The sequence below is a fragment of the Bradyrhizobium sp. CCBAU 21365 genome (assembly GCF_015291305.1).
In the GTDB taxonomy this organism is placed as follows: domain Bacteria; phylum Pseudomonadota; class Alphaproteobacteria; order Rhizobiales; family Xanthobacteraceae; genus Bradyrhizobium; species Bradyrhizobium elkanii.
Genome location: NZ_CP030036.1, coordinates 508,824 through 566,494, shown reverse-complemented (window position 1 = coordinate 566,494; position 57,671 = coordinate 508,824). Strand labels below are relative to the sequence as shown.

Below are 57,671 nucleotides of genomic sequence, written 5' to 3'. Positions count from 1 at the left end.
ACAGCGCCGACACCACCACCAGCGCCGCCGACGCCTCCGGTTGCGGCAGCGCCGACCGCACCGCCACCCCAGCCAAAGGCGCCCGAGATCGCCTTGCCGCCGCCCGCGGCTCCGCCGCCGGTGGTGATCCAGCCCACGCCGGCGCCGAGCAATTCGCCCGTGCTCGCCGATGATCCGACGATCAAGAGCCTGAGCGAAAAGCTGGACAAGAATCCCGACGACGCAGCGGCGCTGTATCGCCGCGGCCAAGTCTATGCCAGCAAGGGGGCCTACGACCTTGCGGTGAAGGACTTCACCAATTCGCTACGGCTGAATCCGAAGGATGTCGAGGCCTATAACAACCGCTGCTGGGTCCGCACCGTGATCGGCGACCTGCAGGCGGCGCTGAAGGACTGCAACGAGGCGCTGCGGCTGCGTCCGAACTTCGTCGATGCACTCGACAGCCGCGGGCTGATGAACCTGAAGGGCGGGCAGAACAAGAACGCGATCGCCGATTTCGACGCCGCGCTGAAGATCAACCCGCGGCTGACCTCGTCGCTGTACGGACGCGGGCTCGCCAAGCAGCGCAACGGCGCGGTCGCGGAGGGCGATCTCGACATCGCCAACGCCAAGGCGATGGACCCGAACATCGTCAAGGAATTCGCCGACTACGGCGTGCAGTGACAGATCGACGAAGACCTGCCCGCGGCTCGAACCGCGGATGGAATTGCGCGACTAATCAGAGGGTGCGTGCCGGGCAGCAACGCCGGCGATCGATGTGAATAGTTGCCTGGAACCGCGCCAGCTTGCGCAGGAGGGACCGAAATGTTCAAGCCGTCGGCAAAGGCCGCGATCGTTTCAATCATGGCCGTTGGCGTCGCGCTGTCGTTCGGCATGGCCGTCGCCTGCGCCGGCGACGTCACCGAAGATCAGATCATCAAGGCACTGACGCCCGACAAGGAGCCGCTGACCCGCGGCCTTTCGGCCGGCCCGCAGGCCACCTCGCCCGAGCTGAATGCCGACCAGGCCAAATTCGTGCAGAGCGTCCGCGGCCGCGCCACCCGCTCGCTGTCCTCGGCGGAACGCGAGGAAATCGCGACCATCGTCCAGGACAAGCCCAAGATCGATCTCGAGATCAACTTCGACTACAACTCCGCCGACATCAGCGCCAAGTCGCTGCCGTCGGTGCAGGCGCTCGGCCGCGCCTTGACCAATCAGGACCTGAAGGGCTCGACCTTCGTGGTCGCCGGCCACACCGACGCCGCCGGCGGCGAGGACTACAATCAGGGCCTCTCGGAGCGCCGCGCCGACGCCATCAAGCGCTATCTCGTCGACAAATACGGCATCAACGGCACCGATCTCGTCACCGTCGGCTATGGCAAGAGCAAGCTGAAGGACCCGAGCCACCCGATGGCGGAAGTGAACCGGCGCGTGCAGGTCGTGAACGTGGAAAACAAGGCCACCGCCGCCAAGTGATGGGCGTGGCGGACTGTGTTTTTGAGGATACAATGCGCCCCGCACCCCGGCGGGGCGCATTGCTTTTGGGCCAATGCCGTTGGGCCGAGACCCAAAGCGGCCCACAGGTGCCCCGCCTCACATGACGTCAGGGCATGATCCGGAACAATGGCACCGGCCTTCCGAATGCCCAAGCAGTACGATAGCGAGCGTGATGAGACTTCGACCAACACCCATGATGCGCCAAGCTCTGGATTGATCAGGCGATGAATTTTTCCCAATACCTCAAGCCTGCGCTCGGCACGGTGTTTTTCCTCGCCCTCGCGATCGCCTATTACGCGTTCGAGCACCGCTCCCATCCGGAGGAGAAGGAGACGCCGGGCCAGGCGCTGGTCGTGGTGACGAAGTCGACCAATGCGTGCTTCTCCGACATGGTCCGCGTCACCGGCTTCATCGTGCCGCGCCGCGAGGCGCAGGTGAATGTCGACCAGGACGGCTCCAAGGTCATCGACGTGTTGGTCCGCGAGGGTGACACGGTCACCGAGAACCAGGAACTAGCAAGGCTGACCCCGCCGCCGCAGCAGGCCGCACAGGCCAATGCCAAGCCGCTTGTGCTGCGGGCGCCGGCGGCCGGCCTCGTCACCGAAGTGCGCACCGCGCCCGGCGCGCCGGCCTCGCCGCAGGCGCCGCCGATGTTCAAGATCTCCATCAACAACGAGATCGAGCTCGACGCCGAGGTGCCGGGCTTCCAGCTCCTGAAGCTCAATCCCGGCGCCAATGTGCGGATCAGCCGCGACGATGCGCCCGACATGGTCGGCAAGGTCCGCCAGATCTCGCCGCAGATCGACCGCACCACCCAGCTCGGCCACGTCCGCATCACCATCAACAACAATCCGACGCTGAAGGTCGGCATGTTCGCGCGCGCGAATATCGACGCCAAGCGCTCCTGCGGCGTCGCGGTGCCGCGCACCGCGATCGACCGCCTGACCCTGCAGGTCGTGAAGGGCAACACCGTCGAGACCCGCAGGGTGCGCGTCGGGCTGACCTCCGACACCTCGACCGAAATCCTTGAAGGCCTCGACGTCGGCGAAATCGTCGTGGCCGACGCTGGCACCTCGCTGCATGACGGCGACCAGATCAAGACCATGTTCGCCGACGAACTCGATCGCACGCGATCACGGTAATTCGGACACGCTAATGGCTTTGAACATCTCGGCATGGTCGATCCGGAACCCGCTTCCCTCGATCGTCTTCTCGATCATCCTGCTCGTGCTGGGCTGGGTCTCCTTCACCAAGCTCGCGGTGACCCGGCTGCCGAGCGCCGACATTCCGGTGATCTCGGTCGCGGTCTCGCAATTCGGCGCCGCGCCGTCGGAACTTGAATCGCAGGTCACCAAGACCATCGAAGACGGCGTCTCCGGCGTCGAGGGCGTGCGCCACATCTCCTCCTCGATCACCGACGGCCTGTCGGTGACCACGATCCAGTTCGCGCTGGAGACCAACACCGACCGCGCACTCAACGACGTCAAGGACGCGGTGACCCGCGTGCGCGCCAACCTGCCGCAGAATGTCACCGAGCCGTTGATCCAGCGCGTCGACGTGATCGGCCTGCCGATCGTGACCTATGCCGCGATCTCGCCCGGCAAGACGCCGGAGCAGCTGTCCTATTTCGTCGACGACGTGGTCAAGCGCGCGCTGCAGGGCGTGCGCGGCGTCGCCCAGGTCGAGCGCATCGGCGGTGTCGAGCGCGAGATCCTGGTCTCGCTCGATCCCGACAAGCTGCAGGCGGTGGGGCTCACCGCGGTCAATGTCAGCCAGATCCTGCGCGGCACCAATGTCGACGTCGCCGGCGGCCGCGCCGAGATCGGCAAGAACGACCAGGCGATCCGCACGCTCGCCGGCGCCAAGACGCTGAACGAGCTCGCCGGCACCATGATCCCGCTGTTCGGCGGCGGCGAGATCCGGCTCGACGATCTCGGCACTGTCACCGACACCATCGCCGACCGGCGCACCTTCGCCCGTTTCAACGGCGAGCCGGTGGTCGCGCTCGGCATCAAGCGCTCCAAGGGCGCCAGCGACGTCGTCGTCGCGGCCGCGGTGCAGAAGCGGATCGACGCGCTGAAGGTGGCCTATCCCGACGTCGACCTGAAGCTGATCGACACCTCGGTCGAGTTCACCAAGGGCAATTACGAGGCCGCGATCTCGACCTTGTTCGAGGGCGCGATCCTCGCCGTGATCATCGTGCTGCTGTTCCTGCGCGACATGCGCGCCACGATCATCGCGGCGGTCTCGCTGCCGCTGTCGATCTTCCCGGCATTCTGGGCGATGGACCTGCTCGGCTTCTCGCTCAACCTCGTCTCCTTTCTCGCCATCACGCTGTCGACCGGCATCCTGGTCGACGATGCCATCGTCGAGATCGAGAACATCGTCCGCCACATGCGGATGGGCAAGACGCCCTATCGTGCCGCCCTCGAAGCCGCCGACGAGATCGGCCTTGCGGTGATCGCGATCTCGCTCACCATCATCGCGATCTTCGCGCCGGCGAGCTTCATGTCCGGCATTGCCGGGCAGTTCTTCAAGCAGTTCGGCATCACCGTGTCGGTGCAGGTGTTCTTCTCGCTGCTCGCCGCACGCTTCGTGACGCCGATGCTGGCCGCCTATTTCCTCAAGCATCATGACCACGACGATCCGCCGCCCGGCCCGATCCTGCGCGGCTATCACAGCCTCGTCACCTGGTCGGTGAAGCATTACTTCGTCACCGTACTGATCGGCTTTGCGATCTTCGCCGCGTCGATCTGGAGCATCACGCTGCTGCCGCAGGGCTTCCTGCCGGCGCAGGACACCGCGCGCTCGCTGCTCGCGATGGAGCTGCCGCCCGGCTCGCAGCTCGCTTACACCGAGAAGGTCACCGAGGAGATCGTGGCGCGGCTGCGCAAGCGGCCCGAGGTACGAAGCGTGTTCGTCGACGGCGGCCGGGTGCCGCCGGGCCTGCAGGAGGTGCGCCGCGCCTCGCTGATCATCAACTACACGCCGAAGGCCGACCGCAAGATCACCCAGCGCGAGCTCGAACTGTCGATCGGCAAGGAGCTCGATAACGTCCCGGATATCAGGTTCTGGTTCCTCGACGAGAACGGCTTGCGCGCGATCTCGCTGGTCGTCACCGGCACCGACAGCAACATCGTCAACAACGTCGCCAGCGAACTGGCGACGCAGATGAAGCGGATTCCGATCATCGCCAACGTGATCTCGGAGACCGCGCTCGACCGGCCCGAGCTGCGGATCCGCCCGCGCGCCGAACTCGCGGCCCGGCTCGGCGTCTCGACCGAGAGCCTGTCGCAGACCATCCGCGTCGCCACCATCGGCGACGTCGGTCCGGCGCTGGCGAAGTTCGACGCCGGCGACCGCCAGGTGCCGATCCGCGTCCAGCTCGAGGACAATGCGCGCAGCGACCTGCAGATGCTGGAGCAGCTGCGGGTGCCGCTCGGCCAGCGCGGCGAACGCGGCGGCGTGCCGCTCTCCGTCGTCGCCGACATCCAGCTCGACCAGGGCCCGACCAGCATCAACCGCTATGACCGCGAGCGGCAGGCCACCGTCGCCGCCGACCTCGTCGGCAATGCCGCGCTCGGCGACGCCACCAAGCTGATCTACGACCTGCCGGTCATGAAGAGCCTGCCGAAGGGCGTGAAGGTCAGCCCGTCCGGCGACGCCGAGAGCCTCGCCGAGCTGTCCGACGGCTTCGCCACCGCGATCACGGCCGGCCTGATGATGGTCTATGCGGTGCTGGTGCTGCTGTTCGGCACCTTCCTGCAGCCGATCACCATCCTGTTCTCGCTGCCGCTCTCGATCGGCGGCGCGATCGGCGCTCTGCTGCTGACCGGCAAGCAGCTCACCACGCCGGTGTGGATCGGCATCCTGATGCTGATGGGCATCGTCACCAAGAACGCCATCATGCTGGTGGAATTCGCGGTCGAGGCGATCCGCGACGGCAAGGCGCGCGAGGAAGCCATGATCGATGCCGGCATGAAGCGCGCCCGCCCGATCGTAATGACCACGATCGCGATGGCCGCCGGCATGACGCCGTCAGCGCTCGCGTTCGGTGCCGGCGGCGAATTCCGCTCGCCGATGGCGCTCGCGGTGATCGGCGGCCTGATCTTCTCGACCGCGCTGTCGCTGGTGTTCGTGCCGGCGATGTTCATGGTGATGGACGACATCGGCAGCCTGATCTGGCGCTTCGGCAAACGGTTCGTGGTCTCGCATGCCGACCACGAGCTGACGCCGAACGAGAAGCAGGCTGACGAGACCAAGCGGCCGCCCGGCCCGCCGAACATGATCTCGCCTGCTGCGGAATGAGCTGAGGCCGCGCCGCGCCAGCGGTGCGACCCGTACGAGATGACGTACTCCAAAATATCGAAAACAACCCCATGCAAAGGAGCCGACGGCGGCCGGCATTCGACACGGCGACTTGACACGTCGGGCAAATCAGCGATATTTTTCCATTATTCCGAAATCATGGTGTGTCCTCCAACACGTCGTCCCTGCGAAAGCAGGGACCCATACTCCGCGGCAGACCTCGTTGAAGGGACTCGTTGTTTCAGCATCGTCCAGCAATCGGCGGTCGTGGTTATGGGTCCCTGCTTTCGCACTAGAGCATGCACGTATTTGGTGCGGCGGATTGACTCGGGATGGAGACAGGGGATTCCAGAATCGGCGATCCGTGTGATTTCTATTGCGACGCTCCAGGTTGGACGGGGGTGTCGGGTGTTGTTACGAATTGACTGGACGTTAGGACGGTTCGGGGATCGTCGTCTCGATAAAGGGGGGCGGCGCTCGTCGAACGCATGGTTGCGGGCAAGACGGTCTGCCTGCGGCGGCTTTCCAGGGGTGATCGTGCGCTGGAGGTGCGGTTCAACCGCTTTCTCGGCCACGACAAGGTGACGGCGGAGCGGATCATCGAAAGCTGGGGCGACAGCACGGTTGCCGCGGTAGAGGGCCGCCATGTGCTGGCGATCCAGGACACCAGCGAGATCCACTTCAACACCACGCCGCAACGCCGGCGCGGGCTCGGCGAAATCGGCAAGGGCAATAACCACGGCGTGCTGCTGCATCCGCTGCTGGCCGTGGATGCCGACGATGGCAGCTGTCTTGGACTTTTGAGTGGGCAGGTATGGACGCGCCAGGGGCGTCGCACCACGACGCATGACGCACGTGACTTGTCTGACAAGGAATCGCAACGCTGGATATCCACCGCCATTGCGGCCAAGCCGCTGCTCACCGCTGCCGGAACGGTGACGGTCCTCGGTGATCGCGAGAGCGATATCTTTGCCCTTTATGCCAGCTCGGCCGAGCAGCACTTCCATGTCATCGCGCGCAGCATGCATGATCGCAAGCTTGCCGACCGCACCGGCCTGTATGAGGCCACCGACGCCATGCCTGTGGTGGATCGGAGGGCGATCCAACTGCCTGCGCGCGCGGCGCGACCGGCACGTCAGGCCCATCTCGAACTCCGCTTTGGCGCAATCGAGCTTGCCCGCCCGCAGAGCAAGTTCCTGCGCCATTTGCCGAAAAGCTTGCCGCTGGCGGTGGTCGACGTGTGCGAGATCAATGCCGGGCCCGGCGCAGAGCCGCTGCACTGGCGTCTGATCACCTCTCACGAGATCGCCACCGTCGACGACGCCTGGCGTATCGTCGAATGGTACAAGCAGCGCTGGATCATCGAGCAGTTCTTCCGCGTCCTGAAGACGCAAGGCCTCAAGCTCGAAGACAGCCAGATCGGAACCGCCGATCGTCTCCTCAAACTGGTCGCTATCGCCGCCAAGGCAGCCGTCATCACCATCCAGCTTCTGCAAGCGCGCGATGGCGGTCAGCAGCCCATTCGCGTTGCCTTCAACGACAACGAGATCAACGCGCTTGCCGCCCTCAACCGGCAACTCGAGGCCAGGAGCAAGCGACTGAAAAACCCACATCCGCCCGACAGCCTCACCTGGGCAGCCTGGATCATCGGCCGCCTTGGCGGTTGGGACGGCTACCCGTCGTCTAAACCTCCAGGCCCCATCACCTTCAAAAATGGCCTCGAATACTTCCTGGCCGTCGCAGCAGGATGGAGCCTCAGAGATATGTGCATGCCCTAGTGCTTTCGCAGGGACGACGGTGAGGAAGGATATCGATTCAAGGCGTCACACCAGGCGGTGTCATCGCCTGCGCATGCGGGTGATCTCAAGTTCTAATACAGCCGCGTCCGATAGGCCTCTTCCATCGCCTTCTCGGCGACCTCGACCTCGATCGCGGCGGTCTGTTCGGCGATGATCCGGCCGAGCGTCGGAAAGCTGTGGCGCTCGACTTGCGCGGCGGGATTCCAGAGCTTCGAGCGCATCAGCGCCTTGCCGCAGTGGAAGTAGGTCTCGTCGACATGCACCTTGAGGCCGATGATCGGCGTGACCTTCTGCACCGTCAGCGGCGTCAACAGGTCCGGCTCCTGCGAGATTTCGGCGCGCCCGTTGACGCGCAGCGTCTCGTTGATGCCGGGCACCATGAAGATCAGCCCGATCCCGGGCGAAGCGATGATATTGCCGAACGTATCGACCCGGTTGTTGCCGCGCCGATCCGGGATCAGCAGCGTCTTGTCGTCGAGCACGGAAACGAAGCCCGGCGCATCGCCGCGCGGGCTGGCGTCGGCATGCCCCTTGCCGTCGCTGGAGGCGATGACAAGGAACGGCGACAGCGCGATGAAGTCGCGGCAGAACCTGTCGAGATGGTAGAGCACCTTTTTCTCGGCGAGCGGGCTCAATTGCCCGAAATGCGCACGAAGATCCTCCTGCGATTTGACCGGCGGCTTGCCGCCTGCATTCTGGTCACCCATAGCGAACCTCCCGTTTGGTTTGTCTCAATTCGTTGAGCATGATCTTGCCGGAAAACCGCTTCGCACTTTTCCGGATCATGCTCTATCGATCCCGCACCAGCTCGCGACGAAGAGGGCGTAGGCCTTGGTCACCTTCTTCAGCGAATCGAGCTGGACCCGTTCATTGAAGCCGTGCGCGTTCTCCATCCTGGCGCCGAAGCAGAATGCGGGAACGCCATAGTCCAGGCCATAGAAGCGCGCATCCGTCAGCGCGGTCGAGGGAAAATCCGTCAGCTCGCGCCCGAACACATGCTCGTAGACCGAGCCGAGGACGGCCTCGCTCTCCTGCACCTCGGTGGCCTCGTAGCCCGGCGACAGGAAGCCGGACCAGACGATCTCCGGCGGATTGTTGGCGAGGAACGGATGGGCCCGGGCGGCCTTGGTCACGCACTCGACGATCTCGGCCTGGCAGTCGGCGATTTTCCACCCCGGCAGGATGCCGATCCGGCAATCCACGTCGCACCACGCCGGCACGCTGGAGGCCCAATCGCCGCCCTTGATGATGCCGGGATTGAAGTTGAGCGGGTGATGCACCGCGCCGAAGTAGCGATGCGACTTGGCACGCTCGTTCCACTCCGCCTCCAGCGCGTCGAGATGGCCGATCAAATGATAAGCGGCGCGGATGGCGCTGGAGCCGGTGCCGGCGCGCGCGACATGGACCGGGATTCCGCGAACCCTGAGGCGAAACCAGATCACGCCGACCTGGGCGCGCATCAACCGTTCCTCGGTCGGCTCCGGCAGCAGGCAGGCATCGGCACGGTAGCCGCGCTGCAGGGTCGAGAGCGCGCCGAGACCGGTGCTCTCCTCCTCGATCACGGATTGCAGATGGATGCGGCCCTTCGGCGCAAAGCCCGCGGCCTTCACCGCATCGAGCGCGTAGAGCGCGGCAATGGTGCCCGATTTCATGTCGCCGGTGCCGCGGCCATAGAGCCAGCCGTCCTCGACCACCGGCTGGAACGGCGGCCGCTCCCACATGTCGAGCGGCCCGACCGGCACCACGTCGCAATGCCCCTGAAGGATCAGCGAACGTCCCTCCTCGCGCGCCGGCCGATAGGTGCCGACGACGGTCCGCGCGCGGGAGAAATCGGTCTCGACCGGCCCGTAGCCGGGCAGCGTCTTCAGCTCGTCCTGATTGACGACCCAGTCGTCGACCTCATAGCCGCGCTCGCGCAGCAGCTTCGCGAACATGTCCTGACAGGGACCTTCTTGGCCGCGCGTGCTGGGAATCGACGAGAAGGCGATCGTGGTCGCGATCTGCTGCTCGAAGGCGGCGTCGACAGCCGCCTCGATGCGCTCGCGCGCGCCGGCCGGAAGGGGGACTGAACGGCTGTCGGTCATGAATTGATCCTTGCTGTGGGGCGTGCATCGGCCGCGGCCGCAAAGCCCGGCTGGTCGAAGAAATCGCGCCCGGGAATCGCGTCGAGCAGATCGCGGGTGTAGGCTTGGCGCGGCGCGGTGAACACGTCGGCGGTGGTGCCTTCCTCGACGATACGCCCCTTCTGCAGGACGATGACGCGGTCGGCGATCTCGGCGGCAATCCGCAAATCGTGCGTGATGAAGATCATCGCAAGCCGCATCTCCTGGCGCAACTCGGCGAGCAGCGCCAGCACCTGGGCCTGCACCGAGACGTCCAGCGCCGACACCGCCTCGTCGGCGATCAGAACCCGCGGCTTCAGCGCCAGCGCCCGCGCGATGCAGATGCGCTGGCGCTGGCCGCCGGAAAATTCGTGCGGGTAGCGATCGGCGGCGATCGCCGACAGGCCGACCCGCACCAGGAGCTTGTTCGCCTGCGCCATCGCCTCGGCCCGTGACGTGCCATAGGCCATCGGGCCGCGCGCGATGGCATCGCCGACCTTCTGGCGCGGATCGAGACTGGCAAACGGATCCTGGAACACGATCTGGAGCTGGCGCCGCGCCTGGCGCAACGCCTCGCCGCGCAGTTGCCGGAGATCCGCGCCGCCAAAGCGGATGGCGCCGGCGTCAGGTTCGGTCAGCCGCATGATCATGCGCCCGAGCGTCGACTTGCCGGAGCCGGATTCGCCGACCACCGCAAGCGTCTCACCCTCGTGCAGCGTCAGCGAGACGCCATCAGCGGCGATCACCTCACGTGGCGGCTGCAGCCAGCCGCGCTTGACCCGAAAGGTCTTTTGCAGGCCGATGACCTCGAGCAACGGCTCGGGGCGCACGATGGCCTCGTGAATGTCGGCGAGGCGCGCCTTCGGCACCGCGTCGATCAATTCGCGCGTGTAGGCGGCCTGCGGATTGCGAAGCACCTCGCTGGCTGTGCCCTGCTCGACCACCTTGCCATGGCGCAGCACCACGACGCGGTCGGCAACGTCGGCGACAACGCCGAAATCATGGGTGATCAGCAGCACGCCCATGCCGCGCTCGCGCCGGAGATCGTCGATCAGGCGCAGGATCTGGCGCTGGGTCGTGACATCGAGCGCGGTGGTCGGCTCGTCCGCGATCAGGAGCGCGGGGCGGTTGGCCATCGCCATCGCGATCATCACGCGCTGGCGCTGGCCGCCGGAAAGCTCGAACGGGTAGCTCTTTTCCAGCAGCTGCGGATTCGGCAGCCCGACCTGGGTCAGCAGCGTCAGCACCCGCTCGCGGACTTCGGTCACCGAGGGCGCAGGCCGCTGGTGCGCCAGGATCATCTCCTCGATCTGCCTGCCGACGCGCTTCAGCGGATTGAGCGAGGACAACGGCTCCTGAAAGATCATCGCGGCGTTGCCGCCGCGCAGCTTGCGGAGGGCGCGGCCGTCGAGCATCGACGGATCCTGCCCTGCGACCGTCACGGCGCCGGACGCGATGTCGACGCCCCGCGGCAACAGCGACAGCACCGCATGCGCGATCATCGACTTGCCGGAGCCGGATTCGCCGACCAGGCAAACCACCTCGTTTGGCCTGATTTCAAACGACACATTCTCGACCGCGAAGGGCCGGTCGCCCCCCTTGGGGAGCGCGATCGACAGGCCCTCGACGGCAAGAACAGGCGCGCCGGACTGCATGGCTTCGCTCATGACCGGCGCCTCGAGACGCGCGGGTTGAGGACGTCCGACAGTCCCTCGCCGAACAGGTTGATCGCCAGCACGGTGACGAGGATGGCAAGGCCGGGAAACACGCTCATCCACCACGCATTCCGGATCACGGTGCGGCCCGCGCCGATCATGAAGCCCCACGACATCAGATTGGGATCACCGAGTCCCATGAAGGACAGCGCGCTTTCCAGCAGGATCGCGGTGGCAACCGTCAGCGACGTCACCACCAGGATCGGCGAGATCGCGTTCGGCAGGATATGGCCGAGCACGATGCGCCAGGTGCGTTCACCCTGGCACAGCGCGGCCTCGACGAATTCGCGGTGCCGCAGACGGAGGAATTCGGCGCGCGTGAGCCGCGCCAGCGGCGGCCAGCTCACCGCGCCGATGGTCAGGATGATCGTCAGCAGCGACGGATTGAAGGTCGCGACCAGCAGGATGGCCAGCACGAAGGCCGGAATGGTCTGGAACAATTCCGTCATCCGCATCAGCACCAGATCGATCTTGCCGCCGAAATAGCCGGAGATCGCGCCGATCACGACGCCGATCGCCATCGCCGCGAGCGCCGAGGCGATGCCGATCAGGAGCGAGACGCGCGCGCCATAGGCGACCCCGGCGGCGACGTCGCGGCCGAGCGTATCGCCGCCGAGCCATAATCCGTCCTCGCCGGGCGGCGTGAACGGCGCGCCGACCATCTCCCAGGGCGAGACCGGAAACGCGATCGGCGCAATGATCGCGACGACAATGACGACGAGCAGCAGGACGAGGCCGATCATTCCGCTCGGATGACGCAGGAAGGCGCGCACCGTGTCCATCACGCCGCCCCCGTGGTCATGCGGGGATCGATCAGCCGGTAGACCAGGTCGGTGAGCAGGTTGAGCGCGATCACGACGATCGAAAGGATCAGGAAGATGCCGAGCAGGACCGGATAGTCGCGCTGCAGCAGCGCCTCGAAGGTCAGGCGGCCAAGGCCCGGCCAGGCAAACACCGTCTCGATCACCACGGCGCCGCCGACCAGCGCGCCGGCCTGCATGCCGGCGACGGTGACGACCGGCACCAGCGCATTGCGCAGCATATGGCCGACCACGATGCGCGTTCCGGACAAGCCCTTGGCGCGCGCGGTCTTGATGAAATCCTGCTGCGCGACCTCGATGATCGAGGAGCGCATCAGCCGCGCATAGATCGCCAGATAGATCGCCGCCAGCGAGGTCACCGGCATGATCATGTGTTTCATGATGTCGAGCGCATGCTCGACCGGCGAGAGCTGGACGTTGATGGTCTCGTAGCCGAACGGCGGCAGCCAGCCGAGCGTCACCGAGAACACCAGCACGAGCATCAGGCCGAGCCAGAACACCGGCGTCGCGTAGAGCACGAGCGAGAGCACGGTGAACACCGTGTCGAGCACGCTGCCCGCCGCGAGCCCGGCCAGCGCGCCGAGCGCGGTGCCGATCAGGAGCGCGAGGCAAAAGGCCGTCACGGTCAAGAGAAGCGTCGCCGGAAGCCGCTCGAGGATGAGATCGACGACCGGGCGGCGCTGGCGGTAGGAATAGCCGAGGTCGAGCTTGACGACACGGCTGAGGTGGCTCGCAAGCTGCACGAAATACGGCTTGTCGAGGCCATATTCCTTGCGCAGGTCGTCGAGCAGTTTTGGATCGGACGCGCCGGATTGCCCGGCCATGACCTGGGCCGGATCGCCGGGTGCGGCCCGCACCAGCACGAAGTTGAACGTCGCGATGACGAGGATCACGGCGACGAGCTGGGCGATGCGGCTGACCGCCTGAAGTCCGATCGCCGCGGCGCTGCCGAGCCGGGTCACGATTTGTAGACCGACCCGAAGGTTTCGTGCGAGCCGATGCCCGTCGTCACGATGTTCTTGAACGCCTTGTCGTAGATGATGGGATATTCGATCTCGAGCGTCCAGGCCACCGGCACATCCTCGACCAGGATCTGCTGCACCTTGCTGTAGAGCTCCTGGCGCTTGGCTTCATCGAGCGTCACCGCTGCCTCGTCGAACAGTTTGTCGACCTCGGGATTCGAATAGCCCTGCGTGTTGGAGAACAGGATGCCCTTCTTGATGTTCGACGAAATATAGGTGCGGGCGACGCCCAGCGCGGGATCGCCGAGCTGGTAGAGCAGATTCTGGGTCATCTCATAATCCCAGTTGCCGACCTTCTCGGCCCATCCGGCCATGTCGGTGCCGACAAGCACGAGATCGATGCCGACCCGCGCAAAACTCTGGCGAAAGAATTCGCCGGCCCGCTGATAGGACTCGCCATAGGGCGGCACGATATATTTGATCTCGGCGCGCTTGCCGTTGGCGCCAGGCTTCAATCCCATGTCGTCGAGCAGGGCCTTGGCCTTGTCGACCGAAAACTCGTAGCGCTTCACGTTCGGATCGTAGAACCGCGTCTTCGACGAGATCGGTCCGGTCGCCACCTTGGCGTTGCCGAAATAGACCCGCTTGCTGAACGCCTCGCGATCGATCAGGTGCATCACCGCCTGCCGGAACCGCTTGTCGTTCATCGGCGCGATGCGGTTGTTCATTTCGAGCCACTGATGCGGCGCGAAATACTCGTAGCCCTTGGTGGTGAATTCGAGATTCTTCTGCGCCTTGAAGCGCTGGACGTCATAGAATTCGACGTCGGACCATTGCACGAGCTGCACCGTGCCGTTCTCGAGCGCCAGCGCGCGCGAGGCCGCATCCGGAATCACGCGGTAGACGATCTCGTCAAGATAGGGCTGGTCCTTCTGATAGTAGCCGTCGTGGCGGACGAGATGAACATGCGAGCCGCGCACCCACTCCTTCAGCTTGAAGGGGCCGGTGCCGATCGCCTTGTCGTTCTCCGGGTTCTTGCGGTAGTCGGTGCCGTCATAGATGTGCTTGGGCACGATCGGGGCGGACGTGCAATCGAAGCAGCCGATGAAGGGCGCGAACGGCTGCTTCAATTTGAACACGACGGTGAGCGGATCGGGCGCCTCCGCCGACGCAACGCGGGCGAAGTTTTGCCGTGCGCGCGGGTGCGTCTCCACCAGCAGCTTCATGCAGCTGAAGACCACGTCCTCCGAGGTCATCGGCTTGCCGTCGTGGAAGGTGATGCCCGGAAACAGCTTGAACGTATAGGTCAGGCCGTCGGGCGAGACCTCCCACGATTGCGCCATGCCGGGCATCGGCTTGAGATCGGCGCCGTATTTCAGCAGGCCTTCGTAAATCTTGCCGCCGAGCGTCAAGGTCGGCTGCTGCTGGTTCAGCGCGGTCACCAGAACCGGCGGCTCAGGCTGGATGATGGTGTTGAGCGTTCCACCGCGGGTCTGGCCCGCCGCCCGCGTGATGCCGAACGGGATGGCTGCACCGCAGGCCAGCATTGCCTTGGTGAATTCGCGTCTGTTCATCGGACCTCTCCGTCTCCGCGCTCTCACATTCGATTTCGGCGAATGCCGCGGGGTGAGGCATTGTTGCCAAACGCCATATCCCGCGCTACCTGAAGAGGGACAACAACCATCGCGATCGGGCCAAGTGGCCCGGAAGATGCATGAGCACCCTGCGAAAACGACGATCGATCAGGAGCTCACGACACTTGAAAGTCGCAGCGCGACGAAATGACACCACCGGCTTGCGCGTCTGCCGCAAGCAATCGGGTCCCGCAGCCGCCGCGCACTATGCCGGACAACTGCAACAGGTCGAACGGCCGCTCGCGGCGATGGCGGCCTCCTATCCGAACGAAAGCACCAGCGCGCGGCACGCGCACCGACGCGATCAATTCATCCTGCAGACCGCGGGCGTCACCTCGATGATGACCGAGCGCGGCCATTTCGTCGTGCCGCCCGGCCACGGTCTGTGGATTCCGGCCGGCGTCGCGCACCAGTCGCGGGCCTGGGGCGAGGTCGAGATCCAGACCATCTATGTCACGCCTGACCGCATCAGGAATGCTCCGGCGACATGCCGCCTGATCAGGGTCTCCGCGCTGGTCGAAGCGTTGATGGAAGAAGCGGTGCACATGCCGACCCGTTACGATCCGGAAGGACGCGACGGCCGGCTGGTCGATTTCCTGCTCGACGAGATCGGCAGGATGCCGGAAGTGTCGCTGCATGTGCAGGTGCCGCCCGATCCGCGGCTCGCCGCGATCTGCGAGGCCGTGCTGGTCGATCCGAGTTCCGATCTCACGCTCGACGAATGGGCCGATCGCTGCCAGCTCAGCCGGCGGACGTTGACGCGTCTGTTCCGGCGCGAGACCGGCCAGAGTTTTGCGGCCTGGCGCCAGCGGGTGCGGCTGCTCGAAGCGCTGGCGCGGCTCGGCGCCGGCGAGGCCGTCACCTGCGTAGCGCTCGACGTCGGCTATGAAAGCCCGAGCGCCTTCGCCGCGATGTTCAAGCGCGAGCTCGGCGCCGCGCCGCGCCAGTATCTGCGCTGGGCCGATCCCGAAGTGGTGATGCGGTAGGCGAATTCGCGTCACGCATCTGCCGGAACGCAAAACCCCTGCGGTCAACGGGAGAGACCGCAGGGGTTTGCAGGTGGATGGCGTGAGGCCAGCAAGGCTGGGTGTCACCCCAAGGACCGGCGGCCGGATGAAAGCGGTACCGGCCTCATCATGCAAGCACGTCTTTTAGGCAGGAGTGCGTCAACATTCGCAGGCAAAGCGCGCGAGAAAATCTCACCTTCGCGCGCGCGTTGCATGCGGTCCGCTTCAGTCGTTGCGCGCAACCGCGGTCAGCTTGGTCATGTTGTGCAGCATGATCCGGCCGCGCTGCAGGTCGACGATGCCGTCCCTGCGCCAGGTCTGCAGCTGCCGGTTGACGCTTTCGCGCGCGGCGCCGACGAAGATGCCGAGCTGTTCCTGCGAGATGTGCACCTCGGAACCGAAATCCTCGGCCAGCGCGCATAGCCGCCGTGCGAGGCGGACCGGCAATGGCTGCAGCACGGATTCTTCCATCCGCTCGCTCTGCCAGCGGATGCGCTGGCACAGCAATTCGATCAGCCTGACCGCAACCTTCGGCTCGCGCTCGAGGAAGCCGAGGAAATCCTGCCGCCGCAGCACGAATAATTCGCTGGGCTCGCCCGCGGTCGCATCCGCGGTGCGGTCCTGACCGTCGAGCACGGCGACCTCGCCGAACAGGTCGCCGGATCCCATGAAGTTCAGTGTGAGCCGGCTGCCGTCGGAGGCACCGGTCTCGATCCGGATCTGGCCGCGGCGGACCCCAAACAGGGCATCGCCGGAATCGCCTTTCTGGAACAGCACCTCGCCGGTCGCGAGCTGCTGGGTGTGGCAGAGGCCGGAAAGCCGCTGCAATTCGTCCGCACCGAGATCGGCGAACATGGGATTCATCTTCAGAATGACCGCAAATTCGGCCTGTTTGCTCATTGTACTGCTGCCTTCCAAATCCATCCGAGCGATCCCCTGATGCCCGGTTAGCAAAAATCACCCTCATTAGAGTGTGTGAGAGGTCACATAAGTTCATGCGGTAACGGATTATTTTTCCGGTCATTGGAGCGAGATCCCGTTTGCGGGATAAACTCGTGTGATCGGCCGTGTCTTTCTGCGGCGGAACTCCGCTTGCCCGGCCTGGAACAACGACATGAGAGCACTGAAATTCGCCGGGGCCGCCATCGCTGCCGTGATCGTGATCATCGCGCTGGTCGCAGCGGTCGGGATCCCGTCCTCGTTCCTCACATCTGCGATCACCGACCGGGTCGAGCGCGAGACCGGCTACAAGCTCACCATCAATGGCGGCGCCAAGATCGGCCTCTGGCCGAGGGTCAATCTGACGCTGAGCGACGTCGTGTTGCAGGATCCGCGGGGGCGCGACGTCAACAACCGGTTCGCGGCCAGCAGCGTCGAGGCCGAGATGACGCTGTCGAGCCTGTGGTCGGGCCAGCCCGACATCACCGACCTCGCGATCGTCAAGCCGGTGATCAACCTGCCGCTGCAGCGCGAGCGCACCCGCGACCACAATCCGCCGGCGAAATCCTCCGCCTCCGATGCCAGCGGCATCACGATCCGGCATGTCAGCATCAGCGGCGGAACCATTGTCTTCTCCAATGTGCGCGACCGGGTCGAGAACCGGATCGAGACGCTCAACGCGGACGCGACGATCGGCGACGACCGCAAGATCGTCGTGACGGGTGACGCACAGGCCGGCGACAAGCCGCTAAGGTTCGAGATCCGCGCGACCGCGCCGCAAGCGCCGCTGGAGCGTCAGAGCGTGCCGGCCGAATTCAGCATCGATGCGCCCGGCCTGTTGCCCGCGGCGATCAAGGCGAATGCGGACGCGCGGTTGAACGGCACGGTGGTGATGTTCAACGGCGTGTCCGGCACGCTCGGCGATGGCGGCTTCACCGGCTGGGCCTCGGTCGATTTCGCCAGCAACAAGCCGCTGGTGAAGCTCGACCTCGACTTCCAGCGCATTGCGATCGCGATGCCGCCGGGCCAGTCCGGCTCCACGCAGCCGCTCGGCACCAATACCTGGAGCAACGCGTCGATCGACCTTGCCGGGCTCAACTATGTCGACGCGCAGGCGCGCATCTCGGCGACAGAGCTTGTGATCGGCGACGGCCGCTTTGCGCAGGCGGCGATCGACGCGTCGATCGACAGCGGCGTGCTGAAGGGCCGGCTCGCCAATCTCGGCGCCTATGAGGGCACCGCCAATGGCGACGTCACCATCGACGCGCGAGCTACGAATCCAACCTACGCGCTGCGGCTCGACCTCGCCGGGGCGCGCGCGCTGCCGGTGCTGAGGAGCCTCGCCGAGTTCGACAAGCTCGACGGCAGGATGCAGGCCAAGATCGCGCTGACCTCGCAAGGCGGCAGCGAGCGCGCCATCGTCGGCAATCTCGCCGGCACCGCCTTCGTCGTGTTCCAGGACGGCAAGATCCTCGGCCTCAACGTGGCGCAGATGATCCGGAGCCTCACCACCAGCACCTTGTCGGGCTGGCAGGCGAGCCAGGAGCTGTCGACCGATCTCAGCCAGCTCTCGGCCTCGTTCAAGGTCGACAAGGGGCAGGCCGTCACCACCGATCTCAATCTGATCGGCCCGCTGGTGAAGATGACCGGGGTCGGCACCATCGACCTCAACACCCGCCAGATCGGGTTCCGCGTCGAGCCGCAGCTCGTGATGACCACCGAAGGCCAGGGCCGCGCCGGCGATCCGGTCGGCCTCGGCATCCCCGTGATGCTCGAGGGGCCCTGGGTATCGCCGCGGATCTATCCGGAGATGCAGGGCATCCTCGACAATCCGCAGGCGGCCTATGCCAAGCTCAAGGGGATGGGCAAGGGCCTGTTCGGGGCGAACGGCCAGGGGCTGAGTGAAGGCCTCAACGGGCTGACCAATCTCCTCGACGGCGTGCAGGGCGGCGGCGCGCAGCCGGGCACAAGTCAGCCACCGGGCGGCGCCGCCGGCCAGAGCAACCCGCTCGGCGGGCAGCTTGGCGACACCATCGGCAATTTGCTGCAGCAGGGCCTCTCCACCCTCAACCAGGGCAACGCATCGCGGCCGAGCCGCAGCCTGGCCAAGCCCGAGGCGGACGCGCCGCCGGCCCCCGACCAAGCCCCGCCGCCACCCCCGCCGCCCGGCGAGACCGCCGAGCCGCACGACAGTCCGGCGATGAAGGACGTGCTGCGTCAGCTGTTCAATCGCTGATATTCCCGGATCTCCCCCGCCGATATGAAGGGCTAACCATGCGGCCCGAGCGGCCGCCCCGCCTCGCCGATCCGTGCTAAACAGCGGCGGATCATGCGGCGCACCCGATTGATGCGAGGGGGCGGACGAGGCTGGATGAACGCGGCTACGGACGAGGGCAAGAACTGGTTCCTGCGCGGCGGCCTGTTCGCCAAATATGTCCTCGCGCTGGTCGGCCTCGTCGTGTTCGTGCTCGCGGTCAACGGCGCGCTCGAGACCTGGATCAGCTACCGCGGCATCAAGGGCACGCTGACGGACGCGATGAGCGAGAAGGCGGATGCCACCGCCAAGCGCATCGAGCAGGCGATCTCCGACCTCGAGCGCCAGATCTCCTGGGTGACCCGCGCCTCCTCCAACACGATCGAGCTGCGCCGCGCCGACTACGCGCAATTGCTCGGCCAGGTGCCGGCGGTGAGCCAGCTCACCTTGATCAGCGGCCAGGGCCGGGAAATGCTGCGGCTGTCGCGCCAGACCACCACCGTCAATTCCAACGCCGACTTCTCCCGCGATATCAGGTTCACCGAGACCATCGCCCGCGGCACCGCCTATGCGCCGGCCTATTTTCGCGACGGGCGGCCGTTCATGTCGATCGGCGAGCAGCATTCCGGCTTCAATGCCGGCGTCACCATGGCCGAGATCGACCTGCGCTTCCTCAATGACTATTTCGGCGATTCCCAGGTCGGCCGGCTCGCTCATGCCTATGTCGTCGACGGCAAGGGCCGCGTGCTGGCGAGCTCGTCGAAGGGCCCCGAGGTCGGCAAGGACCTCGCCGCGCTGCCGCAGGTCGCCGCCGTGCTGTCGCCGGGCGGCAGGCCGATCGCCTCCGGCAAGGATGTCGACGGCAGCGCGGTGCTGACGACGGCAACCGCCGCGCCGAACCTCGGCTGGCACGTGTTCTATGAGCAGCCGACCGCGCAGGCGCTGTCGCCGATCCGCGACCAGCTGGTACGCATCGCGCTCTTGATCGCGCTCGGCCTCGTGGTCGCGATCATCGCCGGCACGATTCTGGCGCGGCGCATGCTGGAGCCGATCACGGCGCTGCGCACCGGCGCGCGGCGGTTAGGGGCCGGCGATTTCGGCCATCGCATCGAGGTGAAGACATCGGATGAGCTGGAGGAGCTCGCCGGCCAGTTCAACAGCATGGCCAGCCAGCTTGCCGAGACCTATTCCGACCTCGAGGCCAAGGTGAAGGAGCGCACCCGCGACCTCGCGCAATCGATCAACGAGCTGAAGGTGCTGGAGGAGGTCGGCCGCGCGGTGGCGTCCTCGCTTGATCTTGCCGCCGTGCTGCCAACGGTCGGCGCCCGCGCGCTCGAGATCACCCATGCCGACGCCGTGCTGATCTATGGCTATGACGCCGCGCAGCGTACGTTCAACCTGACGCAAGCGATCGGCATCGACGGCAAGGCCGAGGGCCGTCATCGCGCGATCGATGCGGCGAACAGCCCGCTCGGCGAGGCCGCCGCGAAGGGCGAGCCGCTGGCGTTTCCCGATCTCACGACAAGTACCGATTATCCGCCCGATCATCCGCTGCGCGATGTCGTGGCCGGCGCCGGCTTCCGCTCCGTGCTGGTGGTGCCGCTGGTCGACCAGCAGGGCGTGCTCGGCGCGCTGGTGGTGCTGCGCAAGGCGGCCGGCGATTTCCCGGCGAGCCTGATCGGCCTGATGAAGACCTTCGCGCACCAGGCGGTGCTGGCGATGCGCAACGCGCGGCTGTTCACCGAGGTCGACCAGAAGAGCCACGCGCTGGAAGAGGCCAACGCCACCGTGCGCGAGCAGGCCGACAAGCTGCGCGAGCAGACTGAAGCGCTCAAGGACTGGAACAAGTCGCTGGAGCAGCGGGTCGAGACCCAGCTCGGCGAGATCGAGCGCATCCGAAGGCTCGAGCGCTTCCTGGCGCCGCAGGTGGCGCAGCTGATCGCCTCGTCCGACAATCCCGAGGGCCTGCTCGACAGCCACCGCCGCGAGGTCACCGTGGTGTTCTGCGACCTGCGCGGCTTCACCGCCTTCACCGAGGCGACCGAGCCGGAAGAGGCGATGAACGTGCTGCGCGAGTATCACGCCGCGCTCGGCAAGCTGATCTTCAAATACGAAGGCACGCTCGACAAATATGCCGGCGACGGCGTGATGATCCTGTTCAACGCGCCGATCCAGCTCGCCGACCACACCGCGCGCGCCGTGAAGATGGCGGTGGAGATGCGCGACACGGTCGGCCCGCTGACCGAGAAGTGGCGCAACCGCGGCCACAGTCTCGGCTTCGGCATCGGCATTGCGCTCGGCTATGCCACGCTCGGCCAGGTCGGCTTCGAGCAGCGGCTGGAATATGCCGCGATCGGCAGCGTCACCAACCTCGCCTCCCGCCTGTGCGGCGAGGCCAAGGCCGGCCAGATCGTGGTGAGCCGCCGCGTCTACGGCATGGTCGAGGCTTGCGTCGACGGCCGCGCCATCGACGACCTCGTGCTGAAGGGATTCAATCATCCCATCCTGGCCGCGGAGATTTTGCGCTGGAAGGGCGAGCCGTCAGCGGAGGCGGCGGCGGAATGAGCGACGCACGCACGTCACCGGGTGCTAGCTAGGACAAACCCGTCATCCTGTGGTGCGAGCCTCTTCGGCGAGCCTCGAAGGATGCACGGCCCGACTGGTGGCCGTCGACCCTTCGAGGCTCGCTCCGCTCGCACCTCCAGCGACAAAGGCGAAGCCTTTGCGCGGGGGTGACGGCTTGAGAGCATCGCTGCAGGACTAGCCTGATTGCGGATGAGAGGCCGTCCGCCCCGTCTCCCAGCGGGAACCCGCTACCGCCAAACCTTGCATTCGCGCGGAAAGTGTGTATATTTGCGACATTCGATTAGCCGTTGTGCCTTGTTGAATGGTCAGAACGGCCCTCCTCCAAAGACATCGTGAGTTCAATCGATGGTGCGCAATCCTGCGCAACACCTGCGCATATGCGCGTTTTGGAGAAGAGAATGCCGACAGGTACTGTGAAGTGGTTCAACGGCCAGAAGGGCTTTGGTTTCATCGAGCCGAGCGATGGCAGCAAGGATGTGTTCGTTCACATCAGCGCCGTCGAGCGCGCCGGTTTGTCCGGCCTGGCTGAAGGCCAGAAGGTTTCGTTCGAGCTGAAGACCGACAAGATGCGCGGCAAGACCAGCGCCGAGAACCTTCAGATCGTCTGAAGCTCTTGCCTGGGCATGATCTTCGCGCAAACGCGTTTCGCGTTTGCCACAAGGGATCGTGCCCTCGTCATTCCACGGATGTACTGGAATGACGTCGCGACCCGCCCGGTCCGCATCGGATTGGGCGGGTTTTTGCGTATCTTGAGAGGATGCCGATGACCGCGAGAAAGCCCGACCCATCACCCGAAAGCCTTGCGCGAGCCGACCGCCAGCGACTGGCGGCCGAGGAAGGCGCGCGCGCCATGGCCGAGGTCGAGCGCGACGCGCTCGCGATCCGTAAGAACATGGAACGCCTCCGCGCGCTCCGCGAAGCGCGCGAGGCCGAAGCGGCGACCGAAGCCGATGCGGCGGCGCCCGCCGCCAAGCGCACTATCAAGCGGGTCAAGCGCATCGTGCGCTGACGCTGCGCTGTGGCGAAGCTGTTTTGATTGCAGCTACAGCCGATGAGCCGCCTTCCATCCCCCGTCATTGCGAGCGAAGCGACGCAATCCATGCTTCAGCATGCACAGAACCATGGATTGCCGCGTCGCTATCGCTGCTCGCAATGGCAATTCCGTCATCCCCGCGCAAAGGCTTCGCCTTTGTCGCTGGAGGTGCGAGCACAGCGAGCTTCGAAGGATGCACGGCCACCAGCCGGGCCATCGCCCCTTCGAGACACGCTGCAAAAGCGCGCTCCTCAGGGTGACGGAGCCGCGTTAGTCCCCGATCAACATTGTTAAGCAGCCGAACGGACGCGCTCGCGCTCTCGCGGCGCGTTGCGCCCGAGGGAAGCGATCAGCTCACCTTCAATGATCGTGAGAGGGCGAAGGGAAGGCCGGGCGCCGATTGCACCCATGGGTCCCGTGCAGCAAAAATCAGGGAGGTAGGACCACAGGTGAAGCCGAAACATCCGGCCTTCCCTGCGCAATGGGTCAGGGCTTAATTCGTGCTCTTCCCGGCGAGACCGGGCTTTCTTGTCACCGTCTTCGCAAAACGCATTCGTGTCTCGAGGCACCTGCCACTGGGGCACCAGAACCACACGACTTCGCCGTCCGCCGATCAGCGCGCGTCGTCGCGCGCACCGCCAGCGTCCACCGCATCCCGCCGCACGTTCGTGACGATCGCGATACGCCCCTCTTGCCGGACGGGACGGGGGAAGTTGTACAGGTGAGTTGGGGGCAACAGCCGCGCTTGCTTTCATGTCCGCGAAATTTCGCGAACCTTAAATCACCATCCAGTGAATCTGGTTGCCTCCCCAATCACGATCACGACCTCCCGCGCCTCCCCCCAGGAATAACCCATCCCCCACCTCGCTCGCGTCATGACGGGCGCGTGCGAACGCGCGCCCTGTGACAACAAGAACAAGCAGGATGGGTTTGATGACGGGTTTGGATGGGACGCACGCGGCGGCGTCGGTGGTGGCGCTGCACTGCTCGCTGGGGTCGGGACGGCAATGGACCAAGCTTGCGGCAGCGCTCGGCGGCGACCGGTTCATGGCGCCGGATATTTCCGGCTATGGCGTTGCCGCCTGCGGGCGCGACTGGCCGCGGACGCTGGATGGCGAGATCGCGCGGCTCGAGCCCTGGCTCGCCAAGGCCGACGGGCCGATCCATCTGATCGGGCATTCCTATGGCGGGGCGATCGCGTTTCGGCTGGCGACCGCCTCGCCTTATGCGCAGCACGTTCGCAGCCTGACGCTGATCGAGCCGGTGCTTCCGACGTTGCTTCGCGATACGCCTGCCGATGCGCGGCTGTACGACCGCTTCGCGCGGATCGCGCAGGTCGTCTCAAAGGATATTGTCGACGGCGCCGTGCTGGAGGCGGTCGAGGCGTTCACCGCGTTCTGGGCCGGCTCCGGGCCGCGCGAACAGTTCTCGCCGAGCGGGCGGCTGCGGATGATCGAGCAGGCCGACAAGCTGCCTTGCGATTTCAACGCCGCGCTCGATCTTGCCGGGGTGGCGGAAGCCGCGCGTGCCTTGAAGGTGCCGACGCTGCTGCTGTCGGGCGGGCTGTCGCCCTATGTGACGCAGCGCATTGTCGCAAAACTCGCCGCGCTGATCGATGGCGCCGAGCTGCGGCATCTGCCGGCCGCCGGCCACATGCTGCCGGTGACGCATGCCGATCGGGTCAACCCGGAAATCCTGCGGCACATCTGGCGCGCCCAGAAGCTGGCGAATTTGGAGCTGGCGAAGCTGGAGCTGACGGCGGATGCGGGGCCGGCCGACGCGGCGCAGCCGGCTGGCTCGGCCAGGCGGCATCTGGTATTCAGGAGGCCCTCATTTTGGGAATAGTTTGCCGATGATTTTGCCTCGCACGCGCGCCTCAGCCCTCACCGCCTCCGCGCTGCTCGTGCTCGCGGCCTCTCCCGCGCTTGCCGCGGGCGAGGCCGACGCTGTGCCGAAGGGCGCGGCGGTGACGGTGCTGAAGGCCGCAAAGTTCTGCTTCGGCAATATCGTGGAGGTCTCCGGCATCGTGCTGCCACGCGACGAGCAGCAGATCCGGCCCGACCGTTTCGGCTTGAAGGTGGCGGAGGTGATGGCCGATCCCGGCGACACCGTCACCGCCGGCCAGGTGCTGGCGAAGCTGACCGACGGCACCAACTCGGTCAACGTCACGGCGCCGGTGGCGGGCACGATCTCGGCGTCGTCGGCGATCATAGGCAGCCCGGCATCGGGCAAGGACGCGCTGTTCTCGATCATCGCCAAGAGCGAGTACGATCTGGTCGGCATGGTGCCGACCCGCGACATCGCCAAGCTGAAGACCGAGCAAACGGCGCAGCTCAAGATCCTCGGCGCCGGCGATCTCGACGGCAAGGTGCGGCGGATCGCGCCGACGGTCGAGCCGAACAGCCAGCTCGGCCAGGTCTTCATCGGCATCGGCGCGAACAAGCGGCTGCTGGTGAATTCGTCCGGCCGCGCCCAGATCAAGACCGGACAGAGCTGCGGCGTCGCGGTGCCGCTGACCGCGATCCTCTATTCCACCGCGGGCACCGTGGTGCAGGTGGTGCGCGGCGGCCGCGTCGAGACGCGGCGGGTCGAGACCGGATTGATGTCGGCGGGACAGGTCGAGATCCGCGACGGCATCCAGGAAGGCGACATCGTCGTCGCCCGCGCCGGCGCGCTGCTGCGCGAGGGCGATCCGGTGCGGCCGGTGGGTGCGAGCGCGGATGCGAAGTAGGCGGCGCTACATCCACAGTGTCGTCCCGGGCAAGCGAAGCGCGACCCGGGACCCATAACCACGAATGCGCGAATAGGATTGCGCTGGGGCCACAGCGCGGAGCCACAATAACCGGTCGTGGTTATGGGTCCTGGCTTTCGCCAGGACGACATTGAGGAGACGGCGTGCCTCAGCCGCCGAGCTTGATGTCTTCCAGCAGCGAGGACGACACGCTCGGCACCTGCTCGCCTTCGCTGGCGCGCGAGATCGCGACGCGGGTCTTGTTGAACGCGCTTTCGGCGCCGGCCTGGGCGTTGAGGTTGTTGAGCAACTCGGAGACCAGCACGCTGTTCGGCGCCTTGCTGTCGTCGGCAACCTTGCCCGGCGTCGCCGAGCTCAGCACGATGGTGTTCTCCGGCGGGCTGATCGGCGCGAGACCGTGCGAGAACGCGCGGAAGCGGCGCTCATAGGGATTGCGGCGCGAGGCATCGAGCACGACGAGCTTGGCCTTGGCGCCGCGCTCCTTCATCGCGTCGAGCACGGACTCGACGCTGACGCCGGTGCGCTTGACGTCGGCTTCCTTCCAGATCGTGGCGTCGACCGGGATCATGTAGCTCTCGCGGCCGACCTGCACGCCGTAGCCGCCGAAGAACAGCATCACGACGGTGTCGGGGCGAATTTTCGCCTTCATGCGCTCGACCGCGCGGAACATGTCGTCCTTGGTCGCATCCTCGACCACGTCGACGTCAAAGCCCTCGCGGCGCAGCGCCGTCGACAGGGTGCGGGCATCGTTGATCGGCTGGGCCAGCGGCGCCGCGGCGTCCGGGTAATGGCCGTTGCCGATGATCAGCGCGAGGCGGGAGGTGCCGGTCGGAATGCTGCCGGTCAGCTCGGTGGCAACGACCTTGTCGCCACCCTTGGCGACATCGAGGGTGCGCTTGTTGAGCGCGGCATGGGCGCCAATCGCCAGCGACACCGTGCCGGCCACCGCCACGCAGACGGCGATGGTGCGGCGGGAAATGCGAAGCTGCCTAAGGTCCATAGCGTTCCTAAGTCCCAATTCTTATCCCGATGGCGCTCAAGCGAAGATCGCGCCAGTTAGTCGCGTCAAAGACGTTCAGGTTTAATGGGGTTGAGCTGTGTGTGCCGTTGAATTGAACTCAATTTGCGGCGCTGCAACAAACGCTCCTTTAACCCGGACGGCCGCCCGGGGCAACCTGAATTGCCGCATGCCGCCGCCCGGCAGAGGCCATTGACGCCGTTAAAATCCCGTTACGTGACCTCAGTCACATTTGTGTTTTGTAGAGATTCATGTAGCTTTCCAAAGGCTTGCGAGTTTGGGGCAGAGCGACTGGAAACACCGTCGGGCGGCGGCGTTAACCGGTTCCTCGGGAAAGGGGATTCTTTGAGCTTCTTGGGCCTTCACGAGATCGCAGGCGCGGTGTGCCGGTCGCTGACCGTCAGGAAGGACGGCCCGTCGCTGTACGACGTCTGCGACCCCGTGCTGCAGGCCTATCGCGGCGGCGATGCCCATCTCGGAAAATTCTACCGGACCGCGCTCGGCAACCCGCCGCTGCGCGCGCTGCTCCGCCGCACCGGCCTGCCCGCGCTCAACGATCCCGACCGCCTCGCCGGCCTGCGTGCGGCGCTCACCGCGGCGCGCGACGTCGCGGCGCCGGACTGGGCCGCGATCGGCACGCCCGTCGCAGCACTGATGGACGGTATCGGCGTGCACCACCCGGCCCCGCCCGCCGCGTCGGCACCGGGCCGCCCGCCGGAGATCGCCGAGATCGACCGCGTGATCCGCCTGACCGGCGCGCATCTCCTGCGCTCGTTCGGCAGGAACGGCTTCATCCCGACCTATGCCGCCTTCAATTTGATCGGCGACCCCGACGTCGGCGGGCGTGAGCTGCTGATGGCGCTGACCGGGCTGAACGCGCGCGGCTACAAGAACTCGACCTTGCTGTTCAATCTGGCGCGGATCTTCACCGCGCATTCGCCGGCGCGCGCGCTGATCAACCCGGCCTGGCGCGGCATCGCCGAGCCGATGTGGGAGCCGGTGCAGATCCGCCACCGCTCGGCCTATTACGACGCCTTCTTCACCGAGGCGCTGCTCGGCTTCGTCGAGACCGGGCTCGCCGCGCCGGATGAAGCTGTTACCGCGCGGCGCGCGATCGCCGACATGGTGGACTTTTGCCTGAAGACCAGCGCCGAGGAGGTGGCGTCGCATGACGGCTCGACGGTGAAGGTCATCACCGCGCTGGCGCCGGGCCGGCATCCGCGCTTCTCGCGTTTCTTCGCCCAGATCAAGCAGGATCTCGGCTTCGGCATCTATGTGCCGGACTGCGACACCACGGCGTGCTCGTTCTCGGCCGCGACCCAGGCCGGCTCCGACGATCCGATCCTGCAGCAGCCGCTGCTCGACTTCTACCGCGGCTACCAGGTGCGATCGGGCGCCAACGAGCCGCGTGTCACCGTGCCGCTCAACGATCACCTTGACTACGATGGCGGCGTCGTCACCTGGATCGACAATCTCGCCGGCGAGCGGCCCTATGGCAACGACCTCGATCCGACGCTGAACCTCGACATCCTCGAGGTCTCGTTCCGCAACCTCGCCCGCTGGCAGATCATCGAGACGCCGCAGCGGCTGGAGACGGTGCATCGCATCATCGCCTTCCAGAAACATCTGGTCGAAAGCGGCGCGTTCAAAAACCCGCGCTCGCACATCTATTATCTGCCCGAGCTCTATTCGGCCTATTTCGGCCGCTGCTATGCCGCCTTCGTCGCGCTGCCGCTGGCGGCGCAGCGCATCATCGATCCCGGCAACGTGTTCGCGCTGATCCGCGCCCGCGTGCTCGGCTATGTCACGCACGAGCTGATCGCCCACGAGATGAACCCGTTCGACGCCGCGCTGGCGCTGATGGCGCTGGCGCATCTCGGCGCCGAGGTCTCGACCTTCACGCCGGCGCTGCACTGCATCGTGCAGGGCCTCGGCGAGGGCGGCCGCAAGGGGCCCTACCGGGCCTATGAGTGGAATAAGATGAAGACGCCGACCCGCATCCTGGTCGGCGGGCCGGAGGTGACCTCGGCCTTCGTGCTGATGGCCCTGGCGCTGGCGAGGCGACGAATGGTTGCCGTGTAGGATAGGTAGAGCGAAGTCGCCTTGTTCACCCTCCGCTGGAGGGGCAGGGCTATCGCATATAAGCTCGGTCGCTCCACCAACTCGTCATGCCCGGGCTTGTCCCGGGCATCCACGTCTTTGTTTCCAGGTGAAGAAAGACGTGGATGGCCGGGACAAGCCCGGCCATGACGGTGCGGACAAATCCATTTCCTCCCATATGCGATAGCCCTGCCTGGAGGGGGAGGGTCGTATCGCGTCGCGCGAAGCAAGATGCGATACGGGGTGGGGTGATGCCTCCACACGGGCACCGCTTCTATGGAGAGACTGTCACCCCACCTCGGTCCGCATTGCGCTACGCTTCATGCGAACCGATCCCAGAGCGAGCTTCGCTCGTCTCGACCCCTCCAGGGGAGGATGACATCGTGGAGCCGGATGACGCGAAGTTGAAACTGGCGGAAACGCAACAGCACTGGCACGGTTGCCCAATTGCCCGCACAATCGTTGGGCACTGACCACTGCACGCCAAAAGCCCTTTGAACGATAAGAACCTGGCCGGGAACGCCGATGTTCAAGACGCTGCTCACCGCGGGCCTGCTGCTCTCGCTGCCGACGCTGGCTGCCGCCGCCGACATCACCGGCGTGCCGAAGATCCGTGACGGCGACCAGTTCATGATCGGCAGCGTCCGCATCCGCCTCGCAGGCGTCGACGCGCCATCGACCGACCAGCTCTGCCTCAACACCAAGGGCGAGCGCTGGACCTGCGGCGTCGCGGCGCGCGACGAGCTGATCAAGCATGCCGGCAACAAGAGCTGGACCTGCCACGCCCGCTCGGTCGATCGCCGCGGCCGCACCATCGCGCGCTGCGAGGTCGACGGCGAGGACATCCAGAAATGGCTGGTCGCGAGCGGCTGGGCGCTGGCCTACACCCGCGCCTCGCATGACTACGAAGCCGACGAGAAGGCCGCGCGTGAGGCAAAAGCCGGGATGTGGCAGGGCGCCTTCATCGCGCCCTGGGACTGGCGGGTGCGCAACAAGAAGACCACCGTGCTCGGCGCGGTGAAGCCGCCGGATGGCGCCAACGCGATCCTGCTCGCCTCGGCCTCGGGCCCGGTGGCGCCGTCACCCGACTGCACCATCAAGGGCAACGTCAACCGCTCCGGTGAATGCATCTTTCACCAGCGGACCAGCCGCTGGTACGCCAAGATCGAAATGAAGATCAGCAAGGGCACGCGCTGGTTCTGCTCGGTCGAGGAGGCCGAAGCCGCCGGCTGCCGCGAGACACGGCGCTGACACCTGATGGAATGAGATTGACGTGCAGCCGCGACGGCAGTCTGCTCCCTCTTTGCGGGGGAGGGCTGGGGCGGGGGTCTCACCACGAGTCATATTTCGGAGACAGCCCCCACCCGGATCGCGTCCTCGATGCGATCCGACCTCCCCCGCAAGCGGAAGAGGTGAAGGGAATGCTATGACCGATACCGGGGTCAATCAGCAGAAGCCACGCCGGCGCAGCCGCCTTCGGCAGGCGCAGATGGCATTGCTGTTCGTCCTGGCGATCTACCTGATCGCGGCCTATCTGCTGCTGCCGGCGCTGTGGACGCATTACGAGCATCAAAAGGGCCTCGCCAATCTGCCGATGGTGACGCGCACCGCGCAGGGCATTCCCGGCGATCCGATGAATGTCGGGCTGATCGGCGACAAGAGGGACGTGGTCTGCGCGATGCACGAGGCCGGCTGGTTTCCGGCCGATCCGGTGACGCTGAAATCCTCGATCGAGATCGTGGGCAGCGTGCTGCTCGATCGTCCCTACAAGGATGCGCCGGTGAGCAACCTGTTCTATCTCGACCGCCGCGAGGATCTCGCCTTCGAGCGGCCGGTCGGATCGAGCGCGGACCGCCGCAACCATGTCCGGTTCTGGAAGGTGCTCGATCAGGGCGAGGAGAAGCGCCCGGTGTGGCTGGGCGCTGCGACGCTCGACCGCAGCGTCGGCGTCAGCCACTACACCGGCGCGGTGACCCACCACATCGCGGCCGATCTCGACGCCGAACGCGCGCTGCTCGCCACTGACCTCGAGTCCGCCGGCATGGTCACCGCGAAATATCAGGTGACCGGCATCGGCCCGACCTTCAACGGCCGCAATGGCGGCGGCGATCCCTATTACACCGACGGCGAAATCTGGGTGCTGCGGCTGGTCGAGGCCTGCCGCAAGAACCACGGCACCGTCGAGCAGCTCCCGAGCCCCGCCGCGACCGAATTCAAGGACCAGGTCTGGCGCGCGGTCGTCGAATCGATCGGCAAATAGCAGCGTGTCCCGCGGTTTTGGAAACGCTGGATTGCTTCGTCCTGCTCGCAATCGTAGCCGCGATGGAATAGTCTCCGCGCTTGACCCCTCACGCGCATGATTTGCGCGCTTTATCCAAAAGGAACAGGACGATGACCGTTCGCGCGGGCCGGGAATTTCTGGCCATCCCCGGGCCCACCACGATGCCCGATCAGGTGCTGCAGGCAATGCACCGCCCGGCGCTCGATATCTACTCCAACGAGATGGTCGAACTGACGGACAGCCTGCTGCGCGACCTCTCGCGGCTGTTCGTCACCCAGGGCAAGTCCTACATCTACATCTCCAACGGCCACGGCGCCTGGGAGGCGACGCTCTCCAACGTGCTGTCGCGCGGCGACAAGGTGCTGGTGCTGGAGAGCGGGCGCTTCGCGATCGGCTGGGGCCAGGCCGCGGCCGCGATGGGCGCCGAGGTCGAGGTGCTGAAGGGCGACTGGCGCCGCGCGATCCGTCCGGCCGAGGTCGAGGAGCGGCTGCGGCGCGACAAGGAGCACACCATCAAGGCGATCCTGGTGGTTCAGGTCGACACCGCGTCGGGCGCCTATAACGACATCGAGGCGATCGGCAAGGCGATCAAGGCCGCCGGCCATCCTGCATTGTACATGGTCGACACCGTGGCCTCGCTCGGCTGCATGCCGTTCGAGATGGACAAATGGTATGTCGACGTCGCGATGAGTGGCTCGCAGAAGGGCCTGATGACGCCGCCCGGCCTCGGCTTCGTCGCCGCCAACGACCGCGCCTGGGACGCCCACAAGAAAGCCGATCTGCGCACGCCCTATTGGGACTGGACCGAGCGCGAGGGCTCGGAGCACTACCGCAAATATGCCGGCACCGCGCCGGTACATCTGCTGTTCGCGCTGCGCGAGGCGATCAACATGCTGCACGCCGAAGGCCTGGAGAATGCCTTTGAGCGGCATCGGCTGCTCGGCGAAGCCGTGCGCCGCGCGGTCGCGGTCTGGGGCGAAGGACAGGTGCTCGGCTTCAACATCGCCGAGCCCGCCGAGCGCTCCAACACGGTGACGACGGTGACCGTGAAGGGCGCCGATCCCGCCGCGATCCAGCGCTACGCCAAGGAGAAATGCGGCGTGGTGCTCGGCACCGGCATCGGCGATTTGCAGGGCCAGGCCTTCCGCATCGCGCATATGGGCCACGTCAACGCCCCGATGATCCTCGGCACCCTCGGCGTCGTCGAGGTCGCGCTGACCGCGCTGAACATCCCGCACGGCAAGGCCGGCGCCGACGCCGCCATCCAATGGCTCGGCGAGAACGTGAAGGCGTAGCTGAGGTGGTCCGAGGCTTTAACCCGTCATCCTGAGGAGCCCGCCAAAGGCGGGCGTCTAAGGATCGACGGTCGAGTTGCCGCCGCGAGAGAATCGGAGCACGCTGAGAGATCCGGGCCGTCGATCCTTCGAGACGCGCTTCGCGCTCCTCAGGATGACGGAAGAGTGGTCGGGGATAACGCAACGAAGAGCTGCCACGACTTTTTGCGAAGGCCCGAACACTTTCCGTCGTCATCATTTTCCGCTTTACTGCCGGCAACAGCCGGGCACGGATCCCTGCGACACAACAAAATGGAGGGACCGCTTGGCATCGGTGGAATTGCGCGGCCTGGTCAAGCGGTTTGGATCGTTTGTCGCGGTTGATGATGTTTCGCTCACGATCGATCATGGCCAGCTGGTCTGTCTGCTCGGGCCGTCCGGCTGCGGCAAGACCACGACGCTGCGGCTGATCGCCGGGTTCCTCGAACCATCCGATGGCGAGATCCGCGTCGGCGACCGCGTGGTGTCGTCGAAGGCGCGCACGCTGCCGCCCGAGCAGCGCAACATGTCGATGATCTTCCAGAGCTACGCGCTGTGGCCGCACATGACGGTGGCGGAGAACATCGTCTACGGCCTGCGCTTGCGCAAAATGGACCGCGACACCATCGCCAAGAAGCTCGCCGCGATCCTGGCGACCACCAAGCTGGAACCGCTGGCACAGCGTTATCCGGGCGAGCTCTCCGGCGGCCAGCAGCAGCGCGTCGCGCTGGCGCGCGCGCTGATCGTCGGCCCCGAGACGCTGCTGCTCGACGAACCGCTGTCCAACCTCGACGCCAATCTGCGCGAGGAGATGCGGTTCGAGATCCGCCGCCTGCACGACGAATATCGCTACACCACGGTCTACGTCACCCACGACCAGTCCGAGGCGATGACGACAGCCGACCTGATCGCGGTGATGAATGCCGGCAAGATCGACCAGCTCGGCAGCCCTGAGGACATCTATGCGCGGCCGGAATCCGAATTCGTCGCGCGCTTCATCGGCGCCGCCAATGTGATCAAGGGCACCGCGCGCGATGCGAACCACGTGGAGTTCGCCGGTGCAACGCTCGAGGTGGTCGGCGCCACGCTGACGGCCGGCCAGAGCGCGCCGGTGGCGATCCGCCAGCATGAGATCCAGCTCGCGACGCAGCCGCCCGCCGCCGCGCAGAACACGCTCAAGGCCATCGTGACACGGCAGGTCTATCTCGGCATGAACCGCGACTACATGGTGGAAACCGCTGACGGCACATCGCTGCGGGTGACCACGCCGACCGAAACCGCGGTCGAGAGGGGCAGCGAGGTCTGGCTGACCTTGCCGCCCGCGCGCTGCCGGGCGCTGAGCCGATAACAACAAGCAACGGAGCGATGCGATGCAGAAGCCGGTTTCCAGACGCGATGTCCTGAAAGGCTCTGCGGCGCTTGCGGTCGGCACCGTGTTCGCTTCACCGGCACGCGCCGCCGCACCCGAGCCGGTCGCGATCACGCCCGATCTCGTCGCGGCCGCGACCAAGGAAGGCAAGCTCGTGTTCTATTCGTCGATGGACCTGCCGGTCGGCGAAAGGCTCGGCAAGGCGTTCGAGGCCGCCTATCCCGGCATCACCGTGCAGATCGAGCGCTCCGGCTCGGAGCGGCTGTTCCAGCGCGTGGCGCAGGAATTCGATTCCAATATCCACGCCGCCGACGTCGTCAACAGCGCCGACGCCTCGCATTTCATCCCCTGGAAGAAGAGCGGCTGGCTGATGCCGTTCGTGCCCGAAGACGTCGCGAAGCATTTTCCCGACAACTATCGCGACCCCGACGGCATGGCCGTGACGACGCGGCTGTGGCTGTCGTCGATCGCCTACAACACCAACCTGGTGAAGGCGGAGGACGCGCCGAAGAGCTTTGCCGACCTGCTCGATCCCAAGTGGGTAGGCAAGATGGTGAAGGGCCATCCGGCCTATAGCGGCACGATCATGACCACCACGTTCCAGATCGTGCGCGAGCTCGGCTGGCCGTATCTGGAGAAGCTTGCGAAACAGCGCGTGATGCAGGTGCAGTCCTCGACCGATCCGCCGAAAAAGCTCTCGCTCGGCGAGCGCGCCGTGATGGCCGACGGCAATGAATATGGCATCGTGCTCTTGAAGGAAGCCGGACAACCGGTCGAGCCGGTCTATCCGACCGAAGGCACGCCGACGATCTCGGGTCCCACGGGCATCTTCGCCGCTGCGCCGCATCCGAACGCCGCAAGACTGTTCCAGGCCTGGCTGCACACCCGCGAGACCCAGCAGTTCTTCGTCGACTTCACCGGCCAATATTCGCTGCACGCCCAGGTGCAGCCGAAGGCCGGCCGGCGCAAGCTTTCCGACATCAAGCTGATGAAGGAGGACCCGGCAGGGGTGGAAGCGATGACCGAAGAGATCAAGACGCGCTATGCGCGGCTGTTCAAAGTCTAGGACCCTCATGGTGAGGAGGCGCGAAGCGCCGTCTCGAACCATGCGGCCCCACTGGTGGCCTCGTCCTTCGAGACGCGCGTTCCGCGCTCCTCAGGATGAGGGGATAGAATGGATGCGCGGATAAGATGACCACAACCATCACCACCTCCCCGGCCCCAAGCCCCCGCATCGACTGGACGCGTCCCGTCCTGTGGCTGTTCGCGGCGGTGCTCGTCCTCTTGATCCTGCTGCCGCTGTCGTGGCTCGCGGTGTTCGCCTTCACCGACAAGAGCCGGCATCCGACGCTGCAAAACTTCGTCACGCTGTTCAGCAATCCCGATTTCCTCGATCCGCTGCTGACGACCGCGATCATCGCGACCACGTCGGCGCTGATCTGCTGCATCGTCGCGGCGCCGATCAGCTGGCTGGTGTCGCGCACCGACATGCCGGGGCGGCAGACCATTCGCGCACTGGTGACGGCCTCGTTCGTGACGCCGCCGTTTCTCGGCGCGGTCGCCTGGGAACTGCTGGCGGCGCCGAATTCGGGGCTGCTCAACCAGCTCTACCGACCGTTCGCCGGCGAGGACGCCGACGCGCTGTTCAACATCTATTCGATGACCGGGATCATCTTCGTGATCTCCTGCTACACGTTCCCGTTCGTGTTCGTGCTGGTGGCCAATGCGCTCGACACCATGCCGGGCGAGCTGGAAGATGCCTCCGCGATCCTCGGCGGCAATGCCTGGACCACCGCGCGAAGGGTGACGATCCCGCTCGCCCTGCCCGCGCTGGTCGCAGGCGCCCTGATCGCGTTCCTGCAGGCGATGACGCTGTTCGGCTCGCCGGCGATCCTGGCGCTGCCGGCCGGCTTCCACACCATGACGACCAAGATCTGGAGCCTGTTCCAGTATCCGCCGAAGCTCGAGCTCGCGGCGGCCGCCGCGGTGCCGCTGCTGGTGCTGACCATCCTGCTGCTGCAGGGCCAGAAGGCGCTGCTCGGCCGCCGCGGCTATTCGGTGATCGGCGGCAAATATGGCGCGCCGCGCCGGGTCGAATTGCGCGGCTGGCGCTGGGCCGCGCTCGGCTTCTGCCTCCTGGTGCTGCTCAACCCGGTGTTCCTGCCTTATCTCGCGCTGCTCAACGCCGCATTCTCGCCGAACGCGACCACGCTGGTGACGCCGTCGACGGCGACGCTGCACAACATCGTCTTCGTGTTCACCGAGCTGTCGTCGACCCAGCTCGCGCTCAAGAACACCGTGATCCTCGGTACTGCGACCGCGACGATCGGCACCATCCTCGCGCTCGTCATTGCCTATGTCACGACGCGGAAGGTGATCGCGGGCCACCGCGTGCTCGGCTTCCTCGCCACCGCGCCGGTCGCAGTCCCCGGCATCGTGCTCGGCGTCGGCCTGTTCCTGAGCTACACGCGGCCGCCCTTCGTGCTCTACGGCACGCTGTGGATCCTGCTGCTGGCGTTTCTCACCATCAATCTGCCCTCGGCCTATCAGCAATTGCAGGCGGCGTTCTCGACCATCCATCCCGAGCTCGAGGAGGCGAGCCGCATCCTCGGCGCGACGCGGTTGCAGGCGCTGCGCCAGATCACAGCGCCGCTGCTGCGCACCGGCGTGATCGCGACCTGGTGCTTCATCTTCATCGGCGTGATGCGGGAACTGTCGGCGGCGATCGTGCTGTTCACCTCGCAGACCAAGGTGCTGTCGGTCCTGATCTACGACCTCAACGAAGGCGGCGACCTCGCCGCGATCGCAGTGCTCGGCATCGCGATGCTGGTGATCACCTTCGCCGTGGTGCTGGCGGTGAACCGGATCCCGATGTCCGGCGGCAATGCGGGGGCGAGGCTACGGAACGGGTAGCTCGCTCTGCCGCGTGCGGGCACGCGAATAGGTGCGCCATCTGGCAATCGCCACATTCATCCCGATATAGAGCGGAACCCCGCACCATGAGGATCGTGTGACCAAATCCGCCAGCACAACATCGCCCCCGGTCGCGCCGCGCCGGCCGCATTCCTTCACCACCCACGGCATCACGGTGACCGACGACTATGCGTGGATCAAGGATCCGAAATGGCAGGAGGTGCTGCGCGATCCCTCGATCCTCGATCCCGATATCCGGACCTATCTCGAAGCCGAGAACGGCTACACCGAGAGCCTGCTCGGCCACACCGACGGCTTGCAGAAGAGGCTGGTCAAGGAGATGCGCGGGCGGATCAAGGAGGATGATTCCAGCGTGCCGTCGCCGGACGGCCCGTTCGCCTATTTCCGCAAGTTTCGCGAGGGCGGCCAGCACGAGCTGTACTGCCGCACGCCGCGCGATGGCGGCGACGCCCATGTCGTGCTCGACGGCGACGCGCTGGCCAAGGACCACAACTATTTCAAGTTCGGCGGCAGCCGACATTCCAACGATCACCGCCTGCATGCCTGGAGCGCCGACACCAAGGGCTCCGAATATTTCTCGATCCGGGTGCGCGACTGGGCCACCGGCGGCGATCTCGACGACATCGTCGAGGAAACCGACGGCGGCGTGGTCTGGGCCGCGGATTCCAGGAGCTTCTTCTACGTCAAGCTCGACGACAATCACCGCCCGATGCAGGTGTGGCGGCACAAGCTCGGCACCCAACAGGCCGACGACACCCTGATCTATGAGGAGCAGGATCCCGGCTGGTTCACCCACCTGCACGAGAGCGCGAGCGGCCGCTTCTGCGTGATCGCGGGCGGCGACCATGAGACCTCGGAGCAGCGGCTGATCGATCTTTCCAATCCCGACGCGCCGCCGCGCCTCGTCGCGGCACGCGAGGAAGGCGTGCAATATTCGATCGCCGACCGCGGCGACGAGCTGTTCATCCTGACCAATGCCGACGATGCCATCGACTTCAAGGTCGTCACCGCGCCGCTCGCCGCGCCCACGCGCGCCAACTGGCGCGACCTGATCCCGTATCGCGAGGGCGTCTATGTGCTCGACGTCGAGCTCTATGCCGGCCACATGGTGCGGCTGGAGCGCGCCAATGCGCTGCCGGCGATCATCATCCGCGACCTCAACAGCGGCGAGGAGCACGCGATCGCCTTCGACGAGGCGGCCTATTCGCTCGACACCATGGGCGGCTACGAGTTCGACACCACCAACTTGCGTTTTGCCTATTCGTCGATGACGACGCCGTCGGAAGTCTATGACTACGACATGGCGACCCGCACGCGGAGCTTACGCAAGCGCCAGGAGATTCCGTCCGGCCACAACCCGGCCGACTACGTCACCACCCGCATCATGGCGACCTCGCATGACGGCGCGCAGGTGCCGGTCTCGATCCTGCATCGCAAGGATTTCGTTCGCGACGGCAAGGCGCCGCTCCTGCTGTATGGCTACGGCTCCTACGGCATGGCGATGCCGGCATCGTTTGCCGCCAACCGGCTGTCGCTGGTCGACCGCGGCTTTGTCTATGCGATCGCGCATATCCGCGGCGGCGCCGACAAGGGCTGGGGCTGGTATCTCGACGGCAAGCGCGAGAAGAAGACCAACACGTTCGACGATTTCGCCGCCGCCGGGCGCGCGCTGATCGAGGCGAAATACACCGGTGAAAAACGCATCGTCGGCCATGGCGGCTCGGCGGGCGGCATGCTGATGGGAGCTAGCGCCAACCGCGCCGGCGAGCTGTTCGCCGGCATCGTCGCCGAAGTGCCGTTCGTCGACGTGCTCAACACCATGCTCGACGACACCTTGCCGCTGACGCCGCCGGAATGGCCGGAATGGGGCAACCCGATCGAGAGTGAAAAGGATTTCCGCACCATCCTGTCCTATTCGCCCTACGACAATGTCGCGGCCAGGGACTATCCGGCGATCCTGGCGATGGGCGGGCTCACCGATCCGCGTGTCACCTATTGGGAGCCTGCGAAATGGATCGCGCGGCTGCGTGCCACCATGCGCGGCGGCGGCCCGGTGCTGCTGCGCACCAACATGGGCGCCGGCCACGGCGGCGCCTCCGGCCGCTTCAACCGCCTCGACGAGGTCGCGATCGTCTATGCGTTTGCGCTGTGGGCGGTCGGGATGGCTGACAAGGCGGAGGTGTAGGGTGCCGGTTGGCTTGCGCGGCCCCCTCCCCATCGTCGTCCCGGCGAAGGCCGGGACCCATACCGCGTGATCCATCGAGAAGGAAGTCGCAGTCCCACGGCACTGCCAATCTTCGCCAAACTCCTCCCTGTGGTTATGGGTCCCGGCCTTCGCCGGGACGACAGCGGAATGCGTGGCGGTCGCCATCAACGACGACTACGGCGGAATGTATGACGATCGCTTATCAAGGATGACCGGCGGAGAGTGAGACGCTACCGCCCCTTCGCCTTCCGCCAAGCTGCAAAATCCTTCAACGTCTGCTCGTCGGTCGCAGGATAAAGCCCGAAGATGCCGCGGCCGTTCTGGACCTGCTCGGTGACGAAATCCTCGAACGCGGTCATCTCGAACGTCTCGTCGGCGATCTCGTCGGCGAGATGCGCCGGGATCACGATGACGCCGTCGCTGTCGCCGAGGATGACGTCGCCGGGAAACACCGGCGCGTCGCCGCAGCCGATCGGCACGTTGATCTCGATCGCCTGATGCAGCGTCAGATTGGTCGGCGCGCTCGGGCGATGATGAAAGGCCGGGAAGCCGAGCCGCGCGATCTCGGCCGAATCCCGGAAGCCGCCGTCGGTGACGACGCCGGCGCAGCCGCGCTTCATCAGCCGCGTCACCAGGATCGCGCCGGCCGACGCCGCGCGCGCATCCTTGCGGCTGTCCATCACCAGCACCGCGCCCACGGGGCAATCCTCGATCGCCTTGCGCTGCGGATGCGCGCGATCGCGGAACACCTCGATCTTGTTGAGGTCCTCGCGCGCCGGCATGTAGCGCAGCGTGAAAGCCTCGCCGACCATGGTCGGCTGATCCGGACCGAGCGGATGAACATCCTGGATCATCTGGATGCGGAAGCCGCGCCTGAACAGCGCGGTCGCGACCGTCGCGGTGGAGACGGATTTCAGCTTGTTGCGGGTGGCGTCGCTGAGTTTTGACATGGTGCTCTCTTCGTCATTCCGGGGCGCGAAGCGCGAGCCCGGAATCCATCGGGCCGCATGCGCTGTGGAGAAATGGGTTCCGGGTTCACGCTTCGCGTGCCCCGGAACGACGGTCAGTAGATCGACGGCTCGCCGACCGGCTTGCCAAAGCCGGTCTCGAGGAAATCGAAGTCGCAGCCCTCATTGGCCTGCTTGATGTGCTTCGAGAACATCCAGCCATAGCCGCGCTCGAAACGCTGCTCGGGCTGCTTCCATTCGGTGCGGCGCCTGGCCAGCTCGGCCTCCTGCGCATCGAGATTGATGGTGCGCGCGGCGACGTCGAGCGTGATGCGGTCGCCGTTCCGCACCAGCGCCAGCGGGCCGCCGATAAAGGATTCCGGCGAGACGTGCAGGATGCAGGCGCCGTAGCTGGTGCCGCTCATCCGCGCGTCCGACAGCCGCACCATGTCGCGCACGCCCTGCTTCACCAGCTTGGTCGGGATCGGCAGCATGCCCCATTCCGGCATGCCCGGCCCGCCCTGCGGACCGGCATTGCGCAGGATCAGCACGTGATCGGCCGTGACGTCGAGATCGGGATCATCGACCGCCTTCTTCATCGACGGATAGTCGTCGAACACCAGCGCGGGTCCAGTATGCTTGAGGAAGCGCGGATCGCAGGCGCTTGGCTTGATGACGCAGCCGTCGGGCGCGAGGTTGCCCTTGAGCACCGCAAGCGCGCCCTCCTTGTAGATCGGGTTGTCGACCGTGCGGATCACGTCGTCATTGTGCACTTCGGCGCCTGCGATGTTCTCGCCGAGAGTCTGGCCGGTGACGGTGATGCAGTCGAGATGCAAATGCTGCCTGATCCGGTTCATCAGGCCGGGCAGCCCGCCGGCATAGAAGAAATCCTCCATCAGATAGAGGTCGCCGCTCGGCCGCACATTGGCAATCACAGGTACCTTGCGGCTGGCTTTCTCGAAATCGTCCAGCGAAATGTCCTGGCCGGCGCGACGCGCCTGCGCGATGAGGTGAATGATGGCGTTGGTCGAGCAGCCCATCGCCATCGCGACCGTGATCGCGTTCTCGAAGGCCTTGCGGGTCTGGATCTTCTGCGGCGTGAGATCCTCCCACACCATCTCGACGATGCGGCGGCCGGCCTCCGAACTCATGCGGATGTGGTTGGCGTCGGCCGCGGGGATCGACGAGGCGCCCGGCAGCGTCATGCCGATGGCTTCGGCGATCGCGGTCATCGTCGAGGCCGTGCCCATGGTCATGCAGGTGCCATAGCTGCGGGCGATGCCGGCCTCCATGTCGACCCAGTCCTTGTCGGAAATCTTGCCGGCACGGCGCTCATCCCAGTATTTCCAGGCGTCCGAGCCGGAGCCCAGCGTGCGGCCCTTCCAGTTGCCGCGCAGCATCGGTCCGGCGGGCAGGTAGATCGCCGGCAGGTTCATGCTGGTGGCCCCGAGCAGCAGGCCGGGCGTGGTCTTGTCGCAGCCGCCCATCAACACCACGCCGTCGACCGGGTGACCGCGCAGCAGCTCCTCGGCGTCCATCGCCAGCATGTTGCGGTAGAGCATCGTGGTCGGCTTCAACAGCGATTCCGACAGCGACAGCGCCGGCAGCTCGAGCGGAAAGCCGCCGGCCATCAGCACGCCGCGCTTGACGTCGTCGACCCGGCTCTTGAAATGCATGTGGCAGGGCTGCGCATCCGACCAGGTGTTGATGATCGCGATCACCGGCCGGTCGCGCCACTCCTCCGGCGCGTAGCCCATCTGCATCGCCCGCGATCTGTGGCCGAAGGCGCGCAGATCATCGGGCGCAAACCAGCGCGCGCTGCGCAATTGATCCGGGGTCTTGTTCTTTTTCGTCATCTTCGATGCGCCATATGTCTCGACATTGCTCGCACGCGCGCGATCCCGGCACGCTTGCCCGCCTCAGGCATACACTCGATTTTCAGACATGTCGTCCCGCGCCCGGCGCAGACGTGCCGTTCGCTGAACGTGCGCCGCACGGGCTCCGCAATGTGGCAATCGGAACGTAAACCGGACTTGGCAACCAGCCTTGGCTTATTTTTGCTGCGCCGTCATCACGATGCGGACCAGATCGGCGGCGTTGCGCGCGCCGAGCTTCTTCATGATGTTGGCGCGGTGATCCTCGATCGTGCGCGGACTGATGCCGAGGTGGCGCCCGGCTTCCTTGTTGGAGGCGCCCGCGGTGAACTGCTCGAGCACCTCGCGCTCGCGGCGGGTCAGCGGCTCGCGGCCCGGGAAGTGCAGCGCGGCGATCCGCGACGCCGACGTCTCGGCCTGGCGCCTGGTGTAGGCGTCGATCGCCTCGTTCAGACGGCTCACGATCTCGTTGCCGCGGAACGGCTTCTCGATGAAGTCGAGCGCGCCGTTCTTGATGGCGCTGACCGCCATTGCGATGTCGCCCTGACCGGAGATCATGAAGATCGGCGCCGGATAATCCTCGCCATGCAGCTCTCTCAGGATATCGAGGCCGGATTTGCCGGGAATATGCACGTCGAGCAGGATGCAGGCCGGCGTCCTGCTGCGCGCCACCGCGAGCAACGCCGCGCCGTCCGCAAAGCAGATCACCTTGTAACCAGCGGTCGAGAGGACCACTGAAAGCGTCTCGCGAACGGCAGGATCGTCGTCGACTACAAAGATTTCCCCGCGCGGAGCGCCATTCTCAACCATATGCATCGTCCATCAGTGGTGAAGCGTGCTGCCCTGACCGCACAAGAACTAACTAGACCATCTCGATCAATGGACCCGTATTTGTACGGGACGTCCGCTTAACGCACAAGTAGCACCGCGTTCCCTAAAAGTGGGGGCAGTGGAGAAAGATGCATGGAAAATGCAGCGGCGGACCGCGTTGCAGTGCGCTTGGACGAGGGCAATGATCCCACCGGTCTGATCGTGACGGACCTGGTCGCGCTGATTGGCCATGTTCAGGCGAGTCTGCGGCTGATCGAAGCGGCGATTGCGCGCGAGGCCGTGCTGGCCGAGCGTCAGGCCGACACCGACATCGTCGTTCGCAACGACGTTACCCCGCGCGGCCCCACAGCGTCCACCGCCCTGAAGGCCCGCGATGCCGGCCTCGGCGCGGCGCTCGACCGGCTGCACGATTCCGGGGCACCGCCGCGCCTGCTGAACTGACCCACCGCAACCGACGGTTCGGCCCAATCACCTCGATTGTCGACGCCCAACCCATCAGGCGGCGATCTGTTCCACGCATCGTCCGAATTAGACGCGGGCCTTGCCCGCCCGGTCGGATCAGGCCGTCTTGACGTCAGGCCCTGGCCCGCTCTTCGTCGGCGGACGATCGCCGTTTGCTCGGCTTGCCCTTGAGGAAGCTGATGTCCATTTCGGTGCCGTTGACGCGGACCAGTTCGCAGCGGCGATAGGCAAGTCCGGTCGAGGACAGCAGGAGGAAAAACTCCTTCAGGTTGAGCCCCTGAATGGAACCTTCGACCGTCAGCGACGCATCGGTGTCGGAGATGGCATTGAGCTGGCAGTCGCGCCGCCAGGTGCCGTCGATGGCCATGATGCAGACATCGACGCCCCGGCTGAAGGTGACCCGCTCAATGGATTTGCCGTCCTCGGTCATCGCTCAATATCCGACCGCCATGGCAGGCTTCGGCATGGCGAGCCCGCCCCGCACTCCGCTCGGCCGGTACAGGCCGCGCCGCTCGGGAAGCGGCTTGAACGTGTCGGTCAGGCCGACCACGGTTTCGGCGGCGCCCAGCACCAGGAAGCCGTCGGCCTCCATCAACCGGGCGAGACGGTTGAAGATGTTGATCTTGGTGTCCTGATCGAAATAGATCAGCACGTTGCGGCAGAAGATCACGTCGAACGTGCCGAGCTGGGAGAAATCGTGCAGCAAATTGAGCTGGCGGTGCTGCACCATCGCGCGCAACTCGGGATTGACCTGCCAGAATTCACCCGACTGCTTGAAGTACTTGACCAGCATCTGGATCGGCAGCCCGCGCTGCACCTCGAACTGGCTGTAGATGCCGGCCTTCGACTTCTCCAGCACCTCCTGCGACAGATCGGTCGCGATGATCTCGACGCGCCATCCGGCAAGCGCCGCGCCCATTTCCTTCAGGCACATCGCCAGCGAATAGGGCTCCTGGCCGGTGGAGCCGGCGGCGCACCAGATCCGGACGCTGCGGCGCGCAGCACGTGCCTTCAGCACCTCCGGCATGATGGTGTCGCGGAAGTGCTCGAACGGCACCTTGTCGCGGAAGAAGAACGTCTCGTTGGTGGTCATGGCCTCGACCACCTGGACGGTGTGCGCGGACGAGCCCGCCTTGATCTTGGCGACCAGGTCGGGGATGCCGGACAGGCCGCTCTTGCGCGCCAGCGGCAGCAGGCGGCTCTCGATCAGATATTGCTTGTCCGCGGACAGATCGAGACCGGACTGGTCCTTCAGGAGCTTACGCAGATACTCGTAGTCGGGGGGCGTCACGGGAGCCTCACAAGGGACTGAATGATGAAACTGGGTGTCAGGCTTCGGCCGACGCGTCGAGCGCCAGCAGGCCCACTTCCTGGAATTTCGCGATCACGATGTCCTTGTCGAACGGCTTCATGATGTATTCGTTGGCGCCGGCATGCAGCGCCCGCGAGATGTGGTCTATGCCGTTCTCGGTGGTGCAGAACACGACCTTGGGCTGATCGCCGCCGGGCATGCGGCGGAGCTGCACGAGGAATTCGAAGCCGTCCATGACCGGCATGTTCCAGTCGAGCAGCACGGCATCCGGCAGCGCGCGCTTGCAAGCTTCGAGCGCGACCGCGCCGTCCTCGGCCTCGATGACGGTGAACTCCATTCCTTCGAGGATGCGGCGCGCGATCTTTCGCACCACGCCGGAATCGTCGACGACGAGACATGTCTTCATGTGTTGGCCTCCTTGTGGAATCCACCGTCTCCGCGGTGGAGTGTTACGCTGCAGCAGCTGTCCTTGGATCGGTCTTGGGCACCAGTTCGAGCACGCGATCGACATCGAGGACGACCATGAGCTGGCCGTCGAGGCGGTGGACGCCGCCGGCGAGCTTGGCCATGCGGGGATCGAGGTTGACCGGATTGTCCTCGCGGCTGTCGTCGGGCAGCCGCAGCACCTCGCCGATCTGGTCGATCAACAGGCCATAGGATTCGCCGCGCTGGTCGACGCCGACCGCCATCGGCAACTGGCCGTCGTCGGCCTTCGGCAGCCCGAGCCGGGCGCGCATGTCGACCACGGTGACGATGCGGCCGCGCAGATTGAGCACCCCGGCGATCTCGCTGGAGGCCAGCGGCACCCGCGTCAGCCGCTCCGGCATGAACACGTCCTGCACCCGCGAGATCGGCAGGCCGAACAGCTGCCCGCCGATCACGGCGGTGACGTATTCGGCCATGGCGCCTTCGCTGGTCTCGGTCTTGCTGGTCATCAATTCTGTTCCTTGCATCCGGTCAGGCCGCGCGGCGCAGTTCGGCGGTCTGCTCTTTCAGCGCCGCGATCAGCCCGGGACGATCGAACTTGGCGACATAGTCGTGGAAGCCGGCCTGCCGGCCGCGCTCGATCGCCGCCGGCGACACCATCGCCGACAGCGCGATGATCGGCAGCTGGTTGAAGTTGTGGTCGCTGCGGATGTTCTCGGCGAACTCGAAGCCGTTCATCTCGGGCATCTCGATGTCGGTCAGCACGACGTCGAAGCTCTGCCCCGAACGCAGTGCGGCGAGCCCTTCCTGCGCGCCGCCCGCGGTCCGCACCTTGTAGCCGGCGGCTTTCAGCACCGGCGCCAGCATGTTGCGGAAGAACGCCGAGTCATCGACCAGCAGCACCGACTGCGCCGAGGCCGACGGGCGCATCTCCTTGCGCGAGAACCAGTCGGCGAACGCCATCGGCAGGAAGTGGCCGACGTCGATCACCTCGGTGGCCTGGCCCTTGATCACCGCCGAGCCGAGGATGCCGTCCTGGCTGCCCGCGACCTCGATGTTGAGCCGCTCCTCGACGATGTCGATGATCTCGTCGACCACGAGCCCCATCGAGCGGCCGTCGTCGGCGAACACCAGGATCGGCTGCGAGCCCTGGTTCTGCACCTCGACCCCGGCCATCTGCACCAGCGGCATCAGCTGCTCGCGGTACTGCACCATGTAGCGGCCGTTCGAGAGCTCGATCTTGTCGGTTGCGATCTCTTCCAGCCGGGTGACGAGGCCGAGCGGCACCGCCTTGGGCTGGCTGGAGCCGGCGCGGAACACCAGCAGCGAGGTCAGCTGCTCGCCGCTATTGGCGTGCGCGCTCGCGCTGTCGTCGGCGAGGTCATGGGCCGAGGAGCCGGACGCGCCGAGGGCTTTCGCAATCCCGTTGGGGTCGATGATCATGATGACGGCGCCATCGCCCAGAATGGTGTTGCCGGAGAACATGTCGATGTGCCGCAGCTTGGTCGACATCGGCTTGACCACGATCTCCTCGGTGTGGAACACGCCGTCGACCACGATGCCGAAGGTCTGGCTGCCGACCTGCGTGACCACGATGAAGCCGTTCTCGGCGTCGGTGGAGGTCGCGCCGTCGTCGATCTTGAGCAGCTTCTTGAGGTGGATCAGCGGCAGCAGCTTGTTGCGCAGTCGCAAGACCGCGGTGTCCTTGATCCGCTCGATGCGGTGCTCGGAGTTGGCGCGGGCCCGCACCAGCTCGACCACAGACAATTGGGGAATCGCAAAACGGTCGCCGCCGGCTTCCACGATCAGCGCGGAGACGATCGCCAGGGTCAGCGGGATCTTGATGGTGACGGAGGCGCCCTCGCCGGCCACGCTCTTGATGTCGATGGTGCCGCCGATCTGGTCGATATTAGTGCGCACCACGTCCATGCCGACGCCGCGGCCGGACACCGAGGTCACCTGCGCGGCGGTCGAGAAGCCCGGCGCGAAGATGAACTTGTGGATCTGGGCCTCGGTCATCTTCTCCAGCTCGGCCTCGGTGACGAGACCGTTCTGGAGCGCCTTGGCCTTGATCCGCTCGGTGTTGAGCCCGCGGCCATTGTCGGCGATGCAGATGATGATGTGGCCGCCTTCGTGATAGGCGGAGAGGCGAATGGCGCCCTGTTCCGGCTTGCCGGCGGCGACCCGCTCGGCGGTGGTCTCGAGCCCATGATCGGCGGAGTTGCGCACCATGTGCGTCAGCGGATCCTTGATCAGGTCGAGCACCTGGCGGTCGAGCTCGGTGTCGGCGCCGTGCATCTCGAGCTCGATCTGCTTGCCGAGTTCGCCGGAGAGATCGCGGACGATGCGCGGCAGCTTCTGCCAGGCATTGCCGATCGGCTGCATGCGTGTCTTCATGACGCCTTCCTGCAGCTCGGCGGTGACGTTGGAGAGCCGCTGCAGCGGTACCTTGAACTCGGTGTCCTCGTTGCGGCGGGAGATCTCCAGCAGCTGGTTGCGGGTCAGCACCAGCTCGGAGACCATGGTCATGAGGTGTTCGAGGGTGTCGACATTGACCCGGATCGACTGGTTGGCGATCTTGTCGCCTTCCTGGACGTCTTCACCCGCGGCCTTGCGGGCGGGCTTCTTCACAGCCTCAGCGGGCTCGGCGGCGGGCGCCGCAGCGGCGGGCTTGGCGACCGGCGCAGGCGCGGCGACTTCGGTCTCGGTCTCGCGGAAGGCGCGCTCGAGCTCGTCGAGCGAGACCTCGCCCGGACGCAGCGGACGCTCCAGGGTCTGCACCACCAGCGTGCCTTCGGTCATTGCCGCCTGCACCGACGGAGCTTCGACGACCGGCACATCTTCTTCAGCAGCAGACATCGCCGCCATGCCGTGCTCGACCATGGCCTCGAGCTGATCGATCAGGTCGCGGTCGTTGCCTTCAGGCTCGGCCTCGGTCGCCTCGAGGCCGCCAAGGATCTCCTTGATGCGGTCGATCGAGGACAGGATCAGCGTCACGGCTTCCGCCCTCACCGGCATGCCGTCGCGGAATTTGCCCATCAACGTCTCGCCGGCATGCGCCAGCGCCTCGAGCCGCGGCAGCCCGAGAAAGCCGCAGGTCCCCTTGATGGTGTGCACAAGGCGGAAAATGTTATCCAGGATCTTTGCGTTGTTCGGATCCTGCTCGAACTGCACCAGCTGGTTGTCGACCGTATCCAGGCTCTCGCTGCTCTCCGTCAGGAACTCGCGCAACAGATCGTCCATGGATAGGTCCCCTCAAGGTGCTACGGAACGCTCGCCGTGCATCGATAACTTGGCCGGCTTCACGGCGACGTTAATTTTGCCGTCCGTGCAAATACGGACGATGAAGCCCTTCAGCAGTTCGACGACGCATCACGACATCACGGCCAGCCTCACAAGGACAGGCCTTACCACCCGGACGGGAAAGAGGCCGTTCCATCGGTCATCGCAATTTGAACTAATTGGAATTGAGGACCGCTAAGTCACGCGAAACGTTCGCGCCATGACGACCGCCTGCATCGGAACGCGATCGCTCATTGGTTGAACCCGGCGGGATGGTCAAGCGCAGCCAAAGCGAAAGGCGGCGGAGTTTCCTCCGCCGCCTCGATAGTCGATGTCTGTCGCGGCTACGCTTAGCGGAGCAGCTGCAGAACGCTCTGCTGAGACTGGTTGGCCAGCGCCAGCGCGGACACCGCGATCGACTGGCGGGTCGACAGCGCCTGGCTGTTGGCCGCTTCCTCGTTGGTGTCGGCCAGCGTCAGGTTGGACGAGCCGGTCTGCAGCACGTTGATCAGGTTCTTCGAGAAGTCCTGGCGGATCTGCACGATCGACAGGTTCGAACCGAGGGTCGAAGCCTGGGTGCGCAGCAGGCCGCTCGCGTTGTTCAGCGTCTTCAGCGTGGCGTTGGCCGAAGCGTTGTCCACGAAGTCCGTGCCGGCCACCAGCTTGGTGAGGTTGAGGCCGGTGGCGTCGAAGGTCACGCCCTGGATCTTCAGCGTCGAGGAGCCCGTCTCGTTGAAGGTCAGCTTGAGCTGATCGCCATTGAGCAGGTTGATGCCGTTGTACGAGGCGTCCTGGGCGGTCGTGGTGATCTGGTCCAGGATGTTGTTGTACTGGTTGACCAGGTTGGCGCGGTTCGCCAGCGCGGTCGGGTCCTGCACCGGAGCGCTGCCCGTGAGGCCGTTGAACAGCTTGCCGGCGCCGGCAGCCGTGCCGCCGATCGTGCCGATGGTCGCCGAAGCGGCATCGTTGGTGGTGCTGATGGTGAGCGCACCGGCCGCGCTGAGCGAGGCCTGCAAGTTGTTGGCCGAAAGCGCGTTGTTCAGGTCGTTGAGCGACTTCACCTGGCCTGCGCCGGTGCCGAAGGTGATGCTGGTGGCGGTGCCGTTGCCGGTTGCGCCGATGGTCAGCGTGAGCGTGTCCAGCGGGCTCGCGCCAGCCGTGCCGTTCGCGGTTGCCGTCGCACCGGCCGGGAGGCCGAGCTGCGTCGCGTCGCCCGAGCTGAACGTACCGACGGTGAGCGAGTCCGCGGCGCCGGCGGTGTTGGTGCTGGTGAGGACCAGCTTGCCCGTGCCGTCGATCGAGGCGGCGACCTTGGCGCTGGCGCCGACCTGCGTGTTGATGGCGTCGCGAACCTGGGTGGCGGAGTAGTTCGTGCCCGAGTTCAAGGTCACAGTCTGGCTGTTGATCTGGAACGTCAGGTTCGCGCCGGCCGCGGTAAGGTCGATGCCGGTATAGGCCGCGGTGCTGGTGAGCGTTGCATTGGTCGGGGTCGCGGTGCCGAGCAGGTTGTCAGCGGTCGCACCGGGGATCGCGGCGGTCGTCACCGACGACTTCGCGGAATAGCCGACCGCAGCCTGCAGGGCCTGGTTGGCGACCGACTTGGCGCTGTCGACGAGCTTCTGCAGCGAGGTGATGCCGGTGTTGGCGGCCTGCAGCACCTGCACGCCGTTGCCGATGCCGTCCAGCAGGTTGTTGATGTCGCTGGCGCGGTTGTCGAGCGACTGCGCCGTGAAGAAGTTGGTCGGATTGTCGAGAGCAGTGTTGACCTTCTTGCCGGTGGACAAGCGGTTCTGCGTGGTGGCGAGCAGGTCAGCGGTCGACTGCAGCGAAAGCAGGTTTTGACGGACCGATGCCGAAAGAACGATGCCGGACATACTGGATACCCTTCTGGATGAACACGATTGACGCGACGCCGTAAATTTCGCACGGCGACCCACGCCACACTGGTCCGTCCGCGCTACCCGTTCGTTAAAGGGCTGGTCCGTACAAATACCCAGAACGGCCTTGCCGGTGATTCGACCGGCGGCCCGCGCGATGGTTGACCGCGGCAGCGCACGTTCGGCGCCGGACCGACGTCATGGCCGCGAATTTCCTGCGCATGTGCAGGACTTGCGACATCCCGGCGCGGCCGGCCCGGCGCGTCGATAGCCGGCGTTGCCAGTCATCACGATGCAAAGTCCGGTGAGGAACAGAGTTAATGGAAATCAATAAATGAGAGACAAATTCGCGCCCGTGTCGAACGCCGCGCGAATCGACGTCGATCACCGGTGCCGGCGACGGCCACGTCGTCTGCCCTCTAGAGGGTATAGTTTCAACACTACAACCCTTGTGCAATTGGACAGGCAAGCTATGTTCGCAATCATTCCACACGCCAAGAGTAGGTGATGCGAGACCGTAAGTGCTCCCGCCCTCGGCAGGAGCACCAATGTCCGCGGTATCGCGTCCGCCCAATCGTCTGTTGCAAGCACTTCCCTCCACGGAGTACGCGCAGCTTCATCCCCTTCTGGAAACCGTCGATCTGACCAGGGAAACGGCTCTCGCCGATGCCGGCGCGCCGGTGCAGCGGGTGTATTTTCCGCATAGCGGCGTGGTCTCGATGATGATCAATCTGTCCGACGGGCAATCTGTCGAAATTGCCACCATTGGTCGTGACGGCGTCGTGGGCGCGTCTGCCGCCCTGCACGAGCGGCCGCTGCTTGCCGACGCAATTGTTGTGGTGCCAGGCTCGGCCTCGATGGTGCGTGCGGAGGATTTCCGCGAGGCAGCAGATCGCAGCGCGGATTTCCGGACCCTGGTTGCGCTCTATGAGCAGGCGCTGATGGCGCAGACGCAACAATCCGTCGCCTGCAATGTTTCCCATCCGGTGGAGGCGCGGCTGTCACGATGGCTGCTGCGCGCTCGCGATTTGTGCGGCAGCGAGGCATTGCCGCTGACCCAAGAGATGCTGGCGCAGATGATCGGCGTCCGGCGCAATGCGGTTTCGATTGTCGCACATGGGTTTCAGCAGGCCGGCATCCTGCGTTACAGCCGCGGTCATATCGAGATCACCGATATCGATGGGCTGCGGAAGGCGGCGTGTGAATGCTACGCGACGGTCAAGGCGCACGCCGAACAATTGATCGGGCCGGAAGATTGATCGCGCCGCGAATTCTTTAACATAGGATAATGTCGAGCCCGCCCCCGCGACAATACGTGCTTCTCAATGGAACCCGGACATGTTTCCATTGGAACCAGGACATGCCAGAATAGGTTGCAGGGACGCCCAGCTGCACGCGTCAACTCCACTGACCAGAGACAAACTTTGCCGGCAGGCAGGAGGTTGCTTTGGATAAGGTTTCGCGACCACCCAACGGATTCCTGGCGTCGCTTTCGGCAAGCGATTTCGAATTGATTCGGCCGCATCTGCGGACGGTCGACCTCGCGGCCGATTCAGTCCTGGTCGAGACCGACGAGGTGCTCAAGCGGACATACATGCCGCACAAGGGCGTGATCTCGCTGGTGGTCAAGCTGGCAAGAGGCGAGCGCGTGCAGGTCGCGATGGTCGGCCGCGACAGCATCTATGACGCATTCGCCCCGCTCGTCGAAGGGCCTGTTCTCAACAACGCAGCGGTGCTGGTGCCCGGCATCGCCTCGACCGTGGAGCTCGAGCCATTGCGCGCAGCTGCCGGCCAGAGCCCGACGCTTCGCGCGAGATTGATCCGGCATGGGCTCGCCGTCTACGCCCAGATCCAGCAGACCGCCGGCTGCAACGCCGCGCACACCGTGGAGTCACGGCTGGCGCGATGCCTGCTGCACACACGCGATCTCTCCGGCAGCAACAAGATCGTCCTGACGCAGGAGGCGATGGCGCAGATGATCGGCGCGCGCCGCAACAGCGTGTCGCTGGTCGCGCATACCTTGCAACAGGCCAATTTCATCCACTACAGCCGCGGGCACATCGAGATCACCAACGCCGAGGGGCTGATCAAAACCGCGTGCGAATGCTACGCCGCGGTCAAGGCGCAATATGCGGGGCTGCTGAGTTGTCAGGAAGTCGGTCGCTAGAGTTCGTTGTTTTGCCGCGTTTTCTTTTGCGCGAGCCGGCACCGCTTCGCTCGAAAGCGCTCTGACCGCCGTGCAAGCCGTACTTCTACGGCGTGCGATTTTCACCGTCGGATAACGCTGCCTCCGCACAGTTGTGTGGACGCACGGGGGAGCCGATGTTCACGTACCAGACGACCGACCGGAAGGAAGCCCGGCGCTTCCGCATGGCCCAGTTTAACGGCCGGACCGCGACCATACGGTCGGCCGGCGCGACCGTCACCGGACGCGTGCGCGCGATCGTCGAAAGCAAGTCTGGCGCGACGGCGGCATGGGTGGTCACGATCGTTCCGGATGAGCCGAAGGCGGCCGCGCCGGCCGCGCGGCCCGCGCCGCGCCTGTGCTTCGCCGCGGAAGACGATTTCTGAGAACCGGGTTCTAACGAACCGAACGGGGTTCTGGACTGCAGTTTTGACGCGTCTTCTTGACGCGAACCACTTCGCTTGAAAACGCTCTATGCGGAATGCAGCAAGGCCTTGCGAACGAGATCGGCGGTGTTGCGCGCGCCGAGCTTGCGCATGGCCTCGGCGCGATGGCTCTCGAACGTGCGCGGGCTGATATTCATCCGCAGCGCGCCCTGCTTGTTGGAATAGCCGTCGCTGATCAGGCTGAGCACTTCACGTTCGCGCTTGGTCAACGGTTTGCGGCCGGCTTCCGGCGCGAACATGACATCCGGCGACCGAGAGGCTGCCGGCTTGTCGTCGCTCGGCGGCTTGAGATCGGCGGCCGGGACGGCATTGGGATAGAGGTCGGAAATCTGCTTCAGCATCGCGGACACGCGCTCGGTCTGCTCGAGCGCGTTCTCGATCACCTGCCGCAGATAGACGCCATTGCCGGGCTCGTGCGCGAACTGCTGACTGTGCTGTTTGAGCTCATTCATATAGAGCAGCAGCGCCGTCACCGGCCCATTGAACTGCCGGACGATCGCGGCACCGGCGTCGGCCTGCGGCCGCGGCGCTGCGACTCCCTGAGTCTCGAGCGGCTGCGGCTCAGGCGGCTGCGGCTCGAGCGTCGCGGTTCCACTCATCCATGCCGGAAGGCGCGCCTCGGCCCGATTGTCATGTTGCGTCATGAGTATGGTTTACCAAAGGTGAACTTGTGGCCGCGTTAACACGGGACTCCGTAAAACTACGGGTGACGCAACTGTGACCTCGGGCCCCGATCTGCCAAGCAGGCGCAGATTACCGCTGATTTGGCAACGAATCTCGCATATTTGAGTCGAATTACAGTATTCTTACGGGACGGGTGGGCTTGGGTGCCATCGGCGAGCCAGCCGTTTCCGGCCCCCTAGTTCCGGATTGAAAGGGCCCGAATTCGCGGCCCGGCATCGCCTCAGGGACGCCGGAGCCGAAGGAATTTCTGCAGGAACCGCCCCGAAAGAACGAACCTGAACCACCAATACGCCATTCGTCGGGTCGTCATCGATCATCCCTCTCGGCATCGGGATAGGGTCGGCATACCGCATGCGGGCGCGCGCACCTATGAGACGGTTCACATCAACCGAGCAGCATCGGGTGCGCATTGGGCCGGGATCGGATCAGGCGAATGTCAATTTACAGCCCCGACAGGCGTCGCGATGATCGCCGCCTCTCGATCAGCAATAAGGGCGCGGCCATGAAGCGAGGGCGGAACGAATCCTGGATATCCTGGATGACGATTGCGGCGCTCGCCGCGGCACTGCTGCTTGGCGCAGGCGCGCGGGCCCAGACCCCGACCAGCGATGCAACGCCGACGCCCGACAACGCGGTCATGCTCACCATCTTCTTCAAGCATGATCAGTCACGCCCGCTCGGTGAGCTCAATGCCCAGCTTGAGCGGCAGGGCTTCTACAAGGCGTTTCCGCCCGAAGGGGTCGAGGTCGTCAGCTGGTACGTGATGATGGGGATCGGCCAGGTAGTGACGCTGCGGCTGCCGGCATCGCGGCTGCGCGAGGTCAACCGCGTCATCGAGAACAGTGCCTGGGGCGCCTACCACACCGAGTTCTACCCGACCTACGACTACAAGGCGGTCGGGATCGGCAATCATGAAAAAGCAAAGCAGTAGCTGGTCGCATCGAGACCGATGCCGGGAGTCACGGCCGCGCGCCGGACTTGCCGGTTTTGACCGGAGACCGGGCTAGCGACTGGATCCGATCCACCGCCTATGCGTGGGCCCGCGAGCGCTGGCTCAATCTCTTTGCCAGGATCCGCAAATCCTCGGGGCGCCCGCTGCAAAGCAGGCGGCTGAATTCGTCAGGATCGATGGAGGCAGGCGGAAACTCGGCTGGTTTGCTTGCGGCCCGGCGTAGCCAGGTCAATCGGAAGAGACGCTTGAGCATCTTCATGGTTGTCAGCCCCGATGAGCGTCATTGTTAAATCGCGGCAATGAAATTTGGTTCCACCTCTTGTGGTCGCTCGGCGCGGAATTTCGTTCAATGCCGTCAGGCGAGCAGCGCCTTGCGCTTTCGCACCCGCGCAATGGAGCGCTGAACCGCGGCACGATCCAGCGCCCCGTCTTGCACCGCACCCGCGACCGCCTCGGCGATGCCGGCCATCTCCTGCTCCTGGTCGAACAAATTGTTGCCGATGCAGATCATGTCCATGCCGGCGGCGATCGACTGCAGGCTGGCCGCGCTTGTGCCGAGCGCCTTCTGCAGCCCCTGCATCTGCATGTCGTCGGTGATCAGCAGCGTCTCGGGGAGACGGCGGCGAAGCCGGCCGAGCCCGGCCGATGACAGTGTCATCGGCTGCTGCGCGTCCCACTGCCGGACGATGGCGTGGCTGACCAGCACCGCATCGCCATAGGTGCGCGGCGCCAGCGCGTAGAACAGCTCCTCCTGCTCGGGACGCAGCGCATCGGAAATGTCCATGAACTCCAGGTGCGAATCGACGCTTGCGCCGCCGATGCCGGGAAAATGCTTCAGGCAAAGGCCTACTCCCGCCTGCCGCGCTGCAGCGTCGACCAGCCGGGCATTGGCCTCGACCTCACCGATATCGGGCGAATAGGACCGCTTGATGCTGCCGATGTTGGGATTGTCGGAATTGTAGTCGACGTCGATGACAGGCGCGAAATTGTAGCGGATGCCGAGCCGGCGCAGCTCGCCGTAGCTTGCGGCGAGGACTGCCTGCTTTTCCGCACGCGCGAGCAGATTGAACTCCTTCGCGCTCGGCAGCGGCCGAAAACCGCAGGTGTCCTTGAGCCGGCGCACCAGGCCGCCCTCTTGGTCGATGAAGATCAGCGGCCGCGACGGCAGCGCCGCGATCTCGGCGCAGAGCGACTGCACCTGCGCCGGCGAGGCGATGTTGTTGTCGTACTGCCGGGTCTGGCAGGAGTAGTCGAACAGGATCACCCCGCCGAGCCCGAACTGCGCGGCAAATTCCTTCAGCCAGGGCGGAATGACCTTGCCGTAGAAGCCGAGGATGAAAAGTTCGCCGATGGACATGGCCGCTCGATTCGGTTGCCGCATGGAATAGCACGCTGCGGCGGCGGTAAGAATATGACGCAGGCAGCAATTCGACTGCGTTCCCCGTGCTCGCATCACTATGTTAAGACACGCCGGCGGGCCTCGATCGCCTGCCACGACACAAGGACTTTCGGAAACGCCCATGACAGCAGCTTACGTCCCGCAAATGGCCCTTTACCGCCAATGGCTGAAGCAGACGCGCGGCCTTGAATTTGCGGATTTCGAGGCGATGCGGCGCTGGTCGGTCACCGATATCGACGGCTTCTGGCAGAGCGTCTGGGATTATTTCGACCTGCGCTCGCCGACGCCGCATTCGGCGGTGCTGGCCGAGCGCAAGATGCCGGGCGCGGTGTGGTTTCCCGGCGCTTCGGTGAACTACGCGCGCCAGGTGTTCCGCCATGTCGCGCCGGCGCATGCCGCAGGCCTGCCGGCCCTGATCTCGAGCGGCGAGGACGGCAAGCTCTCGGAGACGAGCTGGCCCGAGCTGCAGCGCAAATCGGCAGCGCTGGCGCTGCATCTGAAGGCTAACGGCGTGCGCGCCGGCGACCGGGTCGCCGCCTACTTGCCGAACATTCCCGAGACGATCATCGCGTTCCTCGCGACCGCGAGTCTGGGCGCGGTCTGGAGCGTCTGCGCGCCCGACATGGCGGCGCCCGCGGTGATCGATCGCTTCAAGCAGATCGAGCCGAAGGTGCTGATCGCCTGCGACGCCGTGACCTATGCCGGCCGGCGCCACGACCGGCAAGGCGTGATCGAGGAATTGCGGCGCGCGCTGCCGACCGTGCAGCATGTCATCCTGCACAGCGACGCCGCGCCGTCCGAGACGCGATTGTCATCGATTCTCGCGGGCCGGAGCGCAGCGATCGACGCCTTCGAGCCGGAATGGCTGCCGTTCGATCATCCGCTCTGGATCGTCTATTCCTCAGGCACCACCGGATTGCCGAAGCCGATCCTGCACAGCCATGGCGGCATCATCGTCGTGGCGCTGCCGCTCTCGACGCTGCACAACGACATCGGCTGCAGCTATCAGCCAAACTCGTTCGGCGAACGCTTCCACTGGTACTCTTCGACCGGCTGGATCATGTGGAATTGCCAGGCCAACGGCCTGCTCAACGGCACGACCTGCTGCATCTTCGACGGCAGTCCCGGCGGCACCAAGGACAAGCCGGACTGGACCACGCTGTGGCGCTTCGTCGCCGACGCCAAGGCGACCTTCTTCGGCGCAGGGGCGGCGTTCTTTGCCAATTGCACCAAGGCGGAGATCGATCTCGCCGCCGTCGGCGACCTCTCGGGCCTGCGCACGCTCGGCTCGACCGGCTCGCCGCTCAGCGCCGACACCCAGGCCTGGTTCAACGAGCGCTTCGCCGCGCTGGCGCAGCAGAACGGCAACGCCGCGCAGGCCGATATGTGGTGGGCCAATATTTCCGGCGGCACCGACTTCGCCGGCGCCTTCATCGGCGGCAATCGCGAATTGCCGCAGACGCCGGGCATCATGCAATGCCGCCTGCTCGGCTGCGCGGTCGAAGCGTTCGACGAGCAGGGCCGCGCGGTGATCGACGAGGTCGGCGAGCTCGTCTGCACCGAGCCGCTGCCCTCGATGCCGCTGCGCTTCTGGAACGATCCCGGCAACGCGCGCTACCTTTCCAGCTATTTCGAGACCTATCCCGACAATTTCGACGGAAGTGGCCGTGGCCCGGTGTGGCGGCATGGCGACTGGCTCAAGATCAACCCCGACGGCTCCTGCGTGATCTATGGCCGCAGCGACGCCACCATCAACCGCCATGGCTTGCGGATGGGCACCAGCGAGCTCTATTCCGCGATCGAGGCGCTGCCGGAGGTACTGGATTCGATGGTCGTCGACCTCGAATATCTCGGCCGCGACAGCTACATGCCGCTGTTCGTGGTGCTGCGCGAGGGCATTGCGCTTGATGCCGCGATGAAGGCGAAGATCAACAAGGCGGTCGAGGCCGGGCTGTCGCGCCGCTTCCTGCCCAACGACATCTTCGTCGTGGCGGAGATTCCGCGCACGCTGTCCGGCAAGAAGCAGGAGCTTCCGGTCAAGAAGCTGTTGCTCGGCCATCCCGTCGAGAAGATCATCAACCGCGACGCGATGGTCAATCCGGGATGCCTCGACTGGTATCTCGATTTTGCGAAGAGCTATCTGAGCCGGCAGGCCGGCGCGGCGTAACGGCCGCCGAATGCCCCTCGCGTTTGGGATCTCACGACATGTCTGCACCCAGCTACATCGACCCGCTCAACGGAAAGCTCTATCCGCTGGATATCCCGCGCTGGTGCTCCGACGAAGGCAAGCCGCTCCTGATCACGCCGCTGCCGGGCATCTCCCGCGACGACATCGATCGTGGGACGCGGTCGCTGTGGCGCTATCGCGCGGCGCTGCCGGTCGAG

The 57,671-nt window shown here is 65.5% G+C and carries 46 protein-coding genes (2 of these 46 cut by a window edge); 27 read left to right on the top strand and 19 right to left on the bottom strand.

Annotation, left to right across the window (positions count from 1 at the left end; genetic code table 11):
- The 5 genes from XI02_RS02615 to XI02_RS02595 all read left to right on the top strand — a co-directional run.
- Nucleotides 1–663 carry the 3' portion of a caspase family protein gene (locus tag XI02_RS02615; protein WP_194483364.1) on the top strand. It extends 897 nt beyond the left edge of the window, so the window shows 663 of its 1,560 coding nt (coding positions 898–1,560); the start codon falls outside the window, past its left edge; the stop codon is at nucleotides 661–663.
- A gap of 141 nt (nucleotides 664–804) precedes the next feature.
- The gene (locus tag XI02_RS02610) at nucleotides 805–1,455 is read left to right on the top strand and encodes an OmpA family protein (protein WP_172646051.1); all 651 of its coding nucleotides are present in this window, start codon (nucleotides 805–807) and stop codon (nucleotides 1,453–1,455) included.
- Between the two features lie 245 nt (nucleotides 1,456–1,700).
- Nucleotides 1,701–2,618, top strand: coding sequence for an efflux RND transporter periplasmic adaptor subunit (locus XI02_RS02605; protein ID WP_172646052.1), 918 nt, complete (start codon nucleotides 1,701–1,703; stop codon nucleotides 2,616–2,618).
- A 13-nt stretch (nucleotides 2,619–2,631) separates the two neighbouring features.
- The gene (locus XI02_RS02600; protein ID WP_172646053.1) at nucleotides 2,632–5,784 is read left to right on the top strand and encodes an efflux RND transporter permease subunit; all 3,153 of its coding nucleotides are present in this window, start codon (nucleotides 2,632–2,634) and stop codon (nucleotides 5,782–5,784) included.
- A gap of 488 nt (nucleotides 5,785–6,272) precedes the next feature.
- Nucleotides 6,273–7,562, top strand: a complete 1,290-nt coding sequence (locus tag XI02_RS02595; RefSeq protein ID WP_018269112.1) for an IS4 family transposase — start codon at nucleotides 6,273–6,275, stop codon at nucleotides 7,560–7,562.
- A 92-nt stretch (nucleotides 7,563–7,654) separates the two neighbouring features.
- On the opposite strand, the gene XI02_RS02590 is transcribed toward XI02_RS02595, so the two are convergent.
- From XI02_RS02590 to XI02_RS02565, 6 genes are all read right to left on the bottom strand, one after another.
- Entirely contained in the window at nucleotides 7,655–8,290 is a 636-nt protein-coding gene (locus XI02_RS02590) for a pyridoxamine 5'-phosphate oxidase family protein (RefSeq protein ID WP_172646054.1), read from the bottom strand.
- A gap of 75 nt (nucleotides 8,291–8,365) precedes the next feature.
- Nucleotides 8,366–9,667, bottom strand: coding sequence for an ArgE/DapE family deacylase (locus XI02_RS02585; RefSeq protein WP_172646055.1), 1,302 nt, complete (start codon nucleotides 9,665–9,667; stop codon nucleotides 8,366–8,368).
- Nucleotides 9,664–11,352, bottom strand: a complete 1,689-nt coding sequence (locus tag XI02_RS02580; RefSeq protein ID WP_172646056.1) for an ABC transporter ATP-binding protein — start codon at nucleotides 11,350–11,352, stop codon at nucleotides 9,664–9,666. Before XI02_RS02580 ends, XI02_RS02585 begins: the two co-directional genes overlap by 4 nt.
- The gene (locus tag XI02_RS02575) at nucleotides 11,349–12,182 is read right to left on the bottom strand and encodes an ABC transporter permease (protein ID WP_069279706.1); all 834 of its coding nucleotides are present in this window, start codon (nucleotides 12,180–12,182) and stop codon (nucleotides 11,349–11,351) included. Before XI02_RS02575 ends, XI02_RS02580 begins: the two co-directional genes overlap by 4 nt.
- Nucleotides 12,182–13,183 (bottom strand): ABC transporter permease, encoded by a 1,002-nt coding sequence (locus XI02_RS02570; RefSeq protein WP_172646057.1) that lies wholly within the window; start codon nucleotides 13,181–13,183, stop codon nucleotides 12,182–12,184. Before XI02_RS02570 ends, XI02_RS02575 begins: the two co-directional genes overlap by 1 nt.
- Nucleotides 13,180–14,757 carry an ABC transporter substrate-binding protein gene (locus tag XI02_RS02565; RefSeq protein ID WP_069279708.1) on the bottom strand — a complete coding sequence of 526 codons (1,578 nt, stop codon included), beginning with the start codon at nucleotides 14,755–14,757 and terminating at the stop codon, nucleotides 13,180–13,182. The genes XI02_RS02570 and XI02_RS02565 overlap by 4 nt, the downstream gene beginning before the upstream one ends.
- Before the next feature lie 185 nt (nucleotides 14,758–14,942).
- Between XI02_RS02565 and XI02_RS02560 the strand changes: the two genes are divergently transcribed.
- On the top strand, nucleotides 14,943–15,803 hold the full coding sequence (locus XI02_RS02560) for a helix-turn-helix domain-containing protein (protein WP_016845952.1): 861 nt from the start codon (nucleotides 14,943–14,945) through the stop codon (nucleotides 15,801–15,803).
- 246 nt (nucleotides 15,804–16,049) lie between these two features.
- Here the strand turns inward: XI02_RS02560 and XI02_RS02555 are convergent, their stop codons facing one another.
- Nucleotides 16,050–16,724 (bottom strand): Crp/Fnr family transcriptional regulator, encoded by a 675-nt coding sequence (locus XI02_RS02555; protein ID WP_172646058.1) that lies wholly within the window; start codon nucleotides 16,722–16,724, stop codon nucleotides 16,050–16,052.
- 214 nt (nucleotides 16,725–16,938) lie between these two features.
- Here XI02_RS02555 and XI02_RS02550 point away from each other — a divergent pair, with 214 nt between their 5' ends.
- The 6 genes from XI02_RS02550 (at nucleotide 16,939) to XI02_RS02525 (ending at nucleotide 25,367) form a co-directional block, all read left to right on the top strand.
- Nucleotides 16,939–18,999 (top strand): AsmA family protein, encoded by a 2,061-nt coding sequence (locus tag XI02_RS02550; protein ID WP_172646059.1) that lies wholly within the window; start codon nucleotides 16,939–16,941, stop codon nucleotides 18,997–18,999.
- A gap of 135 nt (nucleotides 19,000–19,134) precedes the next feature.
- Entirely contained in the window at nucleotides 19,135–21,582 is a 2,448-nt protein-coding gene (locus XI02_RS02545) for an adenylate/guanylate cyclase domain-containing protein (RefSeq protein ID WP_172646060.1), read from the top strand.
- 419 nt (nucleotides 21,583–22,001) lie between these two features.
- The gene (locus XI02_RS02540; protein ID WP_018269429.1) at nucleotides 22,002–22,211 is read left to right on the top strand and encodes a cold-shock protein; all 210 of its coding nucleotides are present in this window, start codon (nucleotides 22,002–22,004) and stop codon (nucleotides 22,209–22,211) included.
- 155 nt (nucleotides 22,212–22,366) lie between these two features.
- The gene (locus XI02_RS02535) at nucleotides 22,367–22,612 is read left to right on the top strand and encodes a hypothetical protein (RefSeq protein WP_038378389.1); all 246 of its coding nucleotides are present in this window, start codon (nucleotides 22,367–22,369) and stop codon (nucleotides 22,610–22,612) included.
- Nucleotides 22,613–23,569: 957 nt separating this feature from the next.
- Nucleotides 23,570–24,481: an alpha/beta fold hydrolase gene (locus XI02_RS02530; protein WP_172646061.1), complete on the top strand. Its 912-nt coding sequence runs from the start codon at nucleotides 23,570–23,572 to the stop codon at nucleotides 24,479–24,481.
- Nucleotides 24,482–24,488: 7 nt separating this feature from the next.
- Nucleotides 24,489–25,367, top strand: a complete 879-nt coding sequence (locus tag XI02_RS02525; RefSeq protein WP_172646062.1) for an efflux RND transporter periplasmic adaptor subunit — start codon at nucleotides 24,489–24,491, stop codon at nucleotides 25,365–25,367.
- Between the two features lie 169 nt (nucleotides 25,368–25,536).
- Here the strand turns inward: XI02_RS02525 and XI02_RS02520 are convergent, their stop codons facing one another.
- Nucleotides 25,537–26,388, bottom strand: coding sequence for a caspase family protein (locus XI02_RS02520; protein ID WP_018269425.1), 852 nt, complete (start codon nucleotides 26,386–26,388; stop codon nucleotides 25,537–25,539).
- Between the two features lie 372 nt (nucleotides 26,389–26,760).
- On the opposite strand from XI02_RS02520, the gene XI02_RS02515 reads away from it, so the two are divergent.
- From XI02_RS02515 to XI02_RS02480, 8 genes are all read left to right on the top strand, one after another.
- Nucleotides 26,761–28,488, top strand: a complete 1,728-nt coding sequence (locus XI02_RS02515) for a hypothetical protein (protein ID WP_172648969.1) — start codon at nucleotides 26,761–26,763, stop codon at nucleotides 28,486–28,488.
- Between the two features lie 543 nt (nucleotides 28,489–29,031).
- The gene (locus tag XI02_RS02510; RefSeq protein ID WP_172646063.1) at nucleotides 29,032–29,757 is read left to right on the top strand and encodes a thermonuclease family protein; all 726 of its coding nucleotides are present in this window, start codon (nucleotides 29,032–29,034) and stop codon (nucleotides 29,755–29,757) included.
- Nucleotides 29,758–29,932: 175 nt separating this feature from the next.
- Nucleotides 29,933–30,766 carry an LssY C-terminal domain-containing protein gene (locus tag XI02_RS02505; RefSeq protein WP_172646064.1) on the top strand — a complete coding sequence of 278 codons (834 nt, stop codon included), beginning with the start codon at nucleotides 29,933–29,935 and terminating at the stop codon, nucleotides 30,764–30,766.
- Nucleotides 30,767–30,897: 131 nt separating this feature from the next.
- Nucleotides 30,898–32,082, top strand: a complete 1,185-nt coding sequence (locus XI02_RS02500; RefSeq protein ID WP_069279717.1) for an alanine--glyoxylate aminotransferase family protein — start codon at nucleotides 30,898–30,900, stop codon at nucleotides 32,080–32,082.
- Nucleotides 32,083–32,395: 313 nt separating this feature from the next.
- Nucleotides 32,396–33,448: an ABC transporter ATP-binding protein gene (locus XI02_RS02495; protein WP_244981101.1), complete on the top strand. Its 1,053-nt coding sequence runs from the start codon at nucleotides 32,396–32,398 to the stop codon at nucleotides 33,446–33,448.
- A 22-nt stretch (nucleotides 33,449–33,470) separates the two neighbouring features.
- Nucleotides 33,471–34,535, top strand: a complete 1,065-nt coding sequence (locus XI02_RS02490) for a substrate-binding domain-containing protein (RefSeq protein WP_172646066.1) — start codon at nucleotides 33,471–33,473, stop codon at nucleotides 34,533–34,535.
- A 125-nt stretch (nucleotides 34,536–34,660) separates the two neighbouring features.
- The gene (locus XI02_RS02485) at nucleotides 34,661–36,382 is read left to right on the top strand and encodes an iron ABC transporter permease (RefSeq protein ID WP_172646067.1); all 1,722 of its coding nucleotides are present in this window, start codon (nucleotides 34,661–34,663) and stop codon (nucleotides 36,380–36,382) included.
- A gap of 97 nt (nucleotides 36,383–36,479) precedes the next feature.
- The gene (locus XI02_RS02480) at nucleotides 36,480–38,588 is read left to right on the top strand and encodes a S9 family peptidase (protein ID WP_172646068.1); all 2,109 of its coding nucleotides are present in this window, start codon (nucleotides 36,480–36,482) and stop codon (nucleotides 38,586–38,588) included.
- A gap of 251 nt (nucleotides 38,589–38,839) precedes the next feature.
- Here XI02_RS02480 and XI02_RS02475 read toward each other — a convergent pair whose 3' ends face one another.
- The 3 genes from XI02_RS02475 to XI02_RS02465 all read right to left on the bottom strand — a co-directional run bounded on the left by XI02_RS02475 (nucleotide 38,840) and on the right by XI02_RS02465 (nucleotide 42,240).
- Nucleotides 38,840–39,559 (bottom strand): ribonuclease activity regulator RraA, encoded by a 720-nt coding sequence (locus tag XI02_RS02475; protein WP_016845496.1) that lies wholly within the window; start codon nucleotides 39,557–39,559, stop codon nucleotides 38,840–38,842.
- 113 nt (nucleotides 39,560–39,672) lie between these two features.
- Nucleotides 39,673–41,412 (bottom strand): L-arabinonate dehydratase, encoded by a 1,740-nt coding sequence (araD, locus tag XI02_RS02470; RefSeq protein WP_172646069.1) that lies wholly within the window; start codon nucleotides 41,410–41,412, stop codon nucleotides 39,673–39,675.
- A gap of 195 nt (nucleotides 41,413–41,607) precedes the next feature.
- Entirely contained in the window at nucleotides 41,608–42,240 is a 633-nt protein-coding gene (locus XI02_RS02465; protein ID WP_018269422.1) for a response regulator transcription factor, read from the bottom strand.
- A gap of 153 nt (nucleotides 42,241–42,393) precedes the next feature.
- On the opposite strand from XI02_RS02465, the gene XI02_RS02460 reads away from it, so the two are divergent.
- Nucleotides 42,394–42,702, top strand: coding sequence for a hypothetical protein (locus XI02_RS02460; protein WP_172646070.1), 309 nt, complete (start codon nucleotides 42,394–42,396; stop codon nucleotides 42,700–42,702).
- Nucleotides 42,703–42,835: 133 nt separating this feature from the next.
- Here XI02_RS02460 and XI02_RS02455 read toward each other — a convergent pair whose 3' ends face one another.
- From XI02_RS02455 to XI02_RS02430, 6 genes are all read right to left on the bottom strand, one after another.
- Nucleotides 42,836–43,153: a hypothetical protein gene (locus XI02_RS02455; protein ID WP_028343631.1), complete on the bottom strand. Its 318-nt coding sequence runs from the start codon at nucleotides 43,151–43,153 to the stop codon at nucleotides 42,836–42,838.
- Between the two features lie 3 nt (nucleotides 43,154–43,156).
- Nucleotides 43,157–44,014, bottom strand: coding sequence for a protein-glutamate O-methyltransferase CheR (locus tag XI02_RS02450; RefSeq protein WP_172646071.1), 858 nt, complete (start codon nucleotides 44,012–44,014; stop codon nucleotides 43,157–43,159).
- A gap of 37 nt (nucleotides 44,015–44,051) precedes the next feature.
- Nucleotides 44,052–44,441 carry a PleD family two-component system response regulator gene (locus XI02_RS02445; RefSeq protein ID WP_018269419.1) on the bottom strand — a complete coding sequence of 130 codons (390 nt, stop codon included), beginning with the start codon at nucleotides 44,439–44,441 and terminating at the stop codon, nucleotides 44,052–44,054.
- 43 nt (nucleotides 44,442–44,484) lie between these two features.
- A complete protein-coding gene (locus tag XI02_RS02440; protein ID WP_018269418.1) occupies nucleotides 44,485–44,970 on the bottom strand; it encodes a chemotaxis protein CheW in 486 nt (161 codons plus the stop codon).
- A gap of 22 nt (nucleotides 44,971–44,992) precedes the next feature.
- Nucleotides 44,993–47,704, bottom strand: a complete 2,712-nt coding sequence (locus XI02_RS02435; RefSeq protein ID WP_172646072.1) for a hybrid sensor histidine kinase/response regulator — start codon at nucleotides 47,702–47,704, stop codon at nucleotides 44,993–44,995.
- A gap of 389 nt (nucleotides 47,705–48,093) precedes the next feature.
- A complete protein-coding gene (locus XI02_RS02430) occupies nucleotides 48,094–49,617 on the bottom strand; it encodes a flagellin (protein WP_172646073.1) in 1,524 nt (507 codons plus the stop codon).
- A 551-nt stretch (nucleotides 49,618–50,168) separates the two neighbouring features.
- Here XI02_RS02430 and XI02_RS02425 point away from each other — a divergent pair.
- The 3 genes from XI02_RS02425 to XI02_RS02415 all read left to right on the top strand — a co-directional run bounded on the left by XI02_RS02425 (nucleotide 50,169) and on the right by XI02_RS02415 (nucleotide 52,191).
- Nucleotides 50,169–50,879, top strand: coding sequence for a Crp/Fnr family transcriptional regulator (locus XI02_RS02425; RefSeq protein ID WP_244980864.1), 711 nt, complete (start codon nucleotides 50,169–50,171; stop codon nucleotides 50,877–50,879).
- A 188-nt stretch (nucleotides 50,880–51,067) separates the two neighbouring features.
- The gene (locus XI02_RS02420; protein WP_018269415.1) at nucleotides 51,068–51,787 is read left to right on the top strand and encodes a Crp/Fnr family transcriptional regulator; all 720 of its coding nucleotides are present in this window, start codon (nucleotides 51,068–51,070) and stop codon (nucleotides 51,785–51,787) included.
- 155 nt (nucleotides 51,788–51,942) lie between these two features.
- Entirely contained in the window at nucleotides 51,943–52,191 is a 249-nt protein-coding gene (locus XI02_RS02415) for a hypothetical protein (RefSeq protein WP_016845175.1), read from the top strand.
- Between the two features lie 86 nt (nucleotides 52,192–52,277).
- Here the strand turns inward: XI02_RS02415 and XI02_RS02410 are convergent, their stop codons facing one another.
- Nucleotides 52,278–52,895 (bottom strand): helix-turn-helix transcriptional regulator, encoded by a 618-nt coding sequence (locus XI02_RS02410; RefSeq protein WP_172646074.1) that lies wholly within the window; start codon nucleotides 52,893–52,895, stop codon nucleotides 52,278–52,280.
- A 578-nt stretch (nucleotides 52,896–53,473) separates the two neighbouring features.
- Between XI02_RS02410 and XI02_RS02405 the strand changes: the two genes are divergently transcribed.
- A complete protein-coding gene (locus XI02_RS02405; RefSeq protein WP_371814031.1) occupies nucleotides 53,474–53,866 on the top strand; it encodes a hypothetical protein in 393 nt (130 codons plus the stop codon).
- A gap of 376 nt (nucleotides 53,867–54,242) precedes the next feature.
- Here XI02_RS02405 and XI02_RS02400 read toward each other — a convergent pair whose 3' ends face one another.
- Nucleotides 54,243–55,244: a glycoside hydrolase family 3 protein gene (locus XI02_RS02400; RefSeq protein WP_172646075.1), complete on the bottom strand. Its 1,002-nt coding sequence runs from the start codon at nucleotides 55,242–55,244 to the stop codon at nucleotides 54,243–54,245.
- Nucleotides 55,245–55,407: 163 nt separating this feature from the next.
- On the opposite strand from XI02_RS02400, the gene XI02_RS02395 reads away from it, so the two are divergent.
- Both XI02_RS02395 and XI02_RS02390 read left to right on the top strand, forming a co-directional pair.
- Nucleotides 55,408–57,453, top strand: coding sequence for an acetoacetate--CoA ligase (locus XI02_RS02395; RefSeq protein ID WP_172646076.1), 2,046 nt, complete (start codon nucleotides 55,408–55,410; stop codon nucleotides 57,451–57,453).
- Nucleotides 57,454–57,491: 38 nt separating this feature from the next.
- On the top strand, nucleotides 57,492–57,671 hold the 5' end (the start) of the coding sequence (locus tag XI02_RS02390) for a threonine synthase (RefSeq protein ID WP_172646077.1). 951 nt of this gene lie beyond the right edge of the window; 180 of the gene's 1,131 nt are visible here — the first part of the coding sequence; it begins with the start codon at nucleotides 57,492–57,494; the stop codon falls past the right edge of the window.

Excerpts from the sequence above, each read along its gene's own strand:
- XI02_RS02525 (WP_172646062.1), top strand. The coding sequence starts at position 24,489 with ATGATTTTGCCTCGCACGCGCGCCTCAGCCCTCACCGCCTCCGCGCTG.
- XI02_RS02415 (WP_016845175.1), top strand. The coding sequence starts at position 51,943 with ATGTTCACGTACCAGACGACCGACCGGAAGGAAGCCCGGCGCTTCCGC.
- XI02_RS02590 (WP_172646054.1), bottom strand. The coding sequence starts at position 8,290 with ATGGGTGACCAGAATGCAGGCGGCAAGCCGCCGGTCAAATCGCAGGAG.
- XI02_RS02565 (WP_069279708.1), bottom strand. The coding sequence starts at position 14,757 with ATGAACAGACGCGAATTCACCAAGGCAATGCTGGCCTGCGGTGCAGCC.
- XI02_RS02455 (WP_028343631.1), bottom strand. The coding sequence starts at position 43,153 with ATGACCGAGGACGGCAAATCCATTGAGCGGGTCACCTTCAGCCGGGGC.
- XI02_RS02410 (WP_172646074.1), bottom strand. The coding sequence starts at position 52,895 with ATGACGCAACATGACAATCGGGCCGAGGCGCGCCTTCCGGCATGGATG.
- XI02_RS02405 (WP_371814031.1), top strand. The coding sequence starts at position 53,474 with ATGACGATTGCGGCGCTCGCCGCGGCACTGCTGCTTGGCGCAGGCGCG.
- XI02_RS02600 (WP_172646053.1), top strand. The coding sequence starts at position 2,632 with ATGGCTTTGAACATCTCGGCATGGTCGATCCGGAACCCGCTTCCCTCG.
- XI02_RS02445 (WP_018269419.1), bottom strand. The coding sequence starts at position 44,441 with ATGAAGACATGTCTCGTCGTCGACGATTCCGGCGTGGTGCGAAAGATC.
- XI02_RS02430 (WP_172646073.1), bottom strand. The coding sequence starts at position 49,617 with ATGTCCGGCATCGTTCTTTCGGCATCGGTCCGTCAAAACCTGCTTTCG.
- XI02_RS02555 (WP_172646058.1), bottom strand. The coding sequence starts at position 16,724 with ATGAGCAAACAGGCCGAATTTGCGGTCATTCTGAAGATGAATCCCATG.
- XI02_RS02485 (WP_172646067.1), top strand. The coding sequence starts at position 34,661 with ATGACCACAACCATCACCACCTCCCCGGCCCCAAGCCCCCGCATCGAC.
- XI02_RS02465 (WP_018269422.1), bottom strand. The coding sequence starts at position 42,240 with ATGGTTGAGAATGGCGCTCCGCGCGGGGAAATCTTTGTAGTCGACGAC.
- XI02_RS02530 (WP_172646061.1), top strand. The coding sequence starts at position 23,570 with ATGACGGGTTTGGATGGGACGCACGCGGCGGCGTCGGTGGTGGCGCTG.
- XI02_RS02540 (WP_018269429.1), top strand. The coding sequence starts at position 22,002 with ATGCCGACAGGTACTGTGAAGTGGTTCAACGGCCAGAAGGGCTTTGGT.
- XI02_RS02550 (WP_172646059.1), top strand. The coding sequence starts at position 16,939 with ATGAGAGCACTGAAATTCGCCGGGGCCGCCATCGCTGCCGTGATCGTG.
- araD (WP_172646069.1), bottom strand. The coding sequence starts at position 41,412 with ATGACGAAAAAGAACAAGACCCCGGATCAATTGCGCAGCGCGCGCTGG.
- XI02_RS02605 (WP_172646052.1), top strand. The coding sequence starts at position 1,701 with ATGAATTTTTCCCAATACCTCAAGCCTGCGCTCGGCACGGTGTTTTTC.
- XI02_RS02610 (WP_172646051.1), top strand. The coding sequence starts at position 805 with ATGTTCAAGCCGTCGGCAAAGGCCGCGATCGTTTCAATCATGGCCGTT.
- XI02_RS02400 (WP_172646075.1), bottom strand. The coding sequence starts at position 55,244 with ATGTCCATCGGCGAACTTTTCATCCTCGGCTTCTACGGCAAGGTCATT.
- XI02_RS02475 (WP_016845496.1), bottom strand. The coding sequence starts at position 39,559 with ATGTCAAAACTCAGCGACGCCACCCGCAACAAGCTGAAATCCGTCTCC.
- XI02_RS02535 (WP_038378389.1), top strand. The coding sequence starts at position 22,367 with ATGACCGCGAGAAAGCCCGACCCATCACCCGAAAGCCTTGCGCGAGCC.
- XI02_RS02505 (WP_172646064.1), top strand. The coding sequence starts at position 29,933 with ATGACCGATACCGGGGTCAATCAGCAGAAGCCACGCCGGCGCAGCCGC.
- XI02_RS02575 (WP_069279706.1), bottom strand. The coding sequence starts at position 12,182 with ATGGACACGGTGCGCGCCTTCCTGCGTCATCCGAGCGGAATGATCGGC.
- XI02_RS02595 (WP_018269112.1), top strand. The coding sequence starts at position 6,273 with ATGGTTGCGGGCAAGACGGTCTGCCTGCGGCGGCTTTCCAGGGGTGAT.
- XI02_RS02585 (WP_172646055.1), bottom strand. The coding sequence starts at position 9,667 with ATGACCGACAGCCGTTCAGTCCCCCTTCCGGCCGGCGCGCGCGAGCGC.
- XI02_RS02510 (WP_172646063.1), top strand. The coding sequence starts at position 29,032 with ATGTTCAAGACGCTGCTCACCGCGGGCCTGCTGCTCTCGCTGCCGACG.
- XI02_RS02440 (WP_018269418.1), bottom strand. The coding sequence starts at position 44,970 with ATGACCAGCAAGACCGAGACCAGCGAAGGCGCCATGGCCGAATACGTC.
- XI02_RS02425 (WP_244980864.1), top strand. The coding sequence starts at position 50,169 with ATGTCCGCGGTATCGCGTCCGCCCAATCGTCTGTTGCAAGCACTTCCC.
- XI02_RS02500 (WP_069279717.1), top strand. The coding sequence starts at position 30,898 with ATGACCGTTCGCGCGGGCCGGGAATTTCTGGCCATCCCCGGGCCCACC.
- XI02_RS02395 (WP_172646076.1), top strand. The coding sequence starts at position 55,408 with ATGACAGCAGCTTACGTCCCGCAAATGGCCCTTTACCGCCAATGGCTG.
- XI02_RS02435 (WP_172646072.1), bottom strand. The coding sequence starts at position 47,704 with ATGGACGATCTGTTGCGCGAGTTCCTGACGGAGAGCAGCGAGAGCCTG.
- XI02_RS02490 (WP_172646066.1), top strand. The coding sequence starts at position 33,471 with ATGCAGAAGCCGGTTTCCAGACGCGATGTCCTGAAAGGCTCTGCGGCG.
- XI02_RS02580 (WP_172646056.1), bottom strand. The coding sequence starts at position 11,352 with ATGAGCGAAGCCATGCAGTCCGGCGCGCCTGTTCTTGCCGTCGAGGGC.
- XI02_RS02460 (WP_172646070.1), top strand. The coding sequence starts at position 42,394 with ATGGAAAATGCAGCGGCGGACCGCGTTGCAGTGCGCTTGGACGAGGGC.
- XI02_RS02520 (WP_018269425.1), bottom strand. The coding sequence starts at position 26,388 with ATGGACCTTAGGCAGCTTCGCATTTCCCGCCGCACCATCGCCGTCTGC.
- XI02_RS02545 (WP_172646060.1), top strand. The coding sequence starts at position 19,135 with ATGAACGCGGCTACGGACGAGGGCAAGAACTGGTTCCTGCGCGGCGGC.